The sequence below is a fragment of the Veillonella sp. T14073-2 genome (genome assembly GCF_002959875.1).
GTDB classification, from domain to species: domain Bacteria; phylum Bacillota; class Negativicutes; order Veillonellales; family Veillonellaceae; genus Veillonella; species Veillonella infantium.
The window spans coordinates 1-53,846 of the sequence record NZ_PPDC01000003.1; the positions used below are offsets into that span (position 1 = coordinate 1).

The 53,846-nt window shown below is 38.4% G+C and carries 50 protein-coding genes; 34 read left to right on the forward strand and 16 right to left on the reverse strand.

Features of this window, described 5'->3' with window-relative positions:
* Nucleotides 1-363: 363 nt before the first annotated feature.
* The 5 genes from VCHSUH04_RS02215 to VCHSUH04_RS02235 all read left to right on the forward strand — a co-directional run bounded on the left by VCHSUH04_RS02215 (nt 364) and on the right by VCHSUH04_RS02235 (nt 5,727).
* The gene (locus VCHSUH04_RS02215) at nt 364-966 is read left to right on the forward strand and encodes a hypothetical protein (protein WP_105085154.1); all 603 of its coding nucleotides are present in this window, start codon (nt 364-366) and stop codon (nt 964-966) included.
* A 255-nt stretch (nt 967-1,221) separates the two neighbouring features.
* Nucleotides 1,222-2,493, forward strand: a complete 1,272-nt coding sequence (locus VCHSUH04_RS02220) for a putative porin (protein ID WP_105085155.1) — start codon at nt 1,222-1,224, stop codon at nt 2,491-2,493.
* Between the two features lie 145 nt (nt 2,494-2,638).
* Nucleotides 2,639-3,244 carry a hypothetical protein gene (locus VCHSUH04_RS02225; RefSeq protein ID WP_105085156.1) on the forward strand — a complete coding sequence of 202 codons (606 nt, stop codon included), beginning with the start codon at nt 2,639-2,641 and terminating at the stop codon, nt 3,242-3,244.
* A gap of 178 nt (nt 3,245-3,422) precedes the next feature.
* Entirely contained in the window at nt 3,423-4,628 is a 1,206-nt protein-coding gene (locus VCHSUH04_RS02230) for an MFS transporter (protein WP_105085157.1), read from the forward strand.
* Nucleotides 4,629-4,842: 214 nt separating this feature from the next.
* Nucleotides 4,843-5,727: a LysR family transcriptional regulator gene (locus VCHSUH04_RS02235; RefSeq protein ID WP_105085158.1), complete on the forward strand. Its 885-nt coding sequence runs from the start codon at nt 4,843-4,845 to the stop codon at nt 5,725-5,727.
* A 129-nt stretch (nt 5,728-5,856) separates the two neighbouring features.
* Here the strand turns inward: VCHSUH04_RS02235 and VCHSUH04_RS02240 are convergent, their stop codons facing one another.
* Complete coding sequence (locus tag VCHSUH04_RS02240) at nt 5,857-6,471, reverse strand: LysE/ArgO family amino acid transporter (protein ID WP_105085159.1); 615 nt, start codon at nt 6,469-6,471, stop codon at nt 5,857-5,859.
* Between the two features lie 135 nt (nt 6,472-6,606).
* Nucleotides 6,607-7,647, reverse strand: a complete 1,041-nt coding sequence (locus VCHSUH04_RS02245; protein WP_105085160.1) for a YeiH family protein — start codon at nt 7,645-7,647, stop codon at nt 6,607-6,609.
* Nucleotides 7,648-7,989: 342 nt separating this feature from the next.
* Here VCHSUH04_RS02245 and VCHSUH04_RS02250 point away from each other — a divergent pair, with 342 nt between their 5' ends.
* From VCHSUH04_RS02250 to VCHSUH04_RS02265, 4 genes are all read left to right on the forward strand, one after another.
* A complete protein-coding gene (locus tag VCHSUH04_RS02250) occupies nt 7,990-8,535 on the forward strand; it encodes a carbonic anhydrase (RefSeq protein ID WP_105085161.1) in 546 nt (181 codons plus the stop codon).
* A 742-nt stretch (nt 8,536-9,277) separates the two neighbouring features.
* Nucleotides 9,278-10,030, forward strand: coding sequence for a dethiobiotin synthase (gene bioD / locus VCHSUH04_RS02255; RefSeq protein WP_105085162.1), 753 nt, complete (start codon nt 9,278-9,280; stop codon nt 10,028-10,030).
* A 120-nt stretch (nt 10,031-10,150) separates the two neighbouring features.
* Complete coding sequence (gene bioA / locus VCHSUH04_RS02260; RefSeq protein ID WP_105085163.1) at nt 10,151-11,539, forward strand: adenosylmethionine--8-amino-7-oxononanoate transaminase; 1,389 nt, start codon at nt 10,151-10,153, stop codon at nt 11,537-11,539.
* Nucleotides 11,540-11,760: 221 nt separating this feature from the next.
* The gene (locus VCHSUH04_RS02265) at nt 11,761-13,101 is read left to right on the forward strand and encodes an anaerobic C4-dicarboxylate transporter (RefSeq protein ID WP_105085164.1); all 1,341 of its coding nucleotides are present in this window, start codon (nt 11,761-11,763) and stop codon (nt 13,099-13,101) included.
* Between the two features lie 105 nt (nt 13,102-13,206).
* On the opposite strand, the gene VCHSUH04_RS02270 is transcribed toward VCHSUH04_RS02265, so the two are convergent.
* From VCHSUH04_RS02270 to VCHSUH04_RS02280, 3 genes are all read right to left on the reverse strand, one after another.
* Nucleotides 13,207-13,617, reverse strand: a complete 411-nt coding sequence (locus tag VCHSUH04_RS02270) for a Fur family transcriptional regulator (protein WP_105085165.1) — start codon at nt 13,615-13,617, stop codon at nt 13,207-13,209.
* 107 nt (nt 13,618-13,724) lie between these two features.
* On the reverse strand, nt 13,725-14,543 hold the full coding sequence (locus tag VCHSUH04_RS02275) for a metal ABC transporter permease (protein ID WP_105085166.1): 819 nt from the start codon (nt 14,541-14,543) through the stop codon (nt 13,725-13,727).
* Nucleotides 14,536-15,345, reverse strand: a complete 810-nt coding sequence (locus VCHSUH04_RS02280) for a metal ABC transporter ATP-binding protein (protein WP_105085167.1) — start codon at nt 15,343-15,345, stop codon at nt 14,536-14,538. The genes VCHSUH04_RS02275 and VCHSUH04_RS02280 overlap by 8 nt, the downstream gene beginning before the upstream one ends.
* 147 nt (nt 15,346-15,492) lie before the next feature.
* Between VCHSUH04_RS02280 and VCHSUH04_RS02285 the strand changes: the two genes are divergently transcribed.
* The 6 genes from VCHSUH04_RS02285 (at nt 15,493) to VCHSUH04_RS02315 (ending at nt 20,431) form a co-directional block, all read left to right on the forward strand.
* Complete coding sequence (locus tag VCHSUH04_RS02285; protein ID WP_105085168.1) at nt 15,493-16,398, forward strand: metal ABC transporter substrate-binding protein; 906 nt, start codon at nt 15,493-15,495, stop codon at nt 16,396-16,398.
* A 124-nt stretch (nt 16,399-16,522) separates the two neighbouring features.
* Complete coding sequence (gene fic / locus VCHSUH04_RS02290; RefSeq protein WP_105085169.1) at nt 16,523-17,128, forward strand: protein adenylyltransferase Fic; 606 nt, start codon at nt 16,523-16,525, stop codon at nt 17,126-17,128.
* A gap of 11 nt (nt 17,129-17,139) precedes the next feature.
* Nucleotides 17,140-17,709 (forward strand): hypothetical protein, encoded by a 570-nt coding sequence (locus tag VCHSUH04_RS02295; protein WP_105085170.1) that lies wholly within the window; start codon nt 17,140-17,142, stop codon nt 17,707-17,709.
* Nucleotides 17,710-17,876: 167 nt separating this feature from the next.
* A complete protein-coding gene (locus VCHSUH04_RS02300) occupies nt 17,877-18,548 on the forward strand; it encodes a hypothetical protein (RefSeq protein WP_105085171.1) in 672 nt (223 codons plus the stop codon).
* Between the two features lie 181 nt (nt 18,549-18,729).
* The gene (locus VCHSUH04_RS02305; RefSeq protein ID WP_105085172.1) at nt 18,730-19,413 is read left to right on the forward strand and encodes a hypothetical protein; all 684 of its coding nucleotides are present in this window, start codon (nt 18,730-18,732) and stop codon (nt 19,411-19,413) included.
* A gap of 409 nt (nt 19,414-19,822) precedes the next feature.
* Nucleotides 19,823-20,431 (forward strand): hypothetical protein, encoded by a 609-nt coding sequence (locus VCHSUH04_RS02315; protein ID WP_105085173.1) that lies wholly within the window; start codon nt 19,823-19,825, stop codon nt 20,429-20,431.
* A gap of 20 nt (nt 20,432-20,451) precedes the next feature.
* Here the strand turns inward: VCHSUH04_RS02315 and fliB are convergent, their stop codons facing one another.
* On the reverse strand, nt 20,452-21,366 hold the full coding sequence (gene fliB, locus VCHSUH04_RS02320; RefSeq protein ID WP_105085174.1) for a flagellin lysine-N-methylase: 915 nt from the start codon (nt 21,364-21,366) through the stop codon (nt 20,452-20,454).
* 156 nt (nt 21,367-21,522) lie between these two features.
* Between fliB and VCHSUH04_RS02325 the strand changes: the two genes are divergently transcribed.
* The 3 genes from VCHSUH04_RS02325 to VCHSUH04_RS02335 all read left to right on the forward strand — a co-directional run bounded on the left by VCHSUH04_RS02325 (nt 21,523) and on the right by VCHSUH04_RS02335 (nt 23,661).
* Nucleotides 21,523-22,086, forward strand: coding sequence for a PepSY domain-containing protein (locus VCHSUH04_RS02325; RefSeq protein ID WP_199176428.1), 564 nt, complete (start codon nt 21,523-21,525; stop codon nt 22,084-22,086).
* 514 nt (nt 22,087-22,600) lie between these two features.
* Nucleotides 22,601-23,224: a ribonuclease E gene (locus VCHSUH04_RS02330; protein ID WP_105085176.1), complete on the forward strand. Its 624-nt coding sequence runs from the start codon at nt 22,601-22,603 to the stop codon at nt 23,222-23,224.
* A gap of 158 nt (nt 23,225-23,382) precedes the next feature.
* A complete protein-coding gene (locus VCHSUH04_RS02335; protein WP_105085177.1) occupies nt 23,383-23,661 on the forward strand; it encodes a PepSY domain-containing protein in 279 nt (92 codons plus the stop codon).
* 483 nt (nt 23,662-24,144) lie between these two features.
* Here VCHSUH04_RS02335 and alr read toward each other — a convergent pair whose 3' ends face one another.
* Nucleotides 24,145-25,257: an alanine racemase gene (alr, locus tag VCHSUH04_RS02340; RefSeq protein WP_105085178.1), complete on the reverse strand. Its 1,113-nt coding sequence runs from the start codon at nt 25,255-25,257 to the stop codon at nt 24,145-24,147.
* A 323-nt stretch (nt 25,258-25,580) separates the two neighbouring features.
* Between alr and VCHSUH04_RS02345 the strand changes: the two genes are divergently transcribed.
* Nucleotides 25,581-26,534, forward strand: a complete 954-nt coding sequence (locus VCHSUH04_RS02345) for a 2-hydroxyacid dehydrogenase (protein ID WP_105085179.1) — start codon at nt 25,581-25,583, stop codon at nt 26,532-26,534.
* 134 nt (nt 26,535-26,668) lie between these two features.
* Here the strand turns inward: VCHSUH04_RS02345 and pflA are convergent, their stop codons facing one another.
* The 3 genes from pflA to pflB form a co-directional block, all read right to left on the reverse strand.
* The gene (gene pflA / locus VCHSUH04_RS02350) at nt 26,669-27,445 is read right to left on the reverse strand and encodes a pyruvate formate-lyase-activating protein (protein ID WP_105085180.1); all 777 of its coding nucleotides are present in this window, start codon (nt 27,443-27,445) and stop codon (nt 26,669-26,671) included.
* A gap of 12 nt (nt 27,446-27,457) precedes the next feature.
* On the reverse strand, nt 27,458-27,697 hold the full coding sequence (gene grcA3 / locus VCHSUH04_RS02355; RefSeq protein WP_054747994.1) for an autonomous glycyl radical cofactor GrcA3: 240 nt from the start codon (nt 27,695-27,697) through the stop codon (nt 27,458-27,460).
* A 75-nt stretch (nt 27,698-27,772) separates the two neighbouring features.
* Nucleotides 27,773-29,890: a formate C-acetyltransferase gene (gene pflB, locus VCHSUH04_RS02360; protein ID WP_105085181.1), complete on the reverse strand. Its 2,118-nt coding sequence runs from the start codon at nt 29,888-29,890 to the stop codon at nt 27,773-27,775.
* Nucleotides 29,891-30,267: 377 nt separating this feature from the next.
* Here pflB and VCHSUH04_RS02365 point away from each other — a divergent pair, with 377 nt between their 5' ends.
* From VCHSUH04_RS02365 to VCHSUH04_RS02415, 11 genes are all read left to right on the forward strand, one after another.
* Nucleotides 30,268-31,134, forward strand: coding sequence for a DMT family transporter (locus VCHSUH04_RS02365; protein ID WP_105085201.1), 867 nt, complete (start codon nt 30,268-30,270; stop codon nt 31,132-31,134).
* Nucleotides 31,135-31,292: 158 nt separating this feature from the next.
* Complete coding sequence (locus VCHSUH04_RS02370; RefSeq protein ID WP_105085182.1) at nt 31,293-32,315, forward strand: methionine ABC transporter ATP-binding protein; 1,023 nt, start codon at nt 31,293-31,295, stop codon at nt 32,313-32,315.
* Entirely contained in the window at nt 32,315-32,986 is a 672-nt protein-coding gene (locus VCHSUH04_RS02375) for a methionine ABC transporter permease (RefSeq protein WP_005381510.1), read from the forward strand. The genes VCHSUH04_RS02370 and VCHSUH04_RS02375 overlap by 1 nt, the downstream gene beginning before the upstream one ends.
* Before the next feature lie 54 nt (nt 32,987-33,040).
* Entirely contained in the window at nt 33,041-33,865 is an 825-nt protein-coding gene (locus VCHSUH04_RS02380) for a MetQ/NlpA family ABC transporter substrate-binding protein (RefSeq protein WP_105085183.1), read from the forward strand.
* Nucleotides 33,866-34,108: 243 nt separating this feature from the next.
* Entirely contained in the window at nt 34,109-35,575 is a 1,467-nt protein-coding gene (locus tag VCHSUH04_RS02385) for a DASS family sodium-coupled anion symporter (RefSeq protein WP_105085184.1), read from the forward strand.
* Between the two features lie 397 nt (nt 35,576-35,972).
* Nucleotides 35,973-36,377 (forward strand): PACE efflux transporter, encoded by a 405-nt coding sequence (locus VCHSUH04_RS02390; protein WP_105085185.1) that lies wholly within the window; start codon nt 35,973-35,975, stop codon nt 36,375-36,377.
* 58 nt (nt 36,378-36,435) lie between these two features.
* Entirely contained in the window at nt 36,436-36,939 is a 504-nt protein-coding gene (locus VCHSUH04_RS02395) for a hypothetical protein (RefSeq protein WP_105085186.1), read from the forward strand.
* A gap of 152 nt (nt 36,940-37,091) precedes the next feature.
* Entirely contained in the window at nt 37,092-38,225 is a 1,134-nt protein-coding gene (locus VCHSUH04_RS02400; protein ID WP_105085187.1) for a PLP-dependent aspartate aminotransferase family protein, read from the forward strand.
* A 10-nt stretch (nt 38,226-38,235) separates the two neighbouring features.
* Nucleotides 38,236-39,420 (forward strand): MalY/PatB family protein, encoded by a 1,185-nt coding sequence (locus VCHSUH04_RS02405; protein WP_105085188.1) that lies wholly within the window; start codon nt 38,236-38,238, stop codon nt 39,418-39,420.
* Nucleotides 39,421-39,481: 61 nt separating this feature from the next.
* Nucleotides 39,482-40,441 carry a homoserine O-succinyltransferase gene (metA, locus tag VCHSUH04_RS02410; protein WP_105085189.1) on the forward strand — a complete coding sequence of 320 codons (960 nt, stop codon included), beginning with the start codon at nt 39,482-39,484 and terminating at the stop codon, nt 40,439-40,441.
* 273 nt (nt 40,442-40,714) lie between these two features.
* Nucleotides 40,715-41,986 (forward strand): O-acetylhomoserine aminocarboxypropyltransferase/cysteine synthase family protein, encoded by a 1,272-nt coding sequence (locus VCHSUH04_RS02415; RefSeq protein WP_105085190.1) that lies wholly within the window; start codon nt 40,715-40,717, stop codon nt 41,984-41,986.
* A 440-nt stretch (nt 41,987-42,426) separates the two neighbouring features.
* Here the strand turns inward: VCHSUH04_RS02415 and VCHSUH04_RS02420 are convergent, their stop codons facing one another.
* Nucleotides 42,427-43,014, reverse strand: coding sequence for a PepSY domain-containing protein (locus VCHSUH04_RS02420; RefSeq protein ID WP_105085191.1), 588 nt, complete (start codon nt 43,012-43,014; stop codon nt 42,427-42,429).
* Between the two features lie 335 nt (nt 43,015-43,349).
* Between VCHSUH04_RS02420 and VCHSUH04_RS02425 the strand changes: the two genes are divergently transcribed.
* Nucleotides 43,350-43,916 carry a biotin transporter BioY gene (locus VCHSUH04_RS02425; protein ID WP_105085192.1) on the forward strand — a complete coding sequence of 189 codons (567 nt, stop codon included), beginning with the start codon at nt 43,350-43,352 and terminating at the stop codon, nt 43,914-43,916.
* A gap of 203 nt (nt 43,917-44,119) precedes the next feature.
* On the opposite strand, the gene VCHSUH04_RS02430 is transcribed toward VCHSUH04_RS02425, so the two are convergent.
* From VCHSUH04_RS02430 to VCHSUH04_RS02445, 4 genes are all read right to left on the reverse strand, one after another.
* Nucleotides 44,120-44,884, reverse strand: a complete 765-nt coding sequence (locus tag VCHSUH04_RS02430) for a TIGR03943 family protein (RefSeq protein ID WP_105085193.1) — start codon at nt 44,882-44,884, stop codon at nt 44,120-44,122.
* A gap of 52 nt (nt 44,885-44,936) precedes the next feature.
* Nucleotides 44,937-46,472, reverse strand: a complete 1,536-nt coding sequence (locus VCHSUH04_RS02435) for a permease (protein ID WP_105085194.1) — start codon at nt 46,470-46,472, stop codon at nt 44,937-44,939.
* Nucleotides 46,469-47,338 (reverse strand): GTP-binding protein, encoded by an 870-nt coding sequence (locus tag VCHSUH04_RS02440; protein ID WP_105085195.1) that lies wholly within the window; start codon nt 47,336-47,338, stop codon nt 46,469-46,471. Before VCHSUH04_RS02440 ends, VCHSUH04_RS02435 begins: the two co-directional genes overlap by 4 nt.
* 437 nt (nt 47,339-47,775) lie before the next feature.
* Nucleotides 47,776-49,224 (reverse strand): aminoacyl-histidine dipeptidase, encoded by a 1,449-nt coding sequence (locus VCHSUH04_RS02445; protein WP_105085196.1) that lies wholly within the window; start codon nt 49,222-49,224, stop codon nt 47,776-47,778.
* Nucleotides 49,225-49,540: 316 nt separating this feature from the next.
* Here VCHSUH04_RS02445 and VCHSUH04_RS02450 point away from each other — a divergent pair, with 316 nt between their 5' ends.
* The 3 genes from VCHSUH04_RS02450 to VCHSUH04_RS02460 all read left to right on the forward strand — a co-directional run bounded on the left by VCHSUH04_RS02450 (nt 49,541) and on the right by VCHSUH04_RS02460 (nt 52,835).
* Nucleotides 49,541-50,992 carry a nicotinate phosphoribosyltransferase gene (locus VCHSUH04_RS02450; RefSeq protein WP_105085197.1) on the forward strand — a complete coding sequence of 484 codons (1,452 nt, stop codon included), beginning with the start codon at nt 49,541-49,543 and terminating at the stop codon, nt 50,990-50,992.
* 8 nt (nt 50,993-51,000) lie between these two features.
* Nucleotides 51,001-51,768, forward strand: a complete 768-nt coding sequence (gene nadE, locus VCHSUH04_RS02455; protein WP_105085198.1) for an NAD(+) synthase — start codon at nt 51,001-51,003, stop codon at nt 51,766-51,768.
* Between the two features lie 89 nt (nt 51,769-51,857).
* Entirely contained in the window at nt 51,858-52,835 is a 978-nt protein-coding gene (locus tag VCHSUH04_RS02460) for an asparaginase (protein WP_105085199.1), read from the forward strand.
* A 157-nt stretch (nt 52,836-52,992) separates the two neighbouring features.
* Here the strand turns inward: VCHSUH04_RS02460 and VCHSUH04_RS02465 are convergent, their stop codons facing one another.
* Complete coding sequence (locus VCHSUH04_RS02465; protein ID WP_105085200.1) at nt 52,993-53,769, reverse strand: adenosylcobinamide amidohydrolase; 777 nt, start codon at nt 53,767-53,769, stop codon at nt 52,993-52,995.
* Nucleotides 53,770-53,846 lie beyond the last annotated feature (77 nt).

Consider the following 53,846-nt stretch of genomic DNA (forward strand, 5'->3'; position numbering starts at 1 on the left):
AGGGGGCAGCCAGTGGTAATAGAGTGGTTGTCAGATCATTCAATGCCCTCTTTAGAGGGCCACCACTAGAGAAAGACCCTTATAGGGTCAGAGCAAACCACCCGTTCTACGGGTGGTTATGATTTATTAATTTTTGTTAGAGTAGTTTAGATAACATAACATAACACTATTTCTGATTGAATTACCTATCTTTTACCGAAACACTTTTGAGTTGTTTATATAGTTAAAATGAAAGACTAAATTAGAATTATTCTTATAATGAATGCTACCTATCTAATATAAGTAATCTGCAAATTTCGATTTAAATGATAAAATATGTTAAGTAAAATTGATATTTCAGGAATTATGTTAGAGAGGTGTATGATGAATCAAGTGGAAACGAAACAGTATAAGAGTATTTACCATATCTTCATATGGATTGTAGTATTCTCCTTAATTATGATCGGTTTGCTAGAGTGGGGGTACATTGAGAGTGGTCGTGCCTTCGGGAACTATAAAGTCTATACAGGTCTTGTACCTTGGTGTACGTGGATTGTGATGACTTATTTGGCAACTCGTCCTAAATGGTTTACAAGTCGTTATAATTTATGTGAAATGTTCAAGGTTCACCGTGCATTAGGTATTGCATCTGTAGCTGTTATTGCATTCCATTTGTATCTCTATTTCGGTAAAGCTGCTAAATCCGTTCTCGGTTGGTGGGGTGGCTATGTAGCCCTTACTTCCTTCGGTATTGGTACAATCTCTGGCCTTGCGTTCTTAACGCCAAAACTTAGAAAAGTAACTGCATCTAGCCGTAATATTGGTATTTGGTTGCACCGTTTCAACTTAGTTGCATTAGTTGCTGCAGATATTCATATCCATGGCTTTACAAGAATTTCCAAAATGGTACCATTCCTTCAAGTGTTTGATATCATTACATATGGTCTTGTGATTTATTGCATCTACTTGATGTTTAAAAAGAAATAATATGAATTGCTAAAGTCCCTTCTGTATAGTACAGAAGGGACTTTTTTAGTTATATCTTTATTTTCCAAGAAATAAAATATTCTATATTATCAGTTTGATGCATAATTGATTGTGAGATTGATATACATTCTCTATTTACTGACCTAATGAAAATTGCTATTATCTTAATGTTAAATATGATAATGATAATTATAGTCATATAATTCATTATTTATTCATTTTTTATTAATTATTATTTATTGTGTGAGGTTTATTATGATTAAACGTAAAATGACCAGTGCTTTTGCAGTGGCAGCCATGATGGGTGTGGCTACAGCGTTTGCTGTTAATCCATTTTCCGATGTTCCGTCCGATAGCTGGGCTTATCAAGCAGTAGATCAATTGGCTACAGCGGGTATTATCAATGGTTACCCTGATGGTACTTTCAAAGGTCAAAATAACATTACTCGTTACGAAATGGCTCAAATGATTGCGAAAGGCATGGCTAATCAAGACCGTGCTAATGCAGAACAACAAGCTATGTTGAATCGATTAGCTGATGAGTTCTCCAATGAATTGAATACACTTGGTGTGCGTGTAGCTAAATTGGAAGACCGCGTAGGCAATGTAAAGGTTACTGGTGATGCTCGTATCAACTACATTGGTAAAGAGGGTATCGATGGTTATGATTACGAAGATAAAATTACAGCCCGTGTACGTTTAGGCCTAGATGCAAAGGTTAATAAAAATACATCTGTAAAAGCTCGTATTACAACAGGCTCTATTGAACTAGGTGATAGTTCTAAAGATGCTCAAGCTAATTGGGATTTAGCATATGTAGAGCATAAATTCGGTAAAAATGTTGTAGTTGATGCTGGTCGTTATACCCAAAAATTTGGCGGTGGCTTGATTTATAGCTCTAACTTTGATGGTGTAGGCGCTACAGCGAAGCTAGGTGATAAAGTTACATTAAATGGTGCATATGGTTATATGACAGCAGGCCGTTTTGCTAAGACTAGTAAAGCTGATAATGGTGATGTAGGTCTTATTAATGCTCATGTAGCTGTTAATGATCGCTTTAGCTTTGGCGGTATGTTTGCTCATTTAGGTACAACAAATGTACGTATGGGTAATGGCAAGAAAAATAACGAATTCGATAATGTATATGGCTTTAATGCTAAATATAATGTTGGTAAATTCGGTATTGATGGCGAGTGGGTAAAAGCATCTGGCTTGAGTAATTCCGATATTTGGAACGTAGGCGTTAAATGGGGTGATTATAAAATTAACAAGAAGAACTCTTGGGATATCCGCTTAGATTACTACGATCAAGCTAAAAATGCACCTGTATTTAAAACGCAAAAATATGAATCTAATGATTTATTAAAGAAAACACGGTATGAAGGTTATAAAGCATGGCAATTAGGTGCATCTTACGCACCAGAGAAAAATATTGGTATTAATGCCTACTATGGCTTCCATGCGAAAACACAAGATGGTAACCGTGTAAATGATTACTACCGTGCAGACCTCAACTTCAAATTCTAGTTCTAATTATAGGATGAATCTGGATTTAATAACTAATTAGTTTTAAGTTCTAAGTAGAATGCTATGTGGATCGAAATTGTTAGCATGCTACATTAGGCCAACTAGATATATACTGGTAGTTTGTATAAGAAATGGTGAGGTTTATATGGCAGAAGTAGTAAAAAAACAGTTTAAGAGTAAATACCATATTTTAATATGGATTGCAGTTTTATCCCTAATATTTATGGGAATGGTAGAATATGGTTATGTAACAGGAGGTAGATCATTTGGTAACTGGAAGGTTCACCTAGGCCTTATTCCTTATGTATCTTGGCTTGTATTAACATATATTGCAACAAGACCAAAATGGTTTATCAAACGATATAATCCAAAAGAAATGTTTGAAGTTCATCGCATCGTAGGTATCGTTAGTGTTGTTCTTGTATGTGCACATTGGTATGTATACTTCTTGAAAGCATTGAAGTCCTTCTTAGGATTCTGGGGCGGTTATATCTCCCTTGGAGCCATGTTTATTGCTCTTATCTTTGCCGTATTGTACTTAACGCCTTGGGTAGGCAATATGGCAAAATCTGTATCTTGTAAAAAAGTAATCTGGATTCATCGTTTGAACCTTATTGCTATCATTGCAGCAAATATTCATGTTCATGGTTTTGGACGTTTGTCTAAAATGGTACCATTCTTGCCTGTATTTGATGTAGTGACGTATGCACTTGTTATTTACTACATCTATTGGATGTTCAAACAAAAATAAATAATGTATACGTACTTTTATTCTTATAAAAGTCGTATAATCATAGAATTAAAAAGAGACCATCTCAACCCTTTATATGTGGAAGAGATGGTCTTTTTTTGTAGTTTACGATACAATAATATTATGAGTATATTCTATTGTTTTGTGTAAGTATATACTGATAAGAAAGAAGGTCACTATGGATTCTTCTTGGAAACGAATTATCTATTTAATCTGTATTATACAGATCGGTGGGGGAATAACAATTATAGGGGTACTATCATTCCTTCCGTTATTCCTTATAGAGTTAGGTCTACATAATCCAGGTAAAGCTGCTATGTGGGCCGGTATTGTATCAGGGGTAACGCCTTGTATGGTAGCGCTTAGTGCACCGTATTGGTCGCGTAAGGCAAATCAACTGGGACCTCGTAAGGTAATGATGTTTATCTTATTTACCTTAATGGTTACAGTCGGGGCCTGTGCTTTCACCCAAACCCCAGCACAGTTATTAGTCCTAAGGCTATTGCAAGGTGTTGTAGGCGGTTATGTACCAATCGGTTTGGCTATTATCGTCCTTATAACGCCTGAGGAAAAGGTGCCATGGGCGATGGGGCTGTATCAAGCATCTATGGTGATGGGCCTTGTCTTTGGTCCTCTTATGGGTGGCTTAGCGGCCGATTTATTAGGTTATAGAGCGCCATTCTTTATATTTTCCGGATTGACTGGCATTTGCTTATTAGGTATTTATTTCTTAATGCCTAACTTGCAGTTTAAGCATAAGGTAGACGCTCAAGAATCACAGGTTTCTTTGATTAAATCATTTCTCATGATACCCCGAGTTCGTTTATTAGTGGCGATGCAGTTTTTATGTAACTTTGGTATTACTGGTATTGGTCCTATCTTACCGCTTTATATCAAACACTATATGGCAGTAAATGATGATTTTGTGGCTACCATTGTAGGGATTATTATCTTTGGTGCTGGTTTGTTTAGCGCCTTAGCATCCATTTCAATCGGTAAGGTAACCCAACGATTGACCATGCCTCGTATTATCTTTACTGCTACATGGGCGGTGGGCTCCTTATTTATTTTGCAATACTTAATGCCTAGTATATGGGGACTTGGCGTATTCCGTGCTATAGCCGGATTCTTTATGGGCTTTATTACGCCAATTGCAAATACACTGATATCCAAGGCCGTCCCTATTGAGCGACGCGGCATTGTCTTTGGTGCCGTATCTAGCGTAGCAATGATGGGTAATGTATTAGGGCCTGTTATTAGTGGTGTTATTGCGCGTGCCTTTGGATATGGTGCTGTGTTCTGGTCTACGGCAACAATATTCTTTGTGGCGTCCTGGTTTGTATATCGTAATTTAGTTATGTCTCGTGAAAGCAGTTCATCATAGTGAATCTACTTTCAATGAAATATAATAATTGTAGTTGTAGTTGTAGTTGTAGTTGTAGTTGTAGTTGTAGTTGTAGTTGTAGTTGTAGTTGTAGTTGTAGAGAAAAATATTATGTGAGTAGCAAATACCAATGAGAGGGGTTGGTGTATGTTGTGTAGTGGGCTAGTAGATAGAGTAAGGCTACTAATTATAAGAGAGATGAGAGTGTATCGTTATGTTGTTGAAACAATTAGAGTATTTTGTGTGTGTAGTTGATAATAATAGTTTTACTCAAGCTGCGACTGAGCAGTATGTGTCTCAATCTGCTATTTCACAACAAATTAAAGCCCTTGAAACGAGTTTAGGCGTGGAGCTGATGGTACGAGAAAAACGAAGCTTTCACCTAACACCAGCGGGGCAATATTTATATCGATCTGGTAAAAAATTACTAGAACGCTTTCACGATATTAAGGTAGAAACAACCCGCATTGGTACAGATGCACGTGTTAGCTTACGAATTGGCTATTTAAATCGCTATAGTGGGATGGCTATGCAGCAAACGGTCATTCGCATGGCTAAACGCTATAAAAACCTAGATATTCGCATGTATAGTGGCAGTCATGAGGAACTATATGGCATGTTAGATGATCGTCGTGTAGATGTAATATTTAATGATCAGTGGCAGATTTTATCTGATGATTATGAAAGTCATTTGATTGATAAGGCGACCACAGTAATCGAGGTGCCACAAGGCTATACAAAGGAAGGTAGCGTTGAAATTAAAACTATTGATGACTTACCACTTATCTTAGTTTGTCGCGGTAAGTATACGCTAGCTGAGGAAGAACATTATCGTAAGGCCATTGGTTATGCTGGTGCCTTTGCATATGCTCGTACATTAGAGGAGGCTCGCTATTTAGTAGCAGGTCAACAAGGACTATTGCTGCTTGATCGTTTTAAATATTTAACCGACTCCATGCCAGGTATTGAGCGCAAGGTATTAACTAACCATGGTAAATCGATGGAGCGCAATTACTACTTTGTATCGCAACAAAATCAAAGTAACACCTATGTAGAAGCCTTTAGAGAAATGTTTAAACAAGTTTTAGCAGAGTTTTAATGTATCAAAGACGGATTATGTAAAATAAATTTAATCGTCATATAACAAATAAACAATTACAATATAAAAGCCGTTAGCATATGCTAACGGCTTTATTGTTTGAATATTGCTTTATTGAGGATTGTTTAATTAAACATATTCCAAGAGCATTGTAACACCATCGATAAATAATTTTATGCCATAAATGACGAGTACTGCACCACAGAAGCGATTGATCCAAGCCATATGGGTAATTTTTATTTTTTTAGCTAATAAATGCATGGTGGCAGCCAAGGCTCCAAACCACATTGGGGTCATAGCTAGGAAGCCTCCAAAGAAATAATAAATACCTTCTTCAGGTATATTAGCTTGAAAGGCGCCGAGCATCATAGTTGCATCAAGAACGGCTTGAGGATTCCCCCAGGATACAGCGATAGCGGATAGGATAATTTTACGAATTGGAATATTCGTATTTACATTGCGTATATCTGGTTCAGTTCTGAATATATTAAAGCCCATGTATACAATCAGTAGGCCCCCAAAAAGGAGTACGATAAGCTTTGTAAGCGGCCACATTTCAAGAATGGCGCCGATACCAAAGAAGGCTGCCGTACTGAGGCTCATATCAAATAGTGCCAATATGATAAGGGTCAATATGATACGACGTATAGGCTGTACCAATGCTGTGTTGATGATGAAGAGGTTTTGCATGCCAACAGGGGCAAATGTTGCGAGACCGACAAGAAGTCCTTGTAAGAAGTACATGTTAACCCTCCTAACTATAGTATGATAAAGTACTAATAAGGTGAATAGTAGCACGAAACCCCTCCATTACTGGAGGGGTTATTACTATTCTAACTATATACAATTATATCATATTAAAATAGGTATGTATATTTCTTACCATAAACCAATCATATGTTGTGTAGCTAGGCTGACTGCTGTGATGGCAATCCAGCAACAAGCACCCAATGCAAGGGCAGAACCACCGGATTTTATCAATTTTACGATATTAGTATTAAGACCGATAGCAACCATGGCCATTGTAATAAAGTATTTGGAAATAGTTTTGAATACACTCAAGAATTGAATATCTACATTCGCATAGGATAATGCTGTTGTAATAAGAGAACAAATCACAAAGTATAAAACAAATTTAGGGAAGATTTTAGCGATGCTAACACTGCTACCATCAGCTTGAGCAGCACTTTGTTTTGCTTTATATACTTGGTAACTTGCTAAACCTAAACAAATCGGAATAATTGCAAGGGTACGTGTTAATTTAACGATTGTTGCATATTCTAGAACTTGTGTACCAGTGCCTTTCATGCTATCCCATACAGCAGCAGTAGCTGTTACAGAGGATGTATCGTTTACAGCGGTACCAGCAAATAGACCAAAGCCCATATTAGAAAGACCAATAGCATCACCAAATGGAGGGAATACAAAAGCTGCTACTACATTGAAGAAGAATACAACGGAGATTGCTTGGGCAATATCTTGATCCTCTGCCTTGATGACTGGTGCAGCTGCAGCGATAGCAGAACCACCACAAATGGAGGAACCTACGCCGATAAGTACAGCTGTATTAGAGTCGATGTGAGTGAGTCGATAGATAACATAGGACACGATTAAGGATGTAGCGATGGTTGAAATGATGACAGGTAATGAAATCCAACCTACATGTAAAATCTGTGTAATATTTAAGCCAAAGCCCAATAAAATAACGGCCCATTGTAAAATCTTTTTGGATGTAAATCCAATGCCGGCACCAGTTTTTTCGCGTTTCCAAGATGTGAATATAGAGCCAATAATTATACCTAAGATAATGGCAAAGATTGGACTACCAATAAGGTGAAATTCCAGGCCTAATAGCCAACAAGGAATAGCGAGGACTGCACAGAGCAGAATGCCTGGCAATGTTTTTTGATTGATACCCATAATAAAAACCTCCTTACTGTACATACAGTTCACGTCATATGTGGTATCATGTGGCGTTTCTCTTCTATAGTTTTAATAGTACCACATTGGGGGAATTATAATCTACTAGTAATGTAAGAAATATACAGTATATTCATTTTTATAAATATATAAGAATAAAAGGTATAATAAATGAATATTAATTATAAATATTGAATTAATACGATTTTTGTGGATTTCTTATGAAGGATATAGGTTATAATAAATATTTATATGTGATGAAAATCTCTTGTTTTTCATTGAATATATTGTATATAATGAATAGAATCTATTTTATAGATAGAAATGTAAATGAGGTACCTTATGATTGATATTAAACAAATAATTGAAACCAATAAAGAGTATGTGAAAAACCACCCAGAATTACCAAAAGCAGGATTAACAAGCCATCCTACTAAAAAACTAGGTATTGTCACATGTATGGATACGCGTTTAGTCTGCATGCTAGAAGATGCATTAGGTTTTAACCGTGGTGAAATCATCGTTATAAAAACAGCTGGTAATAGTGTAACGCAACCTATCGATAATATTGTACAAAGCTTGCTAGTTGCTACGTATGGTATGGAAATTGAAGATGTATTAGTCATCGGCCATGAGAACTGCGGCATGATTGATTTCTCTGCTACAACTTTTATGGAGTCCATGAAAGAAAAAGGTATCAGTGAAGATGCGATTCGCATGATCGAACCAGGACTTATTGATTGGATGGATCGTTTCCACATATCCGAAGACAATGTAATCTATACCGTTAACTTCTTGCGTAACCACCCACTATTCCCAAAAGGAATGGGATTCTATGGAGGGATGATGGATCCTGATACAGGCGAATTCCGTTATATTGAGATTTAGTAGTGGCCTCGATGGGGCCCCTTTACATAACTACATTTAGGTAAAAAAGAGTGATGACTAACCTCTACGCTCCAAAGCGAGCTAAGTCGCTAATCGGTTAGTCATCACTCTTTTTATAACTGTATTTATGAACTAGTCCCATCGAGTCTATTCATATATCAATAAAACGAAATTCACTGTATCAAATAAGTAAGAGGGAGAAGTTCTCGTCCTTTTTCCTACTGTACCTATGAATTAGTCCCATCAAATCTGAATGCCATTAACGAGTTAGCGTAATTTCGCTGTATCGAGAGAGGGGAAATTAATGGGGCCCCTCTACATAGCTACATTTAGATAAAAAAGAGTGATGACTAATCTCTACGCTCCAAAGCGAGCTAAGTCGCTAATCGGTTAGTCATCACTCTTTTTCTCTTTTCTCCATATATAGCCAACCTACTATTCTCGCATTTATGGTTGTAGATAGGACTATATGGGACTGTTACATAAGTACAGCCATAAAAATCACAGAACCTAGTAAAGAGCGACTTAGCTCGCTTTGGAGCGATGAGCTAGGTTCTGTGATTTTTAACAAGGCTTGCACTAATGTATGGGGGCCCCATATAGTCCTATTACGGTAAACCTTAAGCGGAATAATAGGTTGACTATATATTCCGTTTAGCTGTATATTGTAATTAGATTGTAAACTTACTCACATAAATTGGTTAACCTATGCGGCGTTAAGTATCGCTGAGAGGAGACATGTATGAAACAGTTAGGTATTTCTATAATTGGTACAGATACAGATGTAGGCAAGACGTTTGTAACGGGCTTATTAGGGGCCATGGCTGTAGATGATGGCTTTACGGTTGGTATGGTTAAACCGGTGTCCTCCAGCGCAGTACCTTTTCCTGAATGTGTAACGATGGATGAGGATAATTATAATGTGGATCTTGAAAGCAAGGATGCTACATATTTGATGCGTTCCGCTGGTATTCCTGAGTCGCGTCGTCACGAGGTTAATCCATATGCTATTGCGGGAGATTTTTCTCCTCGTCTTGCAGCAGAATTAGCTGGTATAGAAATCGATTATGCTGGTGTAGTAGCTCATACATTAGATGTTGTTAATCGCTATGATTTAACCTTTGTAGAAGGTGCTGGTGGTATTACAACACCTCTTTACGGCGATAAAACATTTACGGATTTAATGAAAGATATTAAATTACCAGCCATCGTTGTAGCCGATGGACGGTTGGGCTCCATTAACCGCGCTATTTTAACTTGTGAATACGCTAAGATGCATGGTATTGAGGTGAAAGCTATCATTGTCAATGATACGACTGCAGTGGATCCGTTTTTGTTGAAAACAAATGTGGAAGACATGGAACGATATACAGGTATTCCTGTGGTGGCTGTTGTACCGCCATACCAAGGTCCGGATATCCAAAAGGTTCAGCTTGGTTGGGCTCGGTCCTTTGTGGACTCTAAGAAGGTGTGGAATACAGTATTAGGCATATAGTAGTTAGATATTGTAATTTAATCTGGCCTAATCATTTATATTAATAGATTGTTATTGTAGTAGAACTTTATAGGGATAGGGAATTATAGTTTGTAAAATTTTTACGTATGAGGTGACAAAATGGCAGAGAAACAGCTTTCACAAGCAGCACAATGGGATCATGAGTTTGTATGGCATCCATTTACACAAATGCAAGATTGGTTGGCACAAGAACCAGTCGTAATCGAACGTGGTGAGGGGGTATACCTCATCGATGAGAACGGTAAAAAGTATTATGATGGCGTGTCCTCATTATGGGTTAACATTCATGGACATAACCATCCTGTATTAAACCAGGCATTGAAAGAACAAGTGGATAAAATTGCTCATAGCACATTGCTCGGTCTTGTAAGCCCACCATCTGCACAATTGTGTAAAGAATTAGTAGAGCTCGCCCCAGAAGGTTTAAATAAAGTATTTTTGTCTGATGATGGTAGTACAGCTATTGAAGTTGCTATTAAGATGGCGTACCAATATCGTCAGCTAGTGGGGCAAACGAAGAAAACTAAGTTCATTGCTCTTAATGCGGGTTATCATGGGGATACATTGGGAACTGTATCTGTAGGTGGCATTCAATTATTCCACCAAGTGTTCCATAATCTATTATTCAAACCGTTGACATTGCCAAGCCCTGGCGTATATCGCGATGTAGCTGATCGAGATAAAGCCTTTGAAGAGTCTTTGGCTGAATTAGAACGTATCCTCAATGAAGAGGGTGATGAAATCACAGCTCTCGTTATGGAACCACTAGTGCAAGCTGCAGCAGGGATGCTTGTAATGCCTCATGGATACTTGAAACGCGTTCGTGAATTGACTGCGAAACATGACGTATTTCTCATTGTCGATGAAGTGGCAACAGGCTTTGGGCGTACTGGTAAATTCTTTGCCTGCGAACACGAAGATGTGGCTCCAGACTTTATGACCTTATCTAAAGGTATTACTGGTGGTTATATGCCTCTAGCTGCCACATTGACTACACAACGCATATTTGATGCATTCCTTGGCACCTTTGAAGAAAAGAAAACATTCTATCATGGTCACTCCTACACAGGTAATGCCTTAGCTTGTGCAGTTGCATTGGCTTCGTTGAAAGTTTTCCGCGAAGAGAAGGTCATCGAAGGATTGCCTAAAAAAATCGAGGCTTTCACCAATGCATTAAAACCTATTGAAAAATTAAAACATGTGAAAGAGGTTCGTCAACGAGGCCTCATCGTAGGTATTGAACTTGAAAAAGATGTGGCCACTCATGAAGCGTATCGTCCAAATGATGCGGTAGGGGCTAAGGTGGCTATTCTTGCTCGTGAACAAGGCCTTATTTGCCGTCCTATCGGCGATGTAGTAATTCTCATGCCTCCATTGGCGTCTACTGTGGAACAATTAGAGGATATGGTTCGCATCGTTGGTGAAAGTATCCAACGAGCTACCGAAGAAGAGGGGATTCTCGAAGATTTACGGCCAATTATTCTATAACGATTTATGCCTAAGTATTTTATAAAGAGTTAGGCTAAAAGGAAAAGCTATATATGTTATGATGCTACGTGAGTAGAGTCGTCGACATATATAGCTTTTTATATTTTAATTATGGGCTTTTATTAAGTCTTTAAACTATAAGATATAGACTATATATTGTGAAAATTCGATGATAATTTTGCATATCTATGATACTATATATGTATAAAGGAGGTCATCGTATGGACATTTATGTAATTATGCAAGTTATTATTTTATTTGGTGCCATCTTCCTTGGTGTTCGCCTCGGTGGTATGGGCATCGGTTACGCTGGCGGCCTTGGGGTAGTATTGTTAAGCCTTGGTATGGGTATGTTCCCTGGACAGATTCCTTGGGATGTAATTCTCATCATCATGTCTGCTATCGCTGCCATCTGTGCCTTACAGTTAGCCGGCGGTCTTGATTATTTGGTGCGTATTGCGGAAAATATTTTACGTAAAAACCCTAAACACATCAACTATTTAGCACCAACAGTAACGTATTTCTTAACTCTATTGGCCGGTACTGGTCATACAGCATTCTCTATGATTCCGGTAATCGTAGAGGTGGCAAAAAGTGAAAACATTAAGCCATCTGTACCTTTATCCATCGCCGTTGTAGCGAGCCAAATCGCTATTACAGCTAGCCCAGTATCTGCAGCAGTTGTTGCTATGAGTGGTTTCCTTGAACCGTTTGGGGTAAACTATCCAACATTGCTCGCTATTTGTATTTCTACAACATTCGTAGCAGTTATGATTACTGCCTTTGTTATGTCTACATTTGCGAATAATGATTTGTCTTCTGATCCAGTATACCAAGAACGTTTGGCAGCAGGTCACGTGGCACCACCTCGTGAAAAAAATGCCGATTTCCATTTGAAACCAGGCGCAAAAACTTCTGTATTGATTTTCTTAATTGGTATTATCTGTATTGTATTCTATGCAACTGCAATCTCCAAAAACATTGGTCTTGTTAAACCAGTTATCTTTGGTCGAAATGATGCTATCATCGGCTTCATGATGATTATCGCAGCAGCAATCACTTACTTCTGTAAGATTGATACAGCACAACTTGTTAATACTAGCACATTCAAATCCGGTTTATCCGCTTGTGTCTGTGTACTAGGTGTAGCATGGTTGGGCGATACTTTCGTAAAAGGTCATATTCCTGAAATCAAAGCTCTCGCTTCTAGCATGGTAACAGCATATCCGTTCTTGTTAGCCGTAGCATTCTTCTTTGCAAGTACATTGTTGTACAGCCAAGCGGCAACTACACAAGCGTTGGTACCTGCCGTAATTTTAGCTCTCGGTATTACACCTGAGAACCCAGGATCCGTATATATTATTATCGCATCCTTCGCAGCTGTATCTGCACTCTTCGTATTGCCTACATACCCAACACTTTTGGGGGCTGTACAAATGGATGACACCGGCTCTACACGAATCGGTAAACTCGTATTTAACCATCCGTTCTTCATCCCTGGTGTGCTTGCCATCGCTATCGCAGTAGCACTTGGCTTCGTTGTGGCTCCGTTGATGTTGTAATTGTGAAAGCTAAATAAGGCCAATACAAAACATATTAAAAATATCATATTAAAATCTCAACAGGACGTAACTTTAAAAGTTACGTCCTGTTTGTGTGTGTATGTATTATTTATTTTTACTACTACATTTTTTACAGAGACCTGCAATTTCTAGATGATGTTCTGTTACAGTGAATCCCGCATCGCTAAGTTCTTGTGGCATTTCTACGACAGGGCAGGTGTGTAGAGGTATCATAGTGCCACAGCTAGTACATACTGCATAGTGACGGTGTGTATGAGGTGTGATTTCATAGTAGGCCATATCGCTACCCATGAGTGTTGTACGGGTAACGATACCCTTTGTTTCTAATAATTCAAGAGTACGATAAATAGTGGACATCCAAGTAGTGCTACCATCGCCTAATCGATCTGCGATTTCCATAGCCGTAATAGGTTTATCTATACTAGTTAATACAGACCAAATGGCTTCACGCTGCTTGGTCTTTTTTATGCCTTCTGGCCAAGTTGTTGTATTCATAACTCTCTTTCAATTCTGTTTTAATACTAATATGCTATACACTTATATAGGGAGATAACTAATAGTGTTAATTGAATATCTATCTACATATAGATTATTATTGGGGTTTATCTACTAAACTGCATACGACGTATGATTGTACGGATGTTTTTAATGATTAATACTACAAGTAGAATTGCGACCGATGTGAGAGATACAAAACCACCTGGTGCTACATTGAGATAGTAGGAGCCAAATAGGCCAATAACCATGGCTAGTAAGCTAAATCCAATGGAGCATAGTAGAGTTGTTCTAAATCCTTTTTCTAGTTGTAGTGCCGATGCTACTGGTAGTGCAATCATAGCACTCAATACGAGGACCCCTACGATTTTAATAGAAATAGATACGGCAGCAGCCATTAAGATAGCAAAAATATAGTTGATAAAATCTACCTTAACACCGGCTACGCGAGCTGCTTCCTCATCATAGGCAATGTAGAGTAGTGAGTTATACAAGAAGTATAGCGTTAATACTGACAAAATAGTAAGGGCTGCAATGCTTATCATATCCGCCGTGTTGACGGTCAGTATGCTACCAAAGAAAAACACATTAGCATTAGCTTTTAACTTGCCTGAACTAATAAGAGTAATAGCAGTACCAATACTGAGGGATAAAATAATGGTAAGAATCAAATCGAGATGATGGGAAAAGTATTTTCGTAAGAACTCGATGAGGGCACCACAGATGGCGGTAAAAATGAAAGCTCCTAAGATAGGGTTGGTATTCGTCAATAAGCCTAGGGTAATACCTGCAAGGGATGCATGGCTCATGGTATCGCCAATCATACTAGAACGGCGTAGTACCATAAAGATACCGATACAGGGGCATAAGAGGGAAATGCAGATGGCTACGAAGAAGGCGTTTTGCATAAAATCATAACTAAACATGGCGCACCTCCTCGGTTGTAGTATCATCGGCCTGAGCCTGAGCCTGAGCCTGAGCCTGAGCCTGAGCCTGAGCCTGAGCCTGAGCCTGAGCCTGAGTTGTTACATCTGTGAAGCAAGCACAGTTTTCGTGATCCATAGGATTGCGTCCTGTGCTGTGCATAATTTCACTAGCGTATTGTTCAGGGGAACAAAGGTGGCCTTTGCCATTTGCGATGTGGTAGATATTGGTTGAATTAGCAAGGGCCATTTCAAGGTTATGTTCTACAGATATAATTGTAATATGATGTACTTGATTTAACTCTCGAAGGAGGCTATAAATACCTTCTTGACTCTTTCTATCGATACCTGTAGATGGCTCGTCAAGGATGATAAGATCAGGATTACCGATGAGGGCACGAGCAATGGATACGCGTTGTGCCTGTCCCCCTGAAAGCTTACTAATCAATCGATCTTTAAACTCTGTCATATTGGTAAGCTCTAATACGCGATCGACCTCATGTTTGTCTTTAATTTTTAGTAATTTACGGTAAGAATCAAGAATTTCTTTTACCGTAATAGGAAAGCCTGCATGAGAGAAATCATTCTTTTGAGATACGTAGCGAATGTTGTTTGTATCTCGCTTGATAGAGCCTTTTACAGGTGTCAAGAACCCTAAGATGAGACGTAGAAGGGTACTTTTACCAGACCCATTGTCCCCAACGATGGATATATAATCACCACTGTGAATATGTAAGTTAAGGTCATTCAACACATAAGGTGGCTGACCTTGATAGGAAAAATAAAGATGTTCAATAGATAACATATAAAAACCACTTTTCTAATTGACAAAATCTTGAGTAAGTTTATACTATAACTATATTACAAATGCAACTGAGTCGCAACTGCAATAAAAGAATAAGCAGTATTCTATGAAGGCATAGCGATCAGGATTTCACAAAGGAGGACTACGATGGTCAAGAAACTGGTTTTGTTAGTTGTAGGCATCATGATGGCCGCTCTATTTGCAGGCTGTGGTAATGATGCACCGAAGGAACAAGCAAGTAAGAAGATCCAAGTGGTAACAAGTTTTAATGCAATGGCTGAATTTGCAAAGGCTATTGGCGGTGACAAGGTAGAGGTGTCTACTATTATTCCAGATGGCGTAGAGCCACATGATTTCGAGTTGAAACCAGAAAATATGAAACAATTGGCAACAGCTCAAGTATTTGTTTATAACGGTTTTGGCATGGAGCCTTGGGCACAACAAGCGATTGATGCAGCTAAAAATAGTAAACTCATCACTGTTGTTGCTACAGAGGGCGTAGAACCTATTAAAAATACTGATCCTGAAGAAATTAAGGAACATGGCGCAGAAGATCCTCACGCATGGTTATCTTTGAAAAATGCTAAAATTGAAGTGAAAAACATTAAAGATGCTCTTGTAAAAGCTGACCCAGCTAACAAGGACTACTACGAAAAGAACTACACTGAATACGTAGCAAAATTAGATGCTATGATTAAAAAATATGAAGAGCAATTCGCTAAAGCTCCTCATAAAAACTTCGTTACAGGCCATGCCGCATTTGCGTACCTATGCCGTGACTTTGGTTTAGAGCAAAATAGCGTAGAAGATGTATTTGCTGAAGGCGAACCAAACGCAGCACAATTGGCAGAGCTCATTAAGTATTGTAAAGAAAACAATATCACTACTATCTTTGCAGAAGAAATGGCTAGCCCAGAAGTTTCTAAAACATTGGCAAATGAAGTTGGTGCTAAGGTAGAAACTATTTACACAATCGAAAGCAATGAAGATAACAAGACATACTTAGAACGTATGGATGAAAACCTTACAAAAATTGCAGCATCTTTGAAATAAGATGAACCATAAAGCAGCCCCTTTGAGGGCTGCTTTTTATTTTGTATGCCATGTTAGTTTCAACTAAAGTTTTATGAATATAGTATAATATATATTACGAGATAAAATAAAAAGGAGGTCCAATATGGTTATCACTAATAAATTAGGCATTACTGATTCTCCAACTTTGGCTAGAGAAGAAGAACGAATAAGTAAAAAATCTGCGACTAGATTATTTGAGCAGAACCTACTTAATAACATGTCTAGTGGTACTTGGACTACATTACAAGACATCCATAAGGTATTATTTCAAGATATATATGATTTTGCTGGTGAGCTACGTACTGTAAATATTTCTAAAGGGAACTTTCGTTTTGTTCCTGTTATGTATCTATCTGAAGCGATTAAAACTATTGAAAGCATGCCACAAAATTCATTTGATGAAATTGTAGAGAAGTATGTAGAAATGAATGTAGCTCATCCTTTTAGAGAGGGTAATGGACGTAGTATGCGTTTGTGGCTTGATCATATGCTTTGTGTTGAACTACAAAAAACTATTGATTGGAGTCAAATTGATAAGGAAAAATATTTATCTGCTATGGAGCGCAGCCCTGTAAATGATTTAGAAATTAAAGCTGTATTAGCAGCGGCGCTTACTGACGATATCAATAATCGGGAACTATTTATGAAGGGGCTTGATCATAGTTATTACTTTGAGGGGTATCAATTATTTAAGAGTGAGGATTTATAAGGTAGAGTATTATGAAGGGTTTGTTTGGTCCTTATATAGAAAAATGGATGCATTTTGTGACCATTAAAAACATGTTATTACTAGCTATTGGATCTCTAATTATAACTGATTTGGGTTTATACATATTGATGTTGCTTTTCCCAAAGAGTCCATTTTTTAAAACTCTTATTTGGGAGGTTATCAGTCCTGTAGAACTTGAGATAGTTTCTATTATTGGCTATGTACTTGGAATTGCAGTATTTATTCTTGTAACCTCTGGTATTTTATATGGTGTTTTTAAGGTGTTTAAGGGGCAAGTTACCTATAAGCAACTAGTGGCAGACTTGCTTTTGAGTAGCTGTATTGCCAGCTGGATTCATTTGATATTTGCACTTGTTGCTGCGCCTACTTATCTCTTGTTAGACTTACGTATTCGAGGTGGTACGGGCGGATTAAGCACGATGGAGCTCTTTAATGTCTTTGTTATGGCCCAGCTTATGTCTAAGCAATTTGGAGTAAGTCCTTGGATCACGGGGATTTCCTTTTATATAGTATCCTTCATCTTTGGTGCTGGCGGTATTATGTTATTCATGACAACTTAAATACATATGTAATTGAAAGGTTGGTAGATTCTGTTAAGGCAGCTGCCAATCTTTTTATTTGTTAATCATGGTCGCAAATCGATTTAAAATAAATTTATATTTATTTTAAATGTGTATTATGATAAAATGATAGAAATATGTGATTTAGATGTTTTGGAGGGGAACATATGGAAAGAAAATGGTATTTAGATCTTTGGGCGCTTATTAGAGAGCCTTTTAAACGTGGCATTCCAGAGATTGTTGAATTTGGTACAATTCAACGAGGTTTTGCATGTACCATGGGGATGCTTGCTATTAGTCTGCTTGTGAGTTGGATTATACAAGCTGGAATGGTTTATTCCTTAGGTGCTTCAGCTCCACAGCTAGGAGCTGCGTTGGGGGTTCTTGCTGGGGCCGGATTTTTTGTATTAGTATTATATGCATTATTAACATTTGCTATATTAGCTATTTATTCAGTTCTATTTAGCCAAATAGCTAATAAATTTGGTGCCCATACCAATTATGAGTCTATATTAAAGATTTGTTGGTACCAAAGTGCATATTCTATGGTTATATCCCTTGTTCTATCTATTGTTGAAGCAATTTTGGTCCTTATTGTTTATGGCTTTAATTTAGATGTTTATGCGCCTGATATTATCTTATATATTATTGGGTTCTCTTATTGGATACTCCAAGTAGTAGCCTATATTTGGTGTTTCTGGGTGAGTTTAACACTTATGGCACGTCAAATTGAAAAGGGACGACTTGCGACTTTTGGTATTGGAATTTTGGCATCTTTAATTCCTGTGGTCTTTATTGGCATTTTGGTAGGCCTAGTTATGATTGCTACTCATATGTAATTAAATAGTTATGAAAATAATGAAAGCAAGGTATGTATATACCTTGCTTTTGTGCTATAATAATGAACAGAGTATGAATTAAAAATAAAATTATTGTTAGAAATTCGTAATCTTGTGTTGTGTGCTGCATCATTCTATATGGAATGGTGCTATTCTTGTTGAGTAAAAGGTGGTGAGAGGTATGATGGCAGGTTTAGTAGAGTTCGTATATCGCTTATTAAACCCCATTGAAGAAAAAAATCCACGAATGTACCACTATGATGTTACCTATGGACAGCTTGCTTGGATGCTCGTATTGACGCTCATATGCTATCAATTTACCATCGTCGGTGAAAGTGTATATCTAGATGCTATACGTGCTTTGATACGCAATTCATCACTATTAGTGAAGTGGCAAATGTTTTCGCTTCCCGTAGGTCAACATGAAACACAAATCTTTTTTGAACACTTAAGTAAACCGCGTGAGTTTTGGAATATCGGTCGGTTCGGGTGGGTAATTTTAAAAGCGGCCCTCGTGTCTGGCATTGTTATAGGCTATGCGATACTACAAAAACGTAAGTTCTATATCCGCGGCGTAGTCACTGGGGTTTTACATATGATGGCCTTTGCTCAACTCGTAGTAGCTATGATCACTCTTACGGCAGGTATTATGCTGATTCTTACGACTATACCAATTCTACTACAAGCCATTATTGGTTTTTGTATGATTGTATTATGCATTCTTAGTACTGTATTGTTACTACAGACCATGGGACGTATTGCAGGGGCTTGTATTAATGGTAGTGCTTATGAAGGTCTAAGCATTATGTTGCTTGCCATTCTAGTGGCTTTGTTGTGTGAAGTGCTATATACATTAACTCGATAACAGATAAGGAGCATTATGACTTATGCGTTGCCTTTGATAGTGAAAGCCGTATCTCCCGCATTAGGCATAAAACGGATGACAGGGTTAACACATTTTGATATAGTGAGTGCCTTCGGGAATGCATCGTTTTTAATTTTTCAGATTATCCTAGGAGCCTTCGTTATCTGGCGATTACTTAAATTGTTATGTTTGTTGTAGCATTGCTATCAGTGTCGGTATTACCTCAATGGATCCGCTTTGTACATACATTAGTTAAATAATATAAGACATAAAATCGAGTATAACCGCAAGATGAAAGTCTTGTGGTTTTTTTATCGTTTAATTTATATTAAAATTAATTATATATAATTTAAATCTTGGAATTTATGATATAATTAAACTTATAGTATAGTTGAGAGCGGAGTTAGTTATGGATACGACATTTTTACAAGAAATATCCCTGCTGGTGCGTTCACCGAAGAAGGGAATAGATGAAATCTTCTGGTTTGGTACCTTAGAAAAGGGTATTAAAGCTGGCCTTGCCGGTTGGTGTGCCACTCATATTTTAGGCTTTGCTTTAGGTATTGTTCTGTTACCTTTGGCCATGACCTTTGGTGGTTTTTTATTTGGCTTTATTCCTGCTGTATATGGCATATTTTCTATATTGAGAGAGATATTAGGTCTTGGTATATATTGGTTTGTAGGTAGCTTTATATTGTGGAAATTACTGAGCGTTCTTTTAGAGCGTGAGTTTGATTTCAAGCAAGTATTAATGGGCACTGCTTATGTGGAAGGCTATACAGGCGCACTGGGATTAGCATTAATTTTGGTATCTATTATTTGCATTTATATTACGCCATTTTTGATGATTCTATTAGTTCCTTTAGCACTAGCCTATGTTTGTGCCGTTATCTATGTGGCGGTCATGCTTTTATCTCGTATTATGAACATAGAGCCTCTTACAGTAGGGGCTGTTTATGTGGTATTATTTATTATAAATCTTTTATATAACTGGATTATGCGCATACTGTTTGCGTAACTATATAAAAACCTCCTAGTTTATACTAGGAGGTTTTTTGTTGTTTCGTAATGTTGTAATAGCAGTTCTACATTGTCTTCGTCGTATTCGATTTGTTGGGACCATCTTGCCACTTGTTTAAGTGGAGAGCCTTCGAGGACACTTGTCATAAGTATGTATTCCACGCCATCCTTAGCATAGGAAAGGATGGCTTCTAAAGAATAATCTGCTAGCATATCGATTTGACGATATAAGATGTATTGGAATACCTTGTTGAATAGCCCCATATCATGAGTGGCAACATAGGTTTGAACAGAGGTAGTGAGTTTATCTATATCATGAGATAATGCACTGATTTGTGCAGTCCAGTCTTCATCGATAGGCTCTGTTGTACCATATAGATCTAATAGTCTTGTATAATACTGTGCGTCAGGGGATGGAATATAATGAAATAGTGCTGAATCTACATCAAAGGCTAATAGTTCAAATATATTCTGAATAGTTAAACGTTCATCAGGACTAAATTCGCCGTTATCGTCTTCAATAGTAAAGATTACTTGATTAGATTGCATGTCTTCTGCTAGCAGTTCTACCGATGCTTCACAGGATAAACCAACCCCACATAGCTCGAGGTCCTCAATATATTTATAAAATCGCGGATGCATGTGACATGTATCGCATAGGCCTTCTTCACCTAGTTCGAGCACCACCTTACAGAGGCCATTTTCATTGAGTAACGGACACATAGGTTGTTCTTTAGAAAACACGAAATGGCTACCTTCGTCATCGATAGTGATGGCTTGTCGTAAGCTTTCACCAAGAGGTCCTGTCATGGCATGATAGCGTTCAGCAGTGGTCTCGTCAATATCGATGGTCCACAGTTGGCAGCATGTATTTTCACATCGATCTGCTTTGCATTGAAATGTGTGATATATAGTAGGATATATTGAAATCATAATGGTCTCACTTGTAGTAAAAAATATTCTACGTGCATTGTATCATAGGGCAGTGGTCTATGCATTAATATTATAAATAAAGATTAATAAATCGTATCGATTTAGTGTATAATTGTATATATACACTATGGTCCTGTTTGAGAGATGGAGGAGCCTATGAAATCCTTATTCGTAAAAGGTAGTCTTGTATTAGCCTTGGCAGCAGTGTTTGGCATGCCAAATGCAAGTGCGGCGCCTTTAGTAGCAGTAGAACCAACTATTGCAGTTGTTGATGGAAACCATGCAGCGATTGTAGGTGCAAATGGTTTATTGAATGCATTTATTCAAAATCATCCAAATGCAGCTATCACTGAAATCGCTTTTGATGCGGATGGTGGTCAAATTAGATATGATGTAGAAGGTGTTGATGAAAGTGGCAAATATGAGCTCACTTATATCTATGCAACAAATCAAATCTTTGAAAAACGTGAAGGTGACTTCCATAAATCCTTAAAGAAAAAATCCTTTGATCCTCGTGAAATCTTACCGCCAGCAGCGGTAGTTAACTTTGCTTATGCTCAAACACAAGGCAAAGCGACAAGCCTTAATGAGTGGTCTGTACACTATGATAAAGGTAAAATAGTATACAAAGTTAGCTTTGGTACAGAAGGTGATAAAGAGGTTGATGTACGCATTGATGCTATGAATGGTACGTTGTTGTCTGTTAAATTTGACGACTAAACATTACTGTGACTAGTAAATATAACTTAATAGTAGAAGGTTTATTATTTTAAATATAAGAATAAACTCCTTAAAATTATCTTTTTTTGTAGAAAAGGATAGTTTTAAGGAGTTTTTTTGTGAACATTTGCTCATGAAAGGGGCTGTTTACATTATGAGAATTACAATGAGTGTCTTCTGTTCCTTTATTTATGGGAAAAATGGCTTTTTGAAGTTAGTTCATGGAATACTTAGTTGTAAATCGAATACTATAGAATTTCATTGAAATTACATATAAATTCATTTTATTCTCACCCCAAAATAAGCTAGACTGGTGAATTCTACATTTTTATTTCATAGATTATCGATAATATGTGTCCAGTCAAAAGACAGAACTCAAATATATCGGGAGTTTCCAGACTATATATCTACAGTCCACGCTAGATATATGTTTTGGAACTGTAACGATGACACCGAGTTGGTTGAAATATATATGCGTAAAATTGCATGTATATGAATTATCAAGGAGGATATTATGAAAAAATCTATTTTGAAAAGCAGTATTGCTTTAGCAGTAGCTGGCGTATTTGGTGCTACTGTAGCAGTAACAGCAGCTGAACAAGCCACACCAGTTCCTGTAACTCAAGAGGTAGCAGCTACTGCAGCTCCTGTAGCAGAACCTGCTACTCATCAAGTAGTTCCTACTATTCAAGTGACTCCAGCAGCTAAAACAGAAGTAGCTCCAGTAGCAGCTAAAGCAGAAGTAGCTCCTACAACAGCTAAAGTAGTACCTACAGCAGCTAAAGTTGAAGTGACTCCAGCTACACCAGCTAAAGATACTACACCAGTTCCAACAGCAACTCAAGATGTAAAAGCTCCAGTTGCTCAAGCCACTGTAGTTCCAGCAGCAGCTAATCCAGCAGCAGCAACTCCTACAATTGAAACTGCAGCGGTAGCAAAAGCTCCTAGCGAAGCTAAAGTAGTACGTGCAGCAGATAAAAAAGTAGAAGCTAATAAAGACGAAAAAAATACTAAAAAAGCGCAAGCACACAAAGCGCCTAAAGTAAAAGCTGACAAAAAAGAAACTACTAAAGAGGAAAAAAAAACTCTAAAAGTGGAAAATCACAACCTAGCACAACAAGTAAGCAAGCAGGCGTAGTCGATCAAAATAGTATTTTCGTAATTGGTGCGAATTATTTAATCGATCAATTTGAAAATAAATATGGCGACTCTAAGATTACTAATGTATCCTTCAAAGCTGCCGACAAAACTGCTATTTATGAAGTAGACGGTTTCAATGCTAGTGGTGCCCATTCCATGACTCTAGATGTGGCAACTGGTAATGTAACTGAAGGTACTCCTAAAGCATATGATGCATCCATGGAAGCTAGTGCTATTGATGCTGGTACTGTGTTACCTCCACATGTGGCGATCAATGCAGCCTTCGCACAAACTGGCAATGTAGCAACTGGTATTAACTCTTGGTCTGTAGTGAACCAAAATGGTAAACCTATATATACTGTAGAGTTCCATGATGCACAAAACAAACCTGTATCCATCGTATTGGATGCTAAAACAGGTATGGCCGTAAAATAAGCTACTTCTAAGCCTATCCTACTGTAAAGCAACCCCTTTAATACACGAACACTAAACACACAAAACTATACACACTTACTTACACACACACAATACACTTACACACACAATAAACAATTACACACACGCAGCCCTCTGGATTGGATAGACAAACATTGACTCTCTCCTATGCCGTCTGTCGTTCAGAGGGCCCCTTATGCATTGTGGTTCCCTCCCAATCATAAGATTATATACTTGGTATATAATACTCTCTCTCACAATAAGAACGTAACTGCTTTACAGTACGCTAGGTATAGGAGAGCAGGAAAGCCCGTAATACATGTAGACCGCTGCATGTATTACGGGCTTTTTCTATGTCCATTCAATATAAATGATGTACCATATAAGGAAAATACGTAGTAAAAATTAGAAAAGCGCAGATACAATGTATATCTGCGCTTTTGGTATATGGAGCATTTTCTATTAGTAACAATAGTTAGCTTTTTATATGTATTGTCGAGGTACGCGTTCTGAGAATCCACAGAAGATTTCATAAGGAATTGTAGAGGCAAGGGCGGCAATCTCGAGTGCAGAGATGCTTTCATGACCTTGAGAACCTAGGAGCACAACCTTGTCACCTGGTTGTACAGTAATCGTATCTGGAACGGCCACCATGAATTGGTCCATACAGATGCGGCCCACTACAGGACAACGTGTGCCATGAATAAGGACTGTACCGCGGTTGGATAAGCTACGAGGGTATCCATCTGCATAGCCTACAGGTATGGTAGCAATCGTCATTGGTTCAGGTGTCACATAGGTAGAACCATAACCGATACCTTCACCTGCTTCTAGTTGCTGTACATGTACTACTTCGCTATGGAAGGAGAGGACCGGTTTTAACCCTAATCGATTTGGCACATCAAGGGATGGCATAATGCCGTATTGAATAATGCCAGGACGAGCATCGGTAAATAAGCTGTCTTTTACAGATAATAAGCCAGCACTATTGGCAAGAGAGAAGCGATAGTCCGCATCAGGTCTAAATGCACGGATTTCATCGACCATCTTATGGAATTTTTGCGCCTGTCCATGAGCGTGGCGTTGATCCGCCGCATCGGCGTTACTCATATGAGAGAAGAAACCGTCTACCTCAAGATTTTCGTAGGACTCAACGCGTTTGATAAACTCAATAGCATCTTCAGGCTTGATACCAATACGATGCATGCCTGTATCAACGGCGACTGCAACGCGAATAATCATATCGTGATTTTCTGCTACCTTGTCGAGGGCGTCTAAATCAGTAGATTCGCATACAGCTGGGATGGAATTTGTGTCTGCTACGAGCTCAAAGGACTGAGGTCTTGTGAGGCCAAGTAGATAAATTGGTACCATAATCCCGGCGTTGCGAAGTGGAACTGACTCTTCAGGAATGGCAACGGCTAAGGATTCATAACCTTCTTCAACAGCGATTCGGCCCATCATAACACTGCCGTGGCCATAGCCGTTAGCCTTGATAACAGCGGTAGATGTGCTCCATTCCGGTAAACTATCTTTAATTTTGCGCAAGTTCTCACGAACGAGACTTGTATTTATGGTCAAATAGGTGGGTCTCATGATATTCCTCAATTCTATATAACTTTACTTTTATTTTATAACTTTTGTGGAATTACACAATACTTTTGTGAAAGTTTTATACAGAAATATTGGTTTTGTTACGAATTTTATAGCTTTTCTGCATATATTATATACAATAATTGTGAAAGTATACTAATTGATGGGGTGCATTATTGATAGAGCGCATTATAATATGTATAGTTTAAATTATATAAATAATAGTATAATTTATGTAGATGTATTTTCTCTAATATGTGTATGTAACCCATAGATTTTGGTGTTACGTATACTCTATAAATTTAATAACTATGTAGGAGGTTCCTATGAGCGAACGTGTAGTAGTGGTAAATGCAAGTAAAATGAATTACGACCAAGCATTAGATTTCTCCGTATTATCTAGTGATGTACAGGTTTATGATGATAGTACAAATGCAGAGCTTATTGAACGTATTCAAGGGGCTCGCGTTGTAGTTACAAAAGAATTACCAGTAGGGGCTGATTTGCTTTCACAATTCCCAGATACTGTAAAACTCATTGTAGAAGCGGGGACAGGTTATAATAATATTGACCTCAACGCTGCTAAGGAAAGAGGCATTACTGTGTGTAATATTCCAGCATATAGTACAGAGCGTGTAGCACATACGGTAATTATGATGATCCTCAATTTTGCGTCTACTATGCAGAAACAAATCGGCATGCTTGCTAAAGGTGATCGCAGTAATTTCACAAAACATTTACAAGTGAGTCATACAGAGGTGAATGGTAAAACATTAGGTGTTGTTGGTGCTGGTCTCATTGGTATGGAAGTGATCAAAGTTGCAAAAGCACTGGGTATGAATATCTTGGTTTATACACGTACGCCAAAGGCTGATGGCGATGGTATTCGATATGTAAGTCTTGATGAATTGCTAGAGAATAGCGATTATATTACATTGCATTGCCCATTGAATGACCAAACTAAGCACATGATTAATAAAGAAACTATCGGTAAAATGAAACCTAGCGCAGTTATTATCAATACTGGTCGTGGTCCACTTATTAACGAAGCAGAGCTTTGTGAAGCATTAGCGGCTAAACGCATTGCAGGTGCAGGTCTCGATGTACAAGAGGTAGAACCTCCAGCAGAGGATAGCCCTCTATATACATTAGATAATGTTATCCTTACACCTCATATGGGCTGGAAAGGTCTTGAAACACGTCAACGCTTGGTAGGTATCATTCGTGACAATGTACAAGCCTTCTTCAAAGGTGAACCTATTAATGTAGTATCTAAATAAAATAGATATTAGAACAAACAATAAGAGCCGTCCCCGGTTGTGTGGGGGCGGCTCTAATGTTTAGGGCTATCATAGATCAAGTCTTGGTATATATGTATATATATATCAAGGGAGGTAGTTATCCTCAAACTTGATTATGATTGATGTTGTGTTTTGATGGGACTCCACCAATGGCGTCGATAGGCCTTGATGCCTTCCACCACGGTTCTTGTCGCTTTAGCCGCTAAATCTTTTGTTGCGGCCGGTATGCCCTCTAGGCGATAGGTAATTCCTAACTCCTTATATTTAGCAGTACCCATAACGTGATATGGTAAGCAATCAACGGCTTGTAAGTTTTTCAGGGATCCTAGGAAAAAGCCTAGACGATAGTGATGATCTGCATTATCTGTAATCGTAGGAACTACAACGTGACGAACCCAAATGGGAACCTCTACGTCGGCTGTCAATCGAGCAAAGCCGAGAATAGGCTCTAACGATTTTCCTGTTAACCACAGATGTTTATCAGGATCGATTTCTTTAATGTCTAGGATGACGAGACTAGTGACGCTGAGTAGCTTACGGTAGGCCACCTCTTGGTGGGGATCAAAACAAATTCCACTTGTATCTAAACAGGTATGGACGTTTCTTTCACGGAAATATGTGAAAAGCTCAGTAACAAAGTCAATTTGCATGAGAGCTTCCCCACCTGTGACGGTGATACCACCATTAGTATAAAATTGGCGGTTACGTTCGTACTGGTCCCACAATTCCTCAACAGTCATGAATTTAACATCATCGCTACTTTCATTCCATGTGTCGGGATTGTGGCAATATGCACAACGCATGGGGCATCCTTGGAGAAAAACCACCATGCGCATGCCTGGACCATCAACCGTACCCATCGTTTCGATCGAATGAATACGTCCTGTCATAGAAAACCTCGATTAGATTTGTTGATGGAATGTACGAGAAATAACCTCATCCTGTTGTGCTTTAGTCAATTTGCTGAAGTGCACTGCGTAACCAGACACACGAACAGTCAATTGAGGGTACAACTCAGGATGTTTTTGAGCGTCTAACAATGTTTCGCGAGTGAACACGTTAACGTTCAAATGATGGCCGCCTTTTTGGGAGTAGCCATCCAATAACTCTACCAAGTTATCAACTTGTTGTTGGTTGCTCATGGGTATTGCCTCCTTTCAACCAAGACTAACACTCGTATCGGTGCCGGTGAAAGCAACTCGATACTATGGAAGATATTATTTATCTTCCTTTATAGTAACATTCGGTTCGCTGCAAGCGAAGTTTGTATTGGAATTAGGCAATTGAGATGGATCTAACTCAATATCAAAATCGCTGACGGACACAAATGTTTCACCAGATTTACCTAATGCGTCAGGAATGATAGAGAAGGTATTGGAAATACCATCGGAGCTATCACGCCATGGCATTTTTGCTACGGATGCCAACGAAGAAATAGCGCCGTGAGTATCACGACCATGCATTGGGTTAGCGCCAGGGGCAAAAGCTTCACCTGCTTTACGGCCGTCTGGAGTAGAACCTGTTGCAGTACCATATACTACGTTGGAAGTAATTGTTAACAAGCTCATAGTTGGAACGGATTGACGGTATGTAGGATGTTTACGAATCTTGTTCATGAATGTGGAAACAACTTTTGCTGCTAAGCTATCTACACGATCGTCATCGTTACCATATTTAGGGAAGTCACCTTCGATTTCGAAATCAACAGCAATGCCGTTTTCGTCGCGAATAGGTTTTACCTTAGCATATTTAATAGCAGACAAGGAGTCAGCTACTACGGATAAACCAGCAATACCAGTTGCAAACCAACGAGTTACCTTGCGGTCATGCAATGCCATTTCTAGTTTTTCATAAGCATATTTGTCGTGCATGTAGTGAATGATGTTCAATGCGTTTACATATACGCCTGCCAACCATTCCATCATGTCGTCGAATTTTTCCCATACTTCGTCGAATTCTAAGTATTCAGAAGTAATAGGGCGGTATTTAGGACCAATTTGTTTCTTCAATTTTTCGTCAACGCCGCCATTGATCGCGTAAAGCAAGCATTTTGCCAAGTTAGAACGAGCGCCGAAGAATTGCATTTCTTTACCAATACGCATAGGGGATACGCAACATGCGATAGCGTAGTCATCACCAGAGTTAGGGCGCATCAAGTCGTCATTTTCGTATTGGATGGAAGATGTTTCAATGGATAGTTTTGCACAGAAGCGGCGGAAGCCGATAGGCATGCGAGGGGACCACAATACAGTGAGATTTGGTTCTGGAGCAGGACCAAGATTAGTCAATGTATGTAGATAACGGAAGGACATTTTGGAAACCAATGTACGGCCGTCAGTACCCATACCACCGATGGATTCAGTAGTCCAAACAGGATCGCCTGTGAACAAGTTGTTGTATTCGTGGATACGTGCGAAGCGTACCATACGCAATTTCATGATGAAATGATCTACGAATTCTTGGATTTGCTCCTCTGTATATGTGCCATTGCGAAGATCACGTTCTGCGTAGATGTCTAGGAATGTAGAGTTACGGCCGATGGACATAGCAGCACCGTTTTGCTCTTTAATAGCGCCAAGGTAGCCGAAGTAAATCCATTGCATAGCTTCTTTCACGTCTTTAGCTGGTCCAGAAATATCGTAACCATAAGATGCAGCCATTTCCTTTAATTCTTTCAAGGAGCGAATTTGCTCTTGAATCTCTTCGCGGTCGCGAATTACGTCTTCAAGCATATCGCCCATAGTAATGCTGAATTGCTCTTTTTTATCTTCGATGAGGTAATCGATACCATACAAAGCGATACGGCGATAGTCACCGATGATGCGGCCACGGCTGTAAGCATCTGGTAAACCAGTTACGATATGAGCCGTACGAGCGGCACGCATTTCAGGTGTATATACATCAAATACGCCATCATTGTGAGTTTTACGGTGCTTTTTGAAGAAGTCTTCTGTTTGTGGATCCATTTTGAAGCCGTATTCTTCAATAGCGGATTTCGCAGTACGTAAACCACCATAAGGGAACATAGCGCGTTTTAGTGGTTTATCAGTTTGTAAACCAACGATTGTTTCAAGGTCTTTGTCGATATATCCTGGCGCATGGGCAGTAATGTGTGTGGCCACGGAAGTATCAGCATCGAGCATGCCGCCTTTTTCACGTTCTTCTTCATAAAGCTTCATTACTTGGTCCCATAATTTTGTCGTTCTTTCTGTAGGACCAGCAAGGAAGGAATCGTCCCCTTCATAGGGGATATAGTTTCTTTGAATAAAGTCGCGTACATCAACGGCTTTATCCCACACACCTGTGTTAAAATCTTTCCATGCAGTATGTTGCATTTTGCACCTCCATAAAAGGATATAACTATAGATTTCTATGCCTATAGTGTACAATGTTTGTCCTGATTTAACAAATTTTAAATGATATATATTTTCAATACATACTATGCGATTTTTGTAAGAATGAATGTTATTTGTAATTTAATAATATCGAAAATACTATGTAAATACATTAAAAAGTACAGTTATTTACTTAATTTATTTAGACTTGAGTTTGGGAAGACTAATTATTGTATTATCTTTAAATAATGAAAATTTATATCAATAAATAGAAGGTATTCGATATGTTGTGATGTATCTTCTTGGAATTGTAGGGTCTTATTATGGTACTATTTAGATAGTATTGATTATGGAATTACGTAGAAAGGTAGATGCTAATGACAAATCGTATGAAAGCCATTTTAGGGGCATCTGCCACCATTGCCGTTTGGGCTACGGCGTTTCCTTTTGGTAAAGTAGCATTGCAATCAGTAGATGCATTGACACTCTCGGTAGCGAGGGTTGTAGGTGGTGCTATACTCATGCTCATTATCGGTGTATTTAAGGGATTACATATACCTACATCTTGGCGTGAGTGGGGCCTATATATTCTGCTAGGGGCTACAGGAAACTTTGTTTACCAAGTCGTTTTTAATGAAGGATTGCGAACAATACCGGCCGCTACATCTAGTATTATTATGGCTTTGACACCGATGACTACAGCATTGATGGCATTGGTAGTCTATAAGGATAAAATACGCCCTATAGGTTGGATCTTCACCATAACTGCTTTTATAGGTGTGGCCGTTATTATTCTTTGGAACTCCACTCTGACCATTCCAATGGGGGCCATATGGACGTTGATTGGTATGATACTGTTTGCGGTTTATAATATTCTAAATCGCGGGCTTAGTCTGAAAGGTTATGACTCTATTACTATCGCTATGTGGTCCATGTTTACAGGTGCCATTATGGCACTACCTTTTGCAGATCATGCTATTGAAATGATTGTACAGGCACCTCTTAGTGCACAACTGGCCATGGTGTATCTTGCTTTCTTTTCCAGTGCCTTAGGTTTTGTATTCTGGAGCTATGCCTTTGAACATGCCGAAAAAGTTACGGATGTAACCAATTTTATGTATATCTCGCCAATTGTGGCAGCCGTAGTAGCAGCCTTTTTATTGGGAGAATATCCTAATATGGGACTCTATATTGGAGCACCAATCATACTAGGATCACTATATCTCTTTAATCGATATAGATAAATAAAAAGAACCTCAACATTTTTAGTGTTGAGGTTCTTTTTTGTGTTTGACAGTCATTATAAATTGTAGTAATCTAAGTATACAATTAAAACATACCTTAAAGATATGTTTTAGAAAAATATTAATTCCTACTAATTTGTAGGGAAAGAGGTGGTACAGTGATTGCTATACGAAATGTAACGAAAGAGTTTGACGTTAATAAGCAAAAGGTTACTGCATTATCTGATGTAAACTTTACCATAGAAAAAGGCGATATATTTGGCATTATTGGCTTTAGTGGAGCTGGTAAATCTACACTGCTTCGCATGATTAATGCCTTAGAGGTACCTACCTCTGGTCATGTTGAAATAGATGGTGTGAATATCAATGGCTTGAGTTTTAATGAGCTCAGAAAGGTACGTAAGCGCATAGGCATGGTGTTTCAACAGTTCAATTTGTTGAATGCTAAATCTGTGCATGATAATGTGGCGATTCCATTGATTCTAAATAAGGTTCCTAAATCAGAGATTGATAAAAAGGTTAAAACCTTGTTAGATTTTGTTGATTTAGGCGATAAAGCAAATGCATATCCTGGCGAATTATCTGGTGGTCAAAAGCAGCGTGTAGGTATTGCTCGTGCGCTGGCTACAGATCCATCAATTCTACTTTGTGATGAAGCAACAAGTGCTCTTGATCCAGATACGACAGAGTCTATTCTTCAATTATTAGAGCGCGTTAATCGTGAACTAGGGGTAACAGTTGTTATCGTAACTCATGAGATTGATGTAATTCAAAAAATTTGCAATCGCGTTGTAGTTATGGAACATGGAAAACTCATAGAGAGTGGTTCTGTGCTTGAGGTGTTTAGTAAACCAAAGCATGAAACAACGAAACGATTTGTTAGGACTGTCATTCCTGATGAAATTCCATCAACAGTGAAACATACCTTGGCCTGTGATAAGCGACCTTATACTATTCTTAAGATGCATTTCTTAGGAAATAATACGACTGATAATGTTTTATATCATATTAATAAAACTTTTGATTTAGAAACGAGCGTGTTATTTGCTACGGTAACAGAGTTAGAACATACAGTACTTGGTATTTTTATTGTTCAGTTTATTGGTGATGATCTTGAAGTGGGCAAGGTAAAAGAATATCTTGTGACACAAGGTATTGAATGGCAGGAGGTGACACTATAATGGACTTCTTTATGCAAGAACTTGGTGTTCCCGGTTCGCAGTTATTGCTAGCCGCAGAACAAACATTATATATGGTGTTCCTATCTCTATTCATTGGTACGGTGTTAGGTTTAATTATTGCAGTTACACTGGTAGTAACAAATCCTAATGGTATCGTTAAAAATAGTATTGTCTATACCATTACAAATACCATTGTTAATATTGTGCGTTCCGTACCATTTATCATTTTGATGGTATTTATCTTGCCATTAACAAAGATGATTGTAGGGACTCGTGTGGGAACCACGGCAGCTATCGTACCACTTGTTATATTTATTGCCCCTTATCTAGCTAGACTCTTTGAAAACTCTATTTTAGAGGTTAATAAAGGAATTATCGAGGCTGCACAATCAATGGGGGCCTCTCATTTTGAGGTGATTTGGCATTTCCTTTTACCGGAGGCAAAGGGTTCGCTTATTCTATCTATTACAACAGGTACCATAGGTCTTATCGGTGCCACTGCTATGGCTGGTGCCATTGGTGCAGGTGGTGTAGGTGATTTGGCTCTTACCTATGGTTATGAGCGGTTGAACTTCCCATTGATGCTATTTACCGTTGTTATTTTAATTATTTTTGTTCAAATTATTCAAACAATAGGTAACTACTTTGCACGTCGTGCACGTCGTTCCTAATTTGATGAAATAAATTCTAGTTATCTTGATTATGAAAGTATAGGAGAATATACCATGAAATTAAAAAAACTCCTTGCCCTTGGTGCGGCATTAGTATTTAGCGTAGCTTTTATCGCAGGCTGCGGCTCAAACAGTAGTGATAATGGTGCTAAAAAAGAGTTAAGCTATAGCAAATCTCAAGGCCCTTACTCTGAATTGTTTGAAAAAGGTGTAAAACCAATTTTGGAGAAACAAGGCTATACCTTTAAAGGCGTAGATATGTCTGACTTGGTACAAGCAGACCAAGTGTTGAGCGATGGTGAAGTAGATTTCAACGTTGAACAACATACAGCATACATGAAAAACTTCAACGAAAAACAAAATGGTCATCTTGTAGCCTTAACTCCAATTCCAACAGTACCAGCAGGTATCTTTAGTGGTTCTAAAACATCTCTAGATCAAGTGGCAGATGGTGACACTATTGCAGTGCCTAATGATGCATCCAATATGGCTCGTGCTTATGCGTTATTGCAAAAAATCGGTTGGATTAAACTTGATCCAAATAAAGATTTAGCGACAGTAACACAAGCAGATATTATTGAAAATCCTAAACATCTTAAATTTACAGAAATGAAATCCCTTACAATTCCTTCTGTACGTACTGATTTCGATTACATTGTCATTACTGGTGCGATTATTTATAATGCAAAAATCGATCCTAAATCTGCCTTGGCAAATGAAGATGTATTGCCACAATGGTTGTTACAAGTTGTAGTTAACGAGAAAAACAAAGATGCACAATGGGCAAAAGACATTGTAGCAGCTTACCACTCTCAAGAATTCAAAGACTACATGGAAAAAAATAACAACGGCTTATGGTTTGTACCAAAAGGTGAATAATATAATTTAGTAAGCTAATTACAATTGAAATATTTTTACAAAATAGATAGATAGCGATACCAATTAGATTCAATTCTTTACTTCTAAGGGGTATCGCTTTTTATTGTTATAAAAGCTATTACTAAAAGTTTATTATCAATTAATAAGTATTATGATTGAGTTTATATCATCTTATTAAAATATTTGATATACTATATAAGCAATTTTGTAATTTTGGTTTTGACGTAGTAAGGAGAGTTTCTAATGAAGTTGAATTGGAAATTATTCGCACCGCTTGTAGTAGCTATTCTTGTATGGCTCATCGGTGCTCCTGAAGGCCTTAGCGCAAATTCTTGGATTTACGTAAGTATTTTCGCGGGCCTCGTGGTAGGGTTGATTTTAGAACCAATGCCACCAGCTTTCATCGGTATCATTGCTGTTACCGTGTCTATGTTGTTTAAGGTTGGTCCTGCACCTGTTGTAGATAAAGCAACTGGTGTAGCAAAGGCGATTACTGATGCACAAGCTATCAGTTGGGGCCTCAGTGGTTTCTCTAATGCTATCGTGTGGTTGATCTTCGCAGCCTTCATGATCGGTATTGGTTATGAAAACTCTGGTCTTGGCCGTCGTATTGCCTTGTTCTTGGTAGCAAAGCTTGGTAAGTCCTCTTTAGGTCTTGGTTATGCCATTGCTATTACTGACCTTGTGTTGGCTCCATTCATTCCAAGTAATGCGGCTCGTTCCGGTGGTACGATTTATCCAATCGTATCTAGTATTTGCCCGATGTTCGATTCCTATCCAGATAAGAACCCTCGTAAAATTGGTTCTTATTTGAACTGGGTAGCATTGGCAACTACATGTGTATCTAGCTCTATTTTCTTGACTGGCGCAGCGCCAAACCCATTGGCTCTAGAATTGTCTGCTAAATCTGGTATCGTAGCTGCTAACTGGGGCACATGGTTCCTCGCATTCTTGCCAGTAGGTCTTATTTTGTTCATTATCACTCCGTTGTTGACTTATGTATTCTGCAAGCCAGAGGTGAAAGGTTCCCCTGAAATTGCAGCGTGGGCAAAGGATGAGTACAAGAAATTAGGATCCATGACACGCAGTGAAATTTTCATGGCCTTGATTTCTGTGTTGGCTCTTGTATTGTGGATTGGTGCTTCTACATTTAAAGTAAACCCAACTACAACAGCTTTAATCGTTATTATCTTAATGATTTTCACTAAGATTATGACATGGCAAGACTTCCTTGCTAATAAACCAGCATGGAATGTTTTGACTTGGTTCGCTACACTCGTACCTATGGCTTCCGGCCTTAAAAATGTAGGTTTCTTGGACTGGCTTGCTAAATCTGCAGGTGGTTCTTTAGTGTCTCTAGATCCAACTATGGCAGTTCTTGGTTTGCTGTTAGCATTCTGCTTGCTTCGTTACTTCTTTGCATCTGGTACTGCTTATGTAACGGCTATGGTAGGCTTATTTGCTACTCTAATTCTTCAAATTCCTGGCGTTGATCCAGCGCAAGTTATGTTAATTCTTTTAGTACCAATGGGGATTATGGGTATCCTCACACCATATGGTACTGGTCACAGCCCAATCTGGTTTGCTAGTGGCTATAATAAAGGCCCTGAATTCTGGAAATTGGGTGCTATCTTTGGGATTATCTACCTCGCTATCTTTATCGTGGTGGGTATTCCATGGATTGAGTTCGTAATGCCACTTTTAGGATAATTAAATAGAGCCCCTCGTAGCATTCTGCTCGCTCTCCATTCCTTGCAAGTCGAGCTTACAGAACACTACGAGGGGCTTCCTTTATATCCGAAAATGGCATAACTCACTTCGGGAGGGCAAGTCGCTTAGTAGATACAATGCGGCTTCTTTTTATCCTGAAATGACAATACTCACTTCCGGAAACGCAAGTCGCTGGACAGACATATGGCGGCTTTTTCTATCTTAAAATGGCAAAACTCACTTCAGGTGCGCAAGTCGAGTTTACAGAATACTACGAGGGGCTTTCTTTATATCTGAAAATGGCAATATTCCACAAAGCTCGACAAATCTAAAAAAATAAATATAATAGTAGAGTGATAGTGAATTTCTTGTCTAGTTTCTGATGGAGGTGTTTATTATGTCTGCTTCAGAGCGTGTGGTGCAGTCGATTTTATATGAGCTTGGTTGTATTTTAATTGGTTGTTTGGTAATGCAGTTTGTTCCGCATGAGGGGCAGCCTTTTTTATTGATGGTTATTTTTTCCTTACTAGCTATGGTTTGGAATTTTATGTTTAACTGGATTTTTGATAAACTAGTACCAGGTGATCGATTAGCGCGGGGGCCAATTATCCGTACAATCCATGCCGTATTGTTTGAAGGTCTATTTATGCTTGCTACTGTACCGATTATTATGTACATGATGCATATGACCTTTTGGATGGCTTTTATGACGGATATAACGATGACATTGGTTATCTTAGGTTATACGTATGTGTATAATTGGGTGTATGATCGAGCGCGTCTATATTTTGTAGAGGCTTAATTTAAAATGCGAGGTAGGTACCTCTTGTAAAATCTATATCGTATAGTAGGAGGTTCTTATGTCTACAAAGTCTATTACGGGCACAGGCCTATTATTGGCCGTAGCCTTGTTGGCGCAAAGTTTGCGTCTCATTTTTCCTTTTATTCCTAATCAGGTGAGCATGTTCCTCATCGGTTCTATTACGTCCGCCACCTTTGTACTCGCCACATGGCGCTATGGATGGAGGAATGGCCTAGTTATTGCTTGGATTGCGCCAGTAGTAGCACATTTACAAGGTATGTTGCCGTTGCCGCCATTTATCTTGATTACGGCCCTTGGCACGACAGCCTATGTATTCGTAGCACACTGGTTACAACATAAACCGAAGGTATTGCTTATTATCGTGGCGGCCTTGGTAAAAGCTGGTGTTCTTTTTGGTGGTTATTCCTTGTTCTTTTCTCTATTCCAATTTCCACCGAAGATTGTAAATACTATGTTATTTGTATCTAGTTGGCCTCAATTGGTAACATCTTCTTTGGGCATTATTTTGGCTCTACTTATTACAAAACGTACTAAAAATTAGGCTAACTTAACTTAAAGTTATGACAACCCATTCAAAATAGATATGACTTTTTAAGGGCACTCATGCAGTATGAGTGCCCATTTTTGTTGACCTTAGTCATTGTCTACTTTTATAATTAACATATTGTATACAAATATGAGGAGTTGAATGGAATGAAATTTAATACAAAATGCGTTCATGGCAGCGGTAGACCAGATAGCACTGGTGCAATTTCCCCTGCAATTTATATGTCTAGTACATTTTCCCATCCAAAGTTGGGTGATACAACAGGTTATCAATATACGCGGGAATCTAATCCAACACGGGATCGTTTGGAACAATTAATTGCAGGTCTCGAAGACGGTAAAGATGCATTGGCATTCTCTTCTGGTATGGCAGCAGTGGACGCAGTATTCCATCTATTCTCCCCTGGAGACCATATCATCTTAGGTGATGACTTATATGGTGGTTCTATCCGTATGTTTACAAATATTTATGAACAAAACGGCATTGAGTTCACTTATGTTGGTACGTCTGATCTTGATGCGGTGAAAGCAGCTTTCAAACCAAATACAAAGGCTGTTTATATTGAAACACCTACCAATCCTATGATGGAGATTACTGATATTCGTGCACTTTGTGCATTGGCTCACGAGCGTAATGCACTAGTAATCATCGACAATACATTCTTGAGCCCATACTTCCAAAAACCATTGACGTTGGGTGCCGATATTGTTGTACATAGCGGTACAAAGTTTATCGGTGGTCATCACGATGTAATTTCTGGTTTCACTATTGTGAACGATGAGGAATTGGCTGCAAAATTGCGCTTAACATACAAAACTGTAGGTGCTTGCTTATCCGCCATGGATAGTTGGCTCGTAATTCGAGGCGTCAAAACATTGGCACTTCGCATGGAGCAACATCAAAAGAATGCCATTGCTCTTGCTGAATGGCTCAAAAAACAACCTAAGGTTACTAAAGTGTTGTTCCCAGGTCTTCCAGAACATCCAGGTTATGAAATTAATAAAGCTCAAACGACTGGCTTTGGTGGCATGTTGTCCTTCGAAGTAGATAGCGAAGAAACGGCTAAAACCGTATTGGAAGGCATTGAGCTTATTCAATTCGCTGAAAGTCTTGGTGGTACAGAGTCTCTATTGACATACCCTGTAACGCAAACACATCCAGATTTAAAACCTGAAGATGCGGAGCGTAAAGGTATTACACGTTGCTTATTGCGTCTATCTGTAGGTATTGAAGACACAGATGATTTGATTGCAGACTTGGAACAAGCTTTCAATAAATAAAGGAGTTCCTATGGGACAATATAATTTTGATCAAATTTTAGATAGAACTCACACAAAATCTTTGAAATACGATTTTGCTGTAAAGCGCGGTAAACCAGCTGACGTACTGCCATTCTGGGTAGCGGACATGGACTTTGAGATTCCACCTGAGTTGAAGCAAATCTTATTGGATCGCGTGAACCATGGCGTATTTGGTTATACTGAATCCGATGATGAATACTTTGAAGTGTTACAAAATTGGTTTACTACGCGCTTTAACTGGACGCCAGAACAAAAATGGCTCGTTAAAACACCAGGTATCGTATTTGCCTTGGCTATGGCAGTTCGCGCTTTCACCAAGGAAGGCGAAGGGGTACTCATCAATCAACCGGTGTACTATCCATTTAGTATGGTTATCGATGATAATGACCGTCGTCTCATCAATGTGCCGCTCATCAAAGGTGAAGAGAAGTATACCATTGATTTTGAGGGCATTGAACGGGCTATCGTTGAGGAAAATGTAACATTATTCCTCTTATGTAATCCCCACAATCCGGTAGGCCGCGTGTGGACTGAGGATGAGTTAAAACGACTTGGCGATATTTGTATTAAACATAATGTACTCATCGTAAGCGATGAAATCCACGCTGATTTTGTTTGGAACGGGCATACGCATAAGGTCTTTGCTGACCTAGGTGAAAGCTATGCAGAACACTGTATCGTATGTACAGCACCGAGCAAGACCTTCAATATTGCAGGTTTACAAGTAAGTAATATTTTCATTCCTAATGATTCCTTACGCCGTCGTTTCATTAAAGAAATCGACCGTGCTGGCTATAGCCAGTTAAATACGATGGGCATCGTTGGCTGCGAAGGAGCCTACAAAGTTGGGGCACCTTGGCTAGACGAGTTGAAAGAATACATTCAAGATAATATTCAATTCACCATTGATTATGTAGCAAAATATATGCCGAAAATTCACGTATACCGTCCAGAAGGTACATATCTTATGTGGTTAGATTGCTCAAAGTTGCCATTAAGCCCTAAAGAACGTGATGAATGGATCATTAATGAAGTTAAATTGTGGCTTGATACGGGTTCTATGTTTGGCGTAGATGGAGAAGACTTTGAGCGCATCAATGTAGCGTGCCCTCGGAAAACTTTGGAAGAGGGGCTTGAAGCTTGGCGTCGTGCTTACGAGGCTAGAGGGTTTTAACAGAATTAGTTAAATTATTTAGATTAGGTTATCAAATTGTTTAGAGTGTAGAGGTGATAATATGCCTATTAAAGTAATAAAGAATTTACCGGCCATTACGAAATTAGCTCAAGAGAACATTTTCGTTATGGATACAGAACGGGCGGAAAATCAACAAATCCGACCTTTAAATATTCTGTTAATCAATTTGATGCCTACTAAAGAGATTACAGAGACTCAAATTTTACGTGCTCTTAGTAATAGCCCATTACAAGTTAACTTAACCTTGATACACACTGCATCTCGAAAAGCAAAAAATACAGATGAGCAGTATTTAGAGACTTTTTACCGCACCTTTGATGAGGTAAAAGACCAGTTCTTTGACGGCATGATTATTACAGGGGCCCCTGTAGAGTTAATGCCTTTTGAAGAGGTAGACTATTGGCCTGAGTTAGTAGAAATTATGAACTGGAGCGAAGAACATGTATGCTCTACGTTCTATATCTGTTGGGGTGCTCAAGCTGGTTTGTATCACCACTTTGGTATTAATAAATCCATCATGGATGAAAAGCTATTTGGTGTGTACGAACATGATATCTACAATGATCGACCAGTACTCTTACGTGGTTTTGATGAGAAGTTCTGGATGCCTCACTCCCGTCATACTACAGTTTCCTTGCAACAAATTAAGGAAAACCGCGATTTGGAATTATTGGCGGGCTCTGACCCAACAGGTGCCGCTATTGTTCGTAGCTTAGATAATAAACATATCTTCGTCTTTGGTCATGCGGAATATGATTGGGATACACTCAACCGTGAATATGAACGAGATATCAAAAAAGGTATGGACATTGCGGTTCCTGAAAACTATTTCCCTAATGATGATCCTAAACAACGTCCAATCGTACGCTGGCGTTCTGTAAGTACATTATTATTTACAAACTGGTTAAACTATTATGTTTACCAAGAAACTCCGTACATTATTGAACAAATTCAAAAAATGAAATTTGAACGTGATAAGAACTTAGGTGCCTATATCTAAAGTATCATTAGTAGAAGATCCCCTAATTACTGCTGAAATCTCTAGTGTGAGATGATATAAAGAAAGTAATTAGGGGATTTTTATTTGTTATCAATTGAGTTCGCTTTGCAGTTTTGCAGAATAGCAAGCTTTAGTTTGTATAGATATATTGGATATAGCTTTAAGTTATGTCTAACAATATAAATTAATAGTAGACATAATTTTTAAAACATAGTAGTATACTAGGTATAAAGAATGAACTCAATTCACAGTTAATATAAAGGAGTTGTTATAATGAGCAAACAATACAGATTTGAAACATTACAATTACATGCCGGTCAAACGGTAGATCCAACAGGTTCTCGTGCAGTACCTATTTACCAAACTACATCTTTCGTATTTAAAGATGCAGAAGAAGCAGCAGGCCGTTTTGCCTTGACTAATCCTGGCGGCATTTATTCCCGCCTTGGCAATCCTACTACTGATGTATTGGATGCTCGTGTAGCTCAACTTGAAGGTGGTGCAGGTGGTATCGCAGTAGCATCTGGTTCTGCAGCGATTACATATTCTATCTTGAACGTAGCTAGTGCTGGCGATAATATCGTAGCAGCTTCCACTTTATACGGTGGTACTTACAACTTATTCACAGCTACATTGCCACGTCTTGGTATCGAAACTAAATTTGTAAATCCTGATAACTTAGAGGAATTTGAAGCAGCTATTGATGAAAACACTAAAGCTGTTTACATTGAATCTATCGGTAACCCTGGTATCAACCTTATCGACGTACAAGCAGTAGCTGATATTGCACATAAACACAATATTATCTTGATCGTAGATAACACATTTGCATCTCCATACTTGTTCCGTCCATTAGAACATGGTGCTGACGTAGTTGTTCACTCTGCTACTAAATACCTTGGTGGTCACGGCACAACATTGGCTGGTGTAGTAGTAGAATCCGGTAAATTCGATTATAAAGGTTCTGGTAAATATCCTGGGTTCTCTGAAGGTGATGAACACTACAATGGTTTAGTATATGGTGATTTGCCAATTCCATTCACTGTAAAAATCCGTGCTCAATTGCTTCGTGATACTGGCGCATGCATTACTCCACTTGCATCTTGGCAAATCTTGCAAGGCGTTGAAACATTGTCCTTGCGCGTAGAACGTCACGTAGAAAATACTCGTAAAGTAGTAGATTTCTTGACTAAACATCCTAAAGTGGCATGGGTAAGCTATCCAGAATTAGAAGACAGCAAATACAAAGCTTTAGCGGATAAATACTTCCCTAAAGGTGTTGGTGCTGTATTCACATTCGGTGTAAAAGGTGGAAAAGAAGCAGGTATTAAACTTGTTGACTCTTTGGAAATCTTCTCCAACTTGGCTAACGTAGCAGATGCTAAATCTCTTGTTATTCACCCTGCATCTACAACACATGCACAACTTAACGAAGAACAACAAAAATCTGCTGGCGTAACACCAGATATGATCCGTGTATCCATTGGCCTTGAAAATATCGACGATATTATCGAAGACTTGGCTCAAGCTTTGGATAAAGCATAATTTCCTACTCCAAATATGGAAATACTATAGATCAAACTTTCAGAACATAAATTACATTCTTAAGTATGACCTCGCTTAAGAAATAGAACACAAACTATCAGACCTATAAAACTTATACAAGAGACCTCCCCTAAAAGGGAGGTTTTTTTGTGTTGTGGTGCAAAAAAAGACCTTGGATTCAACGATCCAAGGTCTTTTAAAGGGAGTATAGTGTGTGTAACGTTTGGCCTGTGGTGTGTGAGCACAGACCCTTTACCTATTGTGTGAGATAGGGTTTTGGGAGAGCCCTTTGTGAGTTATAGGGCTCTCTAAGTTTGTGTGTTAGTTTGTGTGTTAGAGAGTGTATCCATTGGGATACTGTGTGTATAGTATGTGTGTTATATGTGTAGTGTGTCATCTTAGTGGGTTAGGATAGGGGTTCACTAGATGAAAAGAGCTTCTTAGTATTTTGTAGTTTTTACTTTGGAGCTCAATACTTTACCGGATGTAGCGTCAACTTTTACTTCCGCTTTTTTGTCGCCACCAGTTGTCATATCGAATTCGTATACAACTTTACCGTTTTCGCGTTCAACAGACCATTCCATAGTTTGGAAGTCGGAACCAACTTTTTCAAGAGCTTTTGTTTCAGCTACTTCAGGGATGATGATGTTTTGAACATTAATAGTTTTGTTAGCTTTAGCATAGCCTTTTACTTCTTTGCCAACAATTTGACCAGTTGCTTCGTCTACTTTAAGTTCTACTTCACGATTGTTGTAGTAACCTTTTACTTCATAGTAAGGGTTATGTTTAGCATCGTAAGAAATAGATTTTACAGTAGCGCCAGGGAAGTTTTGTTGGAATACTGTAACAGCGCCCATGTAATCAACAGAATAGTTAGCTTGAGCGGATGGAGCTACGCTACCAATGCCTTTCCAGTTGCTATTGTTGTTGTAAGCATGGTTGCTGGCTGCACCAACTACACCTGCTAATAATACTGTACTAACGCCAAATGCACATAATACCTTTGATACTTTTTTAACATTTTTCATAATGAATGCCTCCTAATATAAGGTACTTTTATATACTGTTTTGTGAAAGTAGATTTTACTCAATCTACTTACGTATAATTTAATGTTATTATATGAATATAAAATGAAATTCAAAGTTTTTTGTATGAAGATGAGTATATCTTTTAGTTATTATGAATGATTGATAATAACTATAATATATAGTCAAAAAAATAAAATACTTGAAATTGCCGTATATATAGTATTAGACTATGTAGTTAACTAAAAGTCAATACATATAGTTGACAATTAAAAATACAAGTGCTTTAATTTAGGTAAGTAGTAGTTTGTTATTGTCTTATTAATGGAGGTATACCATGAGTTCTACCGTATCAAAACAAACTCGCATTACCACCCGTCAGTTAACAATGACTGCACTATTTGTGGCTTTGATTGCCGTAGGTGCTTTTATACGGGTGCCATTACCTAACTGTCCGTTTACATTGCAGATCTTATTTACCACATTGGCTGGCATTGTCTTAGGTAGTCGTTTAGGCGCTGCTAGCGTAGGCATTTATATTGTACTGGGCCTTATCGGCGTACCTATCTTCACCTCTGGCGGCGGTCCTGGTTATATTTTGCAACCTACTTTTGGCTATTTGATTGGCTTTATGGTTGGTGCTTATGTTGTGGGGCGAATCGCCGAATCGATGGATACCTTATCCTTTAAACGATTATTAGTAGGTTCTATATTAAATCTATTAATTGTATATGGCCTTGGTATGATCTATCTATACTTCATTATGAATTTGTATTTAGGTAAACCAATTGGAATAGAGGCCGTTATTATTACATGCTTCTTAATCCCAGTAGGCCCAGATATCTTCCTTTGTGCCGTTGCTGCATCTCTTGGCAAACGAATTGTTAAAGAATTACATCGATAATATAGTATTCATATAATAGTCTTTATATAATACTATTATATATTTATTAAAACCGAGGCGTTATGCCTCGGTTTTATTTGTTTACAGATCTATTTAAGACTGTTTAATGATATCTATTTAAGACTGTTTAATGATATCCATTTAAGACTGCTTAATGATATCTCTTTAAGATTTATTAAGCCTATTGATTTAATATTATTTATTTAAGGATATACATAACCTAAAATAGGTTCTGCTGTTTTTATTTTGGTTACTTCTACATATGGTTGAGCACGACCGTGGAAGTCTCGAGTAGATACTTTGCCTTCGATAGATACCCATTGTTCATTTTGTAAGCTGTCTCCATCTGTTTTGTATGCAGTCATGCCGATTGGGGCGACGTCAGCGATACAGCAAGCCATAGCCATACGAGAGATGGTAAATTCATTAGATTTTAGCGTATTATCATCACGATTTACATAGCCTGTCATATATACAGTGTAGTCCTTGTATTGGTCTACATTAGAGCCGACCTTTACGATGGTTTGATAGAAGTTATCGGAGTTTAGTACGATTTCTTTTTTGTCTTTAGAAATACCAGGCTCTTTGCTTTCACTGTTAACAGTAATAACCTCACCTATAGCATCATTTGTAAAATCAAAATTGTTCGTATCATCATTAACTCGTGCCGCGCCGTGAACACCAGTATTAGGAACTAGGACAGGCGGAACAATGAGCAAAACTACGGGGATAATAATAGGCACGATAGAACGTAAATTGTGCTTGTAATAGCGGGATGGAGCCCAAATGATAGTTGCTAATCCACCTAATATGAGAGCTATGCTACTGATGCCGAGCAGTAGCTCATATCGGGGTGCAATATAGTTCAAATAACGGCCCGTCAGAATTAGGTATACACAGCAGATACCCAAGATTAGATAGAGAGCGCCTTTCACGATGGAAAAGCGATCTTTAAGTCCTAATTTCATAGAATCATCTCCTTTTATATTCATTAAGAACTGAAATTGTAATAATTAAAAATTAGCCTACAAAGAATTGAAAACCTAAGGCAGCTATATAAGACATGACTGCAATAGTTATACCGAGACGAAGTATAAATGAAGTTGGCATATATTGTTTTAAAATATATACATTTTTTATATCGAGCATTGGACCTAAGATGAGGAAGCCCATAACTGAGCTTATAGGGAATAGGGTGCTCAAGGATTTGCCTATAATAGCATCTGATGTAGAACAGATTGAGAAGAAGAAAGCTAATACTAGCAAGATTGGAATAGCCCACACGATAGGTAATGTGATACCCGCATTGATGAGCCAAGGTTTTCCATATACTTGAACTACTGATAAAACACCGGCAGCCATGGAAAAATAGAATAAGAGTTGGGAAAACTCTTTTTCCATATGAATTAACAATCTTTTTTTGTTGATGTATTTACTCTTAGATGACTCTATTAAAATCTCTTCATAGCTGAGATTCTGAGTATTTCTAGCTTTCATTAGTGCCTTTGAAGGTGGATAGAAGCGGAACGATAATGATACCAATAAAGCCACGCCAAGTCCAAGGACGATACGCCATACAGAAATCATGGGATCATCTGGAAAGGCATACCAAGTGGAGAGAATGGTAATAGGATTGATGATTGGGCTAGCGAGCATAAATAGGAGGGCCACTGATAATGGTACGCCTCTATCTGTGAGTGCTTTGAATAATGGAATAATGGCACAGTCACATACAGGTAAGGCTAGGCCACTAACCATGGCGGCACCATAGCTCTTCCAAGAATGATCGCCTAATAGTTTTAGTAGTACGCTCTGTGGTACAAAATAGCGTATAACGGTTGACCCAATAGTTCCTAATAAAAGGAATGGAATCGCTTCGACAATGAGTCCTGTAATGATGGCAAAGCATTGATGAATGGAGTAAGGAATGTCATGACGGAACGCGGTAACTAAAAGTATATAGGCGGTAATGCCGATAACTAATAGATTTGGTATGAGGCCCCACGTAGAATTGCGGCATAATTGCTCTACCTTTTCAGGCGTTGGCGCCGTTACAATCTTGGCCTCTCTATTATAGGTTCGTAATAAGGCATGGTGTGTATCGGTCTCTGTGATGATGCAATCTGCACTGTATAATTGGCTTGTTACATCATTACCTAAACCAGGCAACATCGATGCGACGAATTGATCTGTACAAAGGTATAATACCTTTTCAATTTGCAACATGTGATGCAGTTTATCACTGTATAGCAAGGTTTCTAGCTGGTGAAAACTGACCATACCATTCCATTCAATCCATATTTCTTTGGGATTTGTCTTATTAATATAGGTTGCGATTTCGTCTGCTATAGAACTATAGGTGTCAGGTTGATTAGGCGTGATTGCACTGAGTTTATCAGGGCTAAGTTGTAAAGCATCTTTAATAAGTGATACAGAGCCTTGTTCGGCACTAATACATGCTGTGCCGCCCAGCTTTTTACGGTATTGTAATTGTTCATTTATGAATGTACTTTTACCAGAACCGATAAATCCGGTAACGATATAAACAGGTATCATGATTGACACACTTCGTTATGTACCATTGGCACATTAAAATCAGTACCAATAACGACTAAGCTGTAGTCAGTGGATTCGCTAGGTACTAGGGAGCAGTAATGCGTACCGTATTGCAACTCATGGGGACCTTCGGTGGTCGGTACAATACCTTTAGCACGAAGCACACTGTCTGGCATACCTTCTAAAATCGTTTTCCATTGTAATAGAGTGAGTGTACGCAAGTCTTTAAAGGTATGACTCATAAATAGATGGTCATCATGTAATGAATTGTCATCATGACAGTGATAGAGGCGTTTAATATAGTCTCGTAAGGAAATGGTATCCCATGACTCTTCGTGAATAGGTGTGTTGGGCGCTAAGTCGTGAATCATGCGCTTTGTAATACTTGTTTGTTGAACATCTTCGGTGTGACTCAAGAAGATAGCGTCACTGTTTGTGATTTGATCTTTAAAGAATAAACCAAAGTTTTTGATAAACATAGGTGCTTGCATAGCATCCACCGTTGTTACTGAGGCGTGAATATAGGCGGATTTCGCAATGTCTTCATCTTCACATGTATGGATGATTTCACTCAATTTGCTGACCCCAGATGGTTCGATATAGATAATATCTACATCATAATTTTGAAGAATATCGAGTAATGCTTGTTGGAAATTTCCTTGTAAGCTGCAGCAAATACAACCAGATGTTACTTCACGAATAGTAGCACCTGTTTTAGCAAGATTTGCTGCATCAAGACTAGTTTCGCCAAAATCATTTTCTATAATTAAAACCTTGTCTGTAGGTTTATGTTCTTTTAGTATATGTTGTAAAAATGTTGTTTTTCCCGAACCTAGAAATCCGGATATGATAATAATAGGAATCATATGTGCCTCCTGAGTAAGATAAACACAGTATACACCTATAGAATAACACAGAAAATACATCCTAGGGTATATGCATAGTTATGAGAGCTCTGTTATTCTTAAAATTCTCTTTAAATATATGGATTATATACATTATATGAGTATATTAACAGATGTATTTAATATTCATAATTAATTGTGAAAAACCTAGGGATTATCAATTTCTCTATATATGAATGAATACTCTTGTTTGAATATATATTAATTTTATATTTTTTTGAAAAACATAAAAAAATCCCTCCTATAGAAGGCTTAGTCGGGAAGAGTTGACTGAAGCCCTCATAGGAGGGGGGGAAGAGAATTCGTTATATAAATCTCTAATTAGATTACTTTTAGTATACCAAATTATATATAAAGTATGTAGTCATTATTTAAAATTTTGTATGTTTATTGTAATTTTATTGTAACTTAGCTAACAATGCTTTGAGGTATACATACACGTTTTCAACGGATGGTAAATGAACGCGTTCCATTGGTGTATGTGGACTTACGATAGTAGGTCCAAAGCTAATCATTTGGGTATTTGGTAATACGCCTTTCAACAAGCCGCATTCAAGACCTGCATGAATAGCGTTTACATTAGCTGGTGTATCAAACATTTCATTATGTAAGGAAATAGCTTGTTCTTCAAGTTTGGAGCCTTTATCATATTCCCATGCAGGATAACCACCAGTACGCTCTGCAGATACACCTAGTGTTTTCGCAAGTAACATCATTTTCTTAGCCAAGAATTCAAGACTGTTGCTATTGGAGCTACGGATGGAAATGAGTATTTCAATAGTATGTTCGTTTTCGCGTACGATAGCGATGTTGTTAGAAGTTTCTACAAGATTTGGGATAGATTTGCTTACAGAATGAACACCATCTTGTGCAAGATAGATGTAAGTAATAAGAGCTTCTGTTGTGTCATCTGCATATACTACATCAGGAGTAGCGACATCTTCTACAACAAATTTAAGACCTGGATCTTGGATACCATATTCATGGAGATATTGCTTTTCTTGGTAGGCAATTAATGTTTTAATGGCCGCTACATCTTCAGCGCGTACGGATAATACAGCAACTGCTTTAGAAGGAATGGCATTATGTTTTACGCCACCTTCAAAGGATGCTAAGCATACAGGATATTGTTGTTGAATATCATAGAGTACACGTGTTAATACTTGGTTAGCATTAGCACGTTGTTCGCAGATTTCAATACCGGAGTGACCACCTTTAAGGCCTGTTACGGTAAAAGATAAGCCTGCATCATAACCAGGTTGGTTGTTTTCGCGCAATAATGGAATGTTTACGTGAACATGGCAACCGCCAGCACAGCTAACAGTGAAGTCGTGTTCTACCTCTGTATCGAGGTTGAGTAAGTAATCGCCACTTACTTGGCCTTCTTTAATGGCGAAAGCGCCATCCATGCCAGTTTCTTCATTTGTGGTGAACAATAATTGCATAGGTCCATGTTGTTGACTATCATCTTCGAGGATGGCAAGCATCATGGCACCACCCATACCGTTGTCCGCACCTAGTGTAGTGTGGTCTGCGTGCATCCATTCACCTTCGATGATGTTTGCAATAGGATCCTTGGAGAAGTCATGATTGGAGTCATGATCTCGTACACAAACCATATCGATATGGCCTTGTAAGATGATAGAAGGTCGGTTTTCATAACCTGGAGACGCTGGCTTTTTGATGACTACATTAAATTGATCGTCTTGATGAACCTCAAGCCCCAAATTTTTAGCAAAGTTTACGATATAATCGCTGATGCCTTTTTCGTTTCCTGATTCACGAGGAATTTGGCTCATTTCTTTAAATATTTCTAATACGCGTTTTGCTTGAACGATTGATTCCATAATGGTTCCTTTCATTCTCATGTAAATAATAGATATATATGTTGATTGATTATACGGAATACTTAGTGTTTTTATTAGTATCTGAATTTGTAATACTAATAAAAGAATTTATTCCAGTGATAACTTTCACAGACATATATATGGAATATATAAATAGTTAGTATATATATAGTTATATCACAAGAATGATTATTAGGATAGTTTATGGAAACTGTAGTATATGTATGTACTAGCTATATAGAAATAATAATGTATAATGAGGGTATACGATTAACGATTAATTAAATCCATTAGATTTTAGAAGGTTGGTGAACCGATGCAACACGACAGTCGCAATATTAGTATGCTTATGGATTTTTATGAGATGACCATGGCACACGGCTATTTTACACAACATGAAAATACGGATCGCGTCGCTTTTGATGTGTTCTTTAGACGCAATCCAGATAAGGGTGGCTTTGCCATTTTTGGTGGTCTTGAACAAATCGTTGAGTACATTTTAAATCTACACTTTGATGAAAGTGATATCGATTTTTTACGGGCCCAAGGTATTTTTAGTGAGGAATTTTTGGCATATCTAAAAGACTTCTCCTTTACTGGTGATGTATATGCATTCCCAGAGGGGTCGATTATTTATCCAAACGAACCGGTTATAACTATCGTAGCCCCTCTCATAGACGCACAAATCGTAGAAACTGCAGTGCTAACTATGATGAACCATCAGTCCCTTATCGCTACAAAGGCTAATCGCATCGTTCGTGCTGCGGATGGGCGTGTAGTAGCCGATTTTGGGGCTCGTCGAGCTCATAATGTGGATGCCGCTGTATATGGTGCGAGAGCAGCCTACATTGGTGGGGTACAGTCTACGGCAACTGTTTTAGCGGGCCAACAATTTGGTATTCCTGTGAGTGGAACCATGGCTCATAGCTGGGTTATGTATCATGATTCTGAATACGAAGCTTTCAAAGCTTACGCTGAAGTGTATCCGGATGGAGCGGTATTCCTTGTTGATACCTATGATGTATTAAACTCTGGGGTTCCTAATGCTATTAAAGTAGCTAAAGAGGTATTGGAACCTATGGGAAAACGCTTAAAAGGTATACGCCTTGATTCAGGTGACCTTGCTTACTTAGCTAAAAAAGCGCGTCGTATGCTTGACAAGGCAGGCTTAGAAGATTGCAAAATTATGGCTTCCAATAGTCTTGATGAATATACAATAACCTCTTTATTGGGACAGGGTGGTCCCATTGATATCTTTGGTGTAGGTGAAAGACTGATTACCTCTAAGAGTGACCCTGTATTTGGGGCCGTATACAAGATTGCTGGTGTTGAAAAGAATGGTTTGTGGGAGCCTCGCATCAAGATTTCTGAATCTGTTGAAAAGATTACGAACCCAGGTTTTAAAAAGGTGTATCGCGTATACAATGATAAAGGGCGTGCCATTGCAGATTTATTAACATTGTTAGAAGAGGTGCCAGATACGACAGAACCATATCGTTATATCGATCCAGAACAACCATGGCGTGAATTGTACTTTGAAAATTGCACCTTTAAAGAGATGAAACAACTCATTATTAAAGATGGCAAGCTTATCGTAAAATTGCCGACATTAGAAGAGCTTCGTCAATACGTTAAAGACCAATTAGACCGCGAAATTTGGTTAGAAGAACAGCGCTTTGAAAATCCACATCGCCATTACCTTGATATGAGTCCAGGATACTATCAAATGAAAATGGATTTATTAAATCGTATTTTCCGGAAGAAGTAGGAGGGCTTATGTTAGACAATCCAGAAGCAACAAAAGAGGCTCTCGTTCAATGGATTAGAGACTATTTTAGTCAAAATGGGCCTAGCTGTAGCGCCGTAGTGGGCGTTTCAGGTGGTAAGGATTCCACAATTGTGGCTGCTTTATGTAAAGAAGCCCTTGGGGCAGAACGCGTAGTAGGTGTTCTTATGCCGAATGGAATTCAGTCTGATATCGATGATGCTAAGGCTGTAGTGGCACATTTGGGGATTCCACATATCATAGTGAATATTGGAACTGCCTATGAAGCTTTGACGAACGCTATCATTCAAGGTGAAGGTTATAAAGCAGTTACTGGTAGATCTGATATATCCAAGGATGCAGGAATTAATACACCACCGCGTCTTCGCATGACAACGCTATATGCAATAGGGCAAAATTTGCCAAATGGGGCACGCGTAGCTAATACATGTAATGGATCTGAAGATTATGTCGGGTATTCTACAAAATATGGCGATAGTGCTGGGGATTTTAGTCCTCTTGCCAATCTTGTCGTAGAAGAGGTGCGCCAAATAGGTCGATTACTTGATATTCCAAAATATCTTGTAGATAAGACGCCTAGTGATGGACTCAGCGGTCTATCTGATGAGGATAAATTAGGATTTACCTATGCTGTATTAGATCGATATATTAGAACTGGAGAGATAGAAAATCTTGAAACGAAAGAACGTATTGATTATTTAAATCGTATTAATAAGCATAAATTAGAATTGATGCCGTCCTTTCACCCACAATGTTGAGAGAGGACTTGTTTTAGCTAGTCTAATTCATGCTAATGTTGATTAACAAAAGATTTACTATTTCTTATGTATTTTATGATGGAGGTAATATGGAGACAAAAATTGCGTTGATTGGTACGGGTGGTACAATTGCTGGACAAGGTGCATCCGATACAGATTTGACGGGCTATACTGCAGGTGTATTAGGCCTCGATGAAATTTTAGACTCCGTACCAGGCACAGAACCATATGGTCCATATACATATACTCAGTTTAGTAATATTGAAAGTTCCGATATTACTGTCCAGCATTGGTTGGATTTATCTAAGTTAGTACAAGAATTAGTAAATCAAGAGGATATAGGCGGTGTTGTTATTACTCATGGAACAGATAGCATGGAGGAGACAGCTTATTTTCTTAATCTTACTGTTCATACAGATAAACCTATCGTTATTACTGGCTCGATGAGACCTGCTGGGGCAATCAGTGCAGATGGTCCTATTAATTTGTTACAAGCGATTCAAGTGGCAAGAACACCTGCATCTGTAGGTAAAGGTGTACTTGTTGTTCTAAATGGCTATGTTGATGGGGCCCGTGATGTGTCCAAACAGAATACAACTAATGTGGCTACCTTTGACAGTCCATTAGTAGGGCATCTTGGTATCGTCCAGGATGGTGTAGCTCATTATTATAAAGCCTCTATTCGTCGTCATACGAAAGGATCCATCTTTGATGTACATGACCTTAAGGAATTGCCTCGTGTAGTCATTTTGACTTGCTATGGCGGTATGGATGACATGGTGCCAATGAGTGTAGTTGCCACTAATCCTGATGGGCTCATCTTGACTGGATTGGGTCATGGTACAATTCCTCAAAATGTACGTCAAATAACACAAAATACAGCATTCCCAACTGTACGTGCCTCTCGTACAGGGAGTGGCATGGTATCTGCTGTACCACAAGATGCACTAGCAGGCTATCTCGTAAGTGATACATTGAGCCCACAAAAAGCTCGTATCTTATTGATGCTGGGGCTTACAAAAACTAAAAATCTTAAAAAGTTACAACAGTTCTTCTATGAATATTAATTAGAAAACAAAAAAAGATTTGAGAAAAACTCTCAAATCTTAATTTGACATTCATTTTCAAGTATTATACTATGTGTAACAGTTTTATATACAATGAACCGCACATCCCGATCGCCTAGGATGTGCGGTTTTTTATTTCGCCTAGAATGCGTATTTTTTATTCGGCGCCAATAGCATTTTCTAAGGCTCGTTGTATACCTATATAAACAGCCTTAGCTAATGTATCCCCGAATAGGGAGAAGGAGCCTGCATCTGTTAACACATCACCATTGGTATCGATAGTGAGAACCACACCATCTGTAGAGGTACCGGTAGCAGAAGTCTTGCGTTCTTTTGTAATTGCTTCAGGAATATCTTCGTTAATAAATGGATAGAGGCGTACACTTTCAACACCCCAATCTTGGAGGGCTGCGGTTTTAGCCTCCGTAATTGTCATGATGGCTTTCACCATGGCACTATCTGTTAATGCCTTGTTTGTAAAGACAAGAATATTAATGGTACCAGGTACTATAAAACTACCATCTCGCTCCTCGTAGCAATAGCCTGTTCCTGCACGATGGGCCGTTTTTTCATAGCCTGCAGTAACGATGGTCTCTACAATCGTATCGTGTTCTTCAACCTTAGCGTACGCGTGAAGGTTCATTGTAGCAGAGGTGAGCAGTGCTGTACTAAAATGAACAGGTGTATCGATGTGTTCAAACTCTTGTGCTAAATAATTTGCTACAGAGCCGCCAGGCAAATCTTTTTCTGTTTCAATTTGATACGTCAGTTGCTGATTTCGTACGGCCAAAGTATGGTGATATCCGCCATTGAGTTGACCACTAGATAAGGAATAATGGATGTCATCAAAGTGTACGGTAACGGAATTTAACTCTTTTGTTACATGACCTCCTGTTGCAAGCTCTTGTGGTGCTTCATATGGATTGTTAAACATATAAGTCTCCCTAGGTTTAGATTGTTATATATATAATATATTGTTATATATATAATATCTGTCTCTTATACACATCT

Bases quoted from the DNA above. Each gene is read 5' to 3' on its own strand.
- VCHSUH04_RS02215 (WP_105085154.1), top strand. From the start codon at position 364: ATGAATCAAGTGGAAACGAAACAGTATAAGAGTATTTACCATATCTTC.
- VCHSUH04_RS02220 (WP_105085155.1), top strand. From the start codon at position 1,222: ATGATTAAACGTAAAATGACCAGTGCTTTTGCAGTGGCAGCCATGATG.
- VCHSUH04_RS02225 (WP_105085156.1), top strand. From the start codon at position 2,639: ATGGCAGAAGTAGTAAAAAAACAGTTTAAGAGTAAATACCATATTTTA.
- VCHSUH04_RS02230 (WP_105085157.1), top strand. From the start codon at position 3,423: ATGGATTCTTCTTGGAAACGAATTATCTATTTAATCTGTATTATACAG.
- VCHSUH04_RS02235 (WP_105085158.1), top strand. From the start codon at position 4,843: ATGTTGTTGAAACAATTAGAGTATTTTGTGTGTGTAGTTGATAATAAT.
- VCHSUH04_RS02240 (WP_105085159.1), bottom strand. From the start codon at position 6,471: ATGTACTTCTTACAAGGACTTCTTGTCGGTCTCGCAACATTTGCCCCT.
- VCHSUH04_RS02245 (WP_105085160.1), bottom strand. From the start codon at position 7,647: ATGGGTATCAATCAAAAAACATTGCCAGGCATTCTGCTCTGTGCAGTC.
- VCHSUH04_RS02250 (WP_105085161.1), top strand. From the start codon at position 7,990: ATGATTGATATTAAACAAATAATTGAAACCAATAAAGAGTATGTGAAA.
- bioD (WP_105085162.1), top strand. From the start codon at position 9,278: ATGAAACAGTTAGGTATTTCTATAATTGGTACAGATACAGATGTAGGC.
- bioA (WP_105085163.1), top strand. From the start codon at position 10,151: ATGGCAGAGAAACAGCTTTCACAAGCAGCACAATGGGATCATGAGTTT.
- VCHSUH04_RS02265 (WP_105085164.1), top strand. From the start codon at position 11,761: ATGGACATTTATGTAATTATGCAAGTTATTATTTTATTTGGTGCCATC.
- VCHSUH04_RS02270 (WP_105085165.1), bottom strand. From the start codon at position 13,617: ATGAATACAACAACTTGGCCAGAAGGCATAAAAAAGACCAAGCAGCGT.
- VCHSUH04_RS02275 (WP_105085166.1), bottom strand. From the start codon at position 14,543: ATGTTTAGTTATGATTTTATGCAAAACGCCTTCTTCGTAGCCATCTGC.
- VCHSUH04_RS02280 (WP_105085167.1), bottom strand. From the start codon at position 15,345: ATGTTATCTATTGAACATCTTTATTTTTCCTATCAAGGTCAGCCACCT.
- VCHSUH04_RS02285 (WP_105085168.1), top strand. From the start codon at position 15,493: ATGGTCAAGAAACTGGTTTTGTTAGTTGTAGGCATCATGATGGCCGCT.
- fic (WP_105085169.1), top strand. From the start codon at position 16,523: ATGGTTATCACTAATAAATTAGGCATTACTGATTCTCCAACTTTGGCT.
- VCHSUH04_RS02295 (WP_105085170.1), top strand. From the start codon at position 17,140: ATGAAGGGTTTGTTTGGTCCTTATATAGAAAAATGGATGCATTTTGTG.
- VCHSUH04_RS02300 (WP_105085171.1), top strand. From the start codon at position 17,877: ATGGAAAGAAAATGGTATTTAGATCTTTGGGCGCTTATTAGAGAGCCT.
- VCHSUH04_RS02305 (WP_105085172.1), top strand. From the start codon at position 18,730: ATGATGGCAGGTTTAGTAGAGTTCGTATATCGCTTATTAAACCCCATT.
- VCHSUH04_RS02315 (WP_105085173.1), top strand. From the start codon at position 19,823: ATGGATACGACATTTTTACAAGAAATATCCCTGCTGGTGCGTTCACCG.
- fliB (WP_105085174.1), bottom strand. From the start codon at position 21,366: ATGATTTCAATATATCCTACTATATATCACACATTTCAATGCAAAGCA.
- VCHSUH04_RS02325 (WP_199176428.1), top strand. From the start codon at position 21,523: ATGAAATCCTTATTCGTAAAAGGTAGTCTTGTATTAGCCTTGGCAGCA.
- VCHSUH04_RS02330 (WP_105085176.1), top strand. From the start codon at position 22,601: ATGAAAAAATCTATTTTGAAAAGCAGTATTGCTTTAGCAGTAGCTGGC.
- VCHSUH04_RS02335 (WP_105085177.1), top strand. From the start codon at position 23,383: ATGACTCTAGATGTGGCAACTGGTAATGTAACTGAAGGTACTCCTAAA.
- alr (WP_105085178.1), bottom strand. From the start codon at position 25,257: ATGAGACCCACCTATTTGACCATAAATACAAGTCTCGTTCGTGAGAAC.
- VCHSUH04_RS02345 (WP_105085179.1), top strand. From the start codon at position 25,581: ATGAGCGAACGTGTAGTAGTGGTAAATGCAAGTAAAATGAATTACGAC.
- pflA (WP_105085180.1), bottom strand. From the start codon at position 27,445: ATGACAGGACGTATTCATTCGATCGAAACGATGGGTACGGTTGATGGT.
- grcA3 (WP_054747994.1), bottom strand. From the start codon at position 27,697: ATGAGCAACCAACAACAAGTTGATAACTTGGTAGAGTTATTGGATGGC.
- pflB (WP_105085181.1), bottom strand. From the start codon at position 29,890: ATGCAACATACTGCATGGAAAGATTTTAACACAGGTGTGTGGGATAAA.
- VCHSUH04_RS02365 (WP_105085201.1), top strand. From the start codon at position 30,268: ATGACAAATCGTATGAAAGCCATTTTAGGGGCATCTGCCACCATTGCC.
- VCHSUH04_RS02375 (WP_005381510.1), top strand. From the start codon at position 32,315: ATGGACTTCTTTATGCAAGAACTTGGTGTTCCCGGTTCGCAGTTATTG.
- VCHSUH04_RS02380 (WP_105085183.1), top strand. From the start codon at position 33,041: ATGAAATTAAAAAAACTCCTTGCCCTTGGTGCGGCATTAGTATTTAGC.
- VCHSUH04_RS02385 (WP_105085184.1), top strand. From the start codon at position 34,109: ATGAAGTTGAATTGGAAATTATTCGCACCGCTTGTAGTAGCTATTCTT.
- VCHSUH04_RS02390 (WP_105085185.1), top strand. From the start codon at position 35,973: ATGTCTGCTTCAGAGCGTGTGGTGCAGTCGATTTTATATGAGCTTGGT.
- VCHSUH04_RS02395 (WP_105085186.1), top strand. From the start codon at position 36,436: ATGTCTACAAAGTCTATTACGGGCACAGGCCTATTATTGGCCGTAGCC.
- VCHSUH04_RS02400 (WP_105085187.1), top strand. From the start codon at position 37,092: ATGAAATTTAATACAAAATGCGTTCATGGCAGCGGTAGACCAGATAGC.
- VCHSUH04_RS02405 (WP_105085188.1), top strand. From the start codon at position 38,236: ATGGGACAATATAATTTTGATCAAATTTTAGATAGAACTCACACAAAA.
- metA (WP_105085189.1), top strand. From the start codon at position 39,482: ATGCCTATTAAAGTAATAAAGAATTTACCGGCCATTACGAAATTAGCT.
- VCHSUH04_RS02415 (WP_105085190.1), top strand. From the start codon at position 40,715: ATGAGCAAACAATACAGATTTGAAACATTACAATTACATGCCGGTCAA.
- VCHSUH04_RS02420 (WP_105085191.1), bottom strand. From the start codon at position 43,014: ATGAAAAATGTTAAAAAAGTATCAAAGGTATTATGTGCATTTGGCGTT.
- VCHSUH04_RS02425 (WP_105085192.1), top strand. From the start codon at position 43,350: ATGAGTTCTACCGTATCAAAACAAACTCGCATTACCACCCGTCAGTTA.
- VCHSUH04_RS02430 (WP_105085193.1), bottom strand. From the start codon at position 44,884: ATGAAATTAGGACTTAAAGATCGCTTTTCCATCGTGAAAGGCGCTCTC.
- VCHSUH04_RS02435 (WP_105085194.1), bottom strand. From the start codon at position 46,472: ATGATACCTGTTTATATCGTTACCGGATTTATCGGTTCTGGTAAAAGT.
- VCHSUH04_RS02440 (WP_105085195.1), bottom strand. From the start codon at position 47,338: ATGATTCCTATTATTATCATATCCGGATTTCTAGGTTCGGGAAAAACA.
- VCHSUH04_RS02445 (WP_105085196.1), bottom strand. From the start codon at position 49,224: ATGGAATCAATCGTTCAAGCAAAACGCGTATTAGAAATATTTAAAGAA.
- VCHSUH04_RS02450 (WP_105085197.1), top strand. From the start codon at position 49,541: ATGCAACACGACAGTCGCAATATTAGTATGCTTATGGATTTTTATGAG.
- nadE (WP_105085198.1), top strand. From the start codon at position 51,001: ATGTTAGACAATCCAGAAGCAACAAAAGAGGCTCTCGTTCAATGGATT.
- VCHSUH04_RS02460 (WP_105085199.1), top strand. From the start codon at position 51,858: ATGGAGACAAAAATTGCGTTGATTGGTACGGGTGGTACAATTGCTGGA.
- VCHSUH04_RS02465 (WP_105085200.1), bottom strand. From the start codon at position 53,769: ATGTTTAACAATCCATATGAAGCACCACAAGAGCTTGCAACAGGAGGT.